40 protein-coding genes (1 of these 40 running past the window's edge) are annotated in these 43,575 nt (G+C 72.5%); 30 read left to right on the top strand and 10 right to left on the bottom strand.

Annotated elements, in window-relative coordinates; translation table 11 throughout:
- A partial coding sequence (locus BIV03_RS08325) for a TetR family transcriptional regulator (protein ID WP_071295315.1) occupies positions 1-500 on the bottom strand: 500 nt, incomplete at its 3' end.
- Positions 501-568: 68 nt separating this feature from the next.
- Here BIV03_RS08325 and BIV03_RS08320 point away from each other — a divergent pair.
- The 12 genes from BIV03_RS08320 (at position 569) to BIV03_RS08265 (ending at position 11,539) form a co-directional block, all read left to right on the top strand.
- Positions 569-1,336, top strand: a complete 768-nt coding sequence (locus BIV03_RS08320) for an SDR family NAD(P)-dependent oxidoreductase (protein ID WP_071295314.1) — start codon at positions 569-571, stop codon at positions 1,334-1,336.
- 52 nt (positions 1,337-1,388) lie between these two features.
- Positions 1,389-1,994 (top strand): nucleotidyltransferase domain-containing protein, encoded by a 606-nt coding sequence (locus BIV03_RS08315; RefSeq protein WP_071295313.1) that lies wholly within the window; start codon positions 1,389-1,391, stop codon positions 1,992-1,994.
- On the top strand, positions 1,991-2,413 hold the full coding sequence (locus BIV03_RS08310) for a hypothetical protein (protein ID WP_071295312.1): 423 nt from the start codon (positions 1,991-1,993) through the stop codon (positions 2,411-2,413). The genes BIV03_RS08315 and BIV03_RS08310 overlap by 4 nt, the downstream gene beginning before the upstream one ends.
- Before the next feature lie 21 nt (positions 2,414-2,434).
- Positions 2,435-2,848 (top strand): hypothetical protein, encoded by a 414-nt coding sequence (locus BIV03_RS08305; protein ID WP_070416859.1) that lies wholly within the window; start codon positions 2,435-2,437, stop codon positions 2,846-2,848.
- Positions 2,849-3,023: 175 nt separating this feature from the next.
- Complete coding sequence (locus BIV03_RS08300; protein ID WP_071295353.1) at positions 3,024-3,851, top strand: ABC transporter ATP-binding protein; 828 nt, start codon at positions 3,024-3,026, stop codon at positions 3,849-3,851.
- A gap of 13 nt (positions 3,852-3,864) precedes the next feature.
- A complete protein-coding gene (locus BIV03_RS08295; protein WP_217637360.1) occupies positions 3,865-4,710 on the top strand; it encodes an ABC transporter permease in 846 nt (281 codons plus the stop codon).
- A gap of 194 nt (positions 4,711-4,904) precedes the next feature.
- Entirely contained in the window at positions 4,905-6,062 is a 1,158-nt protein-coding gene (locus tag BIV03_RS08290; RefSeq protein WP_083403290.1) for an ABC transporter substrate-binding protein, read from the top strand.
- A gap of 80 nt (positions 6,063-6,142) precedes the next feature.
- A complete protein-coding gene (locus tag BIV03_RS08285; protein WP_071295311.1) occupies positions 6,143-7,207 on the top strand; it encodes an LLM class flavin-dependent oxidoreductase in 1,065 nt (354 codons plus the stop codon).
- On the top strand, positions 7,204-7,911 hold the full coding sequence (locus BIV03_RS08280) for a cysteine hydrolase family protein (protein WP_254790805.1): 708 nt from the start codon (positions 7,204-7,206) through the stop codon (positions 7,909-7,911). The genes BIV03_RS08285 and BIV03_RS08280 overlap by 4 nt, the downstream gene beginning before the upstream one ends.
- 5 nt (positions 7,912-7,916) lie before the next feature.
- Positions 7,917-9,242, top strand: a complete 1,326-nt coding sequence (locus tag BIV03_RS08275) for an NtaA/DmoA family FMN-dependent monooxygenase (protein ID WP_254790809.1) — start codon at positions 7,917-7,919, stop codon at positions 9,240-9,242.
- A gap of 1 nt (position 9,243) precedes the next feature.
- Positions 9,244-10,965, top strand: coding sequence for an MFS transporter (locus BIV03_RS08270; protein ID WP_254790803.1), 1,722 nt, complete (start codon positions 9,244-9,246; stop codon positions 10,963-10,965).
- A gap of 67 nt (positions 10,966-11,032) precedes the next feature.
- On the top strand, positions 11,033-11,539 hold the full coding sequence (locus tag BIV03_RS08265; protein WP_070416856.1) for a flavin reductase family protein: 507 nt from the start codon (positions 11,033-11,035) through the stop codon (positions 11,537-11,539).
- Positions 11,540-11,611: 72 nt separating this feature from the next.
- Here BIV03_RS08265 and BIV03_RS08260 read toward each other — a convergent pair whose 3' ends face one another.
- A complete protein-coding gene (locus BIV03_RS08260; RefSeq protein WP_254790801.1) occupies positions 11,612-12,184 on the bottom strand; it encodes a TetR family transcriptional regulator in 573 nt (190 codons plus the stop codon).
- Positions 12,185-12,272: 88 nt separating this feature from the next.
- On the opposite strand from BIV03_RS08260, the gene BIV03_RS08255 reads away from it, so the two are divergent.
- A complete protein-coding gene (locus BIV03_RS08255; RefSeq protein WP_071295310.1) occupies positions 12,273-13,124 on the top strand; it encodes an SDR family NAD(P)-dependent oxidoreductase in 852 nt (283 codons plus the stop codon).
- 304 nt (positions 13,125-13,428) lie between these two features.
- Here BIV03_RS08255 and BIV03_RS08250 read toward each other — a convergent pair whose 3' ends face one another.
- Complete coding sequence (locus BIV03_RS08250) at positions 13,429-14,019, bottom strand: TetR/AcrR family transcriptional regulator (protein WP_070416852.1); 591 nt, start codon at positions 14,017-14,019, stop codon at positions 13,429-13,431.
- Between the two features lie 71 nt (positions 14,020-14,090).
- Complete coding sequence (locus BIV03_RS08245; protein WP_175475775.1) at positions 14,091-16,190, bottom strand: MDR family MFS transporter; 2,100 nt, start codon at positions 16,188-16,190, stop codon at positions 14,091-14,093.
- A 110-nt stretch (positions 16,191-16,300) separates the two neighbouring features.
- Between BIV03_RS08245 and BIV03_RS08240 the strand changes: the two genes are divergently transcribed.
- From BIV03_RS08240 to BIV03_RS08230, 3 genes are all read left to right on the top strand, one after another.
- A complete protein-coding gene (locus tag BIV03_RS08240; RefSeq protein ID WP_071303102.1) occupies positions 16,301-16,777 on the top strand; it encodes a MarR family winged helix-turn-helix transcriptional regulator in 477 nt (158 codons plus the stop codon).
- A 114-nt stretch (positions 16,778-16,891) separates the two neighbouring features.
- Positions 16,892-18,736 carry a DEAD/DEAH box helicase gene (locus tag BIV03_RS08235; protein WP_070416850.1) on the top strand — a complete coding sequence of 615 codons (1,845 nt, stop codon included), beginning with the start codon at positions 16,892-16,894 and terminating at the stop codon, positions 18,734-18,736.
- A 190-nt stretch (positions 18,737-18,926) separates the two neighbouring features.
- Positions 18,927-20,243, top strand: a complete 1,317-nt coding sequence (locus BIV03_RS08230) for a fibronectin type III domain-containing protein (protein ID WP_071295308.1) — start codon at positions 18,927-18,929, stop codon at positions 20,241-20,243.
- Positions 20,244-20,323: 80 nt separating this feature from the next.
- Here the strand turns inward: BIV03_RS08230 and BIV03_RS08225 are convergent, their stop codons facing one another.
- Positions 20,324-21,250 (bottom strand): NAD-dependent epimerase/dehydratase family protein, encoded by a 927-nt coding sequence (locus BIV03_RS08225; protein WP_071295307.1) that lies wholly within the window; start codon positions 21,248-21,250, stop codon positions 20,324-20,326.
- A 125-nt stretch (positions 21,251-21,375) separates the two neighbouring features.
- Here BIV03_RS08225 and BIV03_RS08220 point away from each other — a divergent pair, with 125 nt between their 5' ends.
- The 5 genes from BIV03_RS08220 (at position 21,376) to BIV03_RS08200 (ending at position 27,946) form a co-directional block, all read left to right on the top strand.
- Positions 21,376-22,095 (top strand): TetR/AcrR family transcriptional regulator, encoded by a 720-nt coding sequence (locus BIV03_RS08220; protein WP_071295306.1) that lies wholly within the window; start codon positions 21,376-21,378, stop codon positions 22,093-22,095.
- Positions 22,096-22,499: 404 nt separating this feature from the next.
- Positions 22,500-24,410: a glycosyltransferase gene (locus BIV03_RS08215; RefSeq protein ID WP_229087042.1), complete on the top strand. Its 1,911-nt coding sequence runs from the start codon at positions 22,500-22,502 to the stop codon at positions 24,408-24,410.
- Positions 24,407-24,820, top strand: coding sequence for an ATP-binding protein (locus BIV03_RS08210; RefSeq protein ID WP_070416845.1), 414 nt, complete (start codon positions 24,407-24,409; stop codon positions 24,818-24,820). The genes BIV03_RS08215 and BIV03_RS08210 overlap by 4 nt, the downstream gene beginning before the upstream one ends.
- Positions 24,817-27,327 carry an OpgC domain-containing protein gene (gene opgC / locus BIV03_RS08205; protein ID WP_071295346.1) on the top strand — a complete coding sequence of 837 codons (2,511 nt, stop codon included), beginning with the start codon at positions 24,817-24,819 and terminating at the stop codon, positions 27,325-27,327. The genes BIV03_RS08210 and opgC overlap by 4 nt, the downstream gene beginning before the upstream one ends.
- Positions 27,328-27,433: 106 nt before the next feature.
- Positions 27,434-27,946, top strand: coding sequence for a hypothetical protein (locus tag BIV03_RS08200; protein ID WP_139201907.1), 513 nt, complete (start codon positions 27,434-27,436; stop codon positions 27,944-27,946).
- A gap of 26 nt (positions 27,947-27,972) precedes the next feature.
- Here BIV03_RS08200 and BIV03_RS08195 read toward each other — a convergent pair whose 3' ends face one another.
- Together BIV03_RS08195 and pucL are read right to left on the bottom strand one after the other, a co-directional pair.
- The gene (locus tag BIV03_RS08195; RefSeq protein ID WP_254790799.1) at positions 27,973-28,542 is read right to left on the bottom strand and encodes an NTP transferase domain-containing protein; all 570 of its coding nucleotides are present in this window, start codon (positions 28,540-28,542) and stop codon (positions 27,973-27,975) included.
- Positions 28,539-29,483, bottom strand: coding sequence for a factor-independent urate hydroxylase (gene pucL, locus BIV03_RS08190; protein WP_071295345.1), 945 nt, complete (start codon positions 29,481-29,483; stop codon positions 28,539-28,541). Before pucL ends, BIV03_RS08195 begins: the two co-directional genes overlap by 4 nt.
- 284 nt (positions 29,484-29,767) lie before the next feature.
- Here pucL and BIV03_RS08185 point away from each other — a divergent pair, with 284 nt between their 5' ends.
- The 3 genes from BIV03_RS08185 to BIV03_RS08175 are packed head-to-tail and all read left to right on the top strand — an operon-like array spanning position 29,768 to position 34,352.
- Positions 29,768-30,586, top strand: coding sequence for a xanthine dehydrogenase family protein subunit M (locus BIV03_RS08185; protein WP_071295303.1), 819 nt, complete (start codon positions 29,768-29,770; stop codon positions 30,584-30,586).
- Positions 30,583-33,360, top strand: coding sequence for a molybdopterin cofactor-binding domain-containing protein (locus tag BIV03_RS08180; protein ID WP_071295302.1), 2,778 nt, complete (start codon positions 30,583-30,585; stop codon positions 33,358-33,360). The genes BIV03_RS08185 and BIV03_RS08180 overlap by 4 nt, the downstream gene beginning before the upstream one ends.
- Complete coding sequence (locus tag BIV03_RS08175; protein WP_071295301.1) at positions 33,360-34,352, top strand: XdhC family protein; 993 nt, start codon at positions 33,360-33,362, stop codon at positions 34,350-34,352. The genes BIV03_RS08180 and BIV03_RS08175 overlap by 1 nt, the downstream gene beginning before the upstream one ends.
- A 20-nt stretch (positions 34,353-34,372) precedes the next feature.
- On the opposite strand, the gene BIV03_RS08170 is transcribed toward BIV03_RS08175, so the two are convergent.
- On the bottom strand, positions 34,373-35,671 hold the full coding sequence (locus tag BIV03_RS08170) for an amidohydrolase family protein (RefSeq protein WP_071295300.1): 1,299 nt from the start codon (positions 35,669-35,671) through the stop codon (positions 34,373-34,375).
- A 154-nt stretch (positions 35,672-35,825) separates the two neighbouring features.
- On the opposite strand from BIV03_RS08170, the gene BIV03_RS08165 reads away from it, so the two are divergent.
- Entirely contained in the window at positions 35,826-37,223 is a 1,398-nt protein-coding gene (locus tag BIV03_RS08165; RefSeq protein ID WP_071295299.1) for an amidohydrolase family protein, read from the top strand.
- Between the two features lie 9 nt (positions 37,224-37,232).
- On the opposite strand, the gene BIV03_RS08160 is transcribed toward BIV03_RS08165, so the two are convergent.
- Positions 37,233-38,186 carry a PDR/VanB family oxidoreductase gene (locus BIV03_RS08160; protein ID WP_083403287.1) on the bottom strand — a complete coding sequence of 318 codons (954 nt, stop codon included), beginning with the start codon at positions 38,184-38,186 and terminating at the stop codon, positions 37,233-37,235.
- Positions 38,183-38,800, bottom strand: coding sequence for a helix-turn-helix domain-containing protein (locus BIV03_RS08155; RefSeq protein WP_071295298.1), 618 nt, complete (start codon positions 38,798-38,800; stop codon positions 38,183-38,185). Before BIV03_RS08155 ends, BIV03_RS08160 begins: the two co-directional genes overlap by 4 nt.
- A 187-nt stretch (positions 38,801-38,987) precedes the next feature.
- Here BIV03_RS08155 and BIV03_RS08150 point away from each other — a divergent pair, with 187 nt between their 5' ends.
- The 5 genes from BIV03_RS08150 to BIV03_RS08130 all read left to right on the top strand — a co-directional run.
- Entirely contained in the window at positions 38,988-40,271 is a 1,284-nt protein-coding gene (locus BIV03_RS08150; RefSeq protein ID WP_071295297.1) for an amidohydrolase family protein, read from the top strand.
- Positions 40,272-40,308: 37 nt separating this feature from the next.
- Positions 40,309-41,076 (top strand): ABC transporter ATP-binding protein, encoded by a 768-nt coding sequence (locus BIV03_RS08145; RefSeq protein WP_254790797.1) that lies wholly within the window; start codon positions 40,309-40,311, stop codon positions 41,074-41,076.
- Entirely contained in the window at positions 41,076-41,945 is an 870-nt protein-coding gene (locus BIV03_RS08140) for an ABC transporter permease (protein WP_071295296.1), read from the top strand. The genes BIV03_RS08145 and BIV03_RS08140 overlap by 1 nt, the downstream gene beginning before the upstream one ends.
- 70 nt (positions 41,946-42,015) lie before the next feature.
- Positions 42,016-43,203 carry a nitrate ABC transporter substrate-binding protein gene (locus BIV03_RS08135; protein ID WP_070416834.1) on the top strand — a complete coding sequence of 396 codons (1,188 nt, stop codon included), beginning with the start codon at positions 42,016-42,018 and terminating at the stop codon, positions 43,201-43,203.
- A 117-nt stretch (positions 43,204-43,320) separates the two neighbouring features.
- Positions 43,321-43,575, top strand: the 5' end (the start) of a protein-coding gene (locus BIV03_RS08130) for an FAD-binding oxidoreductase (RefSeq protein WP_071295295.1). It continues 1,110 nt past the right edge of the window; the window shows 255 of its 1,365 coding nt (coding positions 1-255); its start codon is at positions 43,321-43,323; its stop codon lies off the right edge, out of view.

Below are 43,575 nucleotides of genomic sequence, written 5' to 3'. Positions count from 1 at the left end.
GTGCTCGCCGCCGCCGCGAGGGCGTGTGCGCGGACCCGCGTCGCGAGGTCGTCGACCGATCCGCCGTCCCGCTCGGCCACGAACCGCTCGATCACCCCGGTGAGGGCCGTGGACGCGGCCTCCCCACCGCGCTCGAGGGAGGGGTTCGCGCGGATGACCCGCAGGCGGTGGCGGGTGATCTCGATCGTGTCGTCCGGGAACGTGGCACCGACCCGGTACGCGGCGCGGAGTGCGACCCACGCGGACTCGGACGCCGGCCGGAGGCGGAGCTCGTCGGTGAAGCGCACCGCGAACTCGTCGAGGCCGCCCCACACGAGCGACGCCTTGCTCGGGAAGAGCCGGAACAACGAGCGGCGGCTGACCCCGGCGGCCGTCGCGACGTCGTCCATCGAGACGGCGTCGAAGCCCTGCTCGTCGAAGAGCCGCAGGGCCACGAGCGACACCGCGGCGGGGTCGATCGTCCGCGGGCGTCCGGTCGGCCGGTCGCTCGTCGAGCTCATGGATTCCTTTCGGCACTGAGTGCTACAACTGTGGTGGCGCAGCGAGCGCCTCTCAGTGAGGAGACGACATGACCGACACCACCGCCGGACGGTTCACCGGCAGGACCATCATCGTCACCGGAGCGGGTTCCGGCATCGGACGCGCCACGGCGACGCGCATCGCGAACGAGGGCGGACGGGTGATCGCCACCGACGTCGTCGCCGAACGGCTCGATGTGCTGCGCGCCGAACTCGTCGACGCCGCCGGCCTCGACGTCGAGACCGTCATCGGCGACGTCGCCGCGCCGGAGACGATCGACGCGCTCCTCGCCGCCGCGGGCGACCGGGTCGACGGGCTCGCGAACGTCGCCGGCATCATGGACGCGTTCCTCCCGCCGAGCGAGGTCGACGACGCCACCTGGGACCGCGTCTTCAGCGTGAACGTCACCGGGCCGATGCGGCTCACCCGAGCGATCCTGCCGCTGATGATCGCCGCCGGACGCGGTGCGGTCGTGAACGTGGCGTCCGAGGCGGCGCTCCGGGCGTCGGCCGCGGGTGCTGCGTACACGGCGTCGAAGCACGCGATCGCCGGGTTCACCAAGAGCGTCGCGTTCTTCCACGGGCCGCAGGGCATCCGCGCCAACGCCGTCGCGCCCGGTGCGGTGGCGACGAACATCGAGGCGCCGATGCGCAGCGAGTACGCGGCCGGGCGGGTGGGGCCGATCATGCAGACGACGATCCCGCCGGTGGCGCAGCCCGAGCAGCTCGCGGCGGCGATCACGTGGTTGCTCAGCGACGACTCGGCCAACGTGAACGGCGCGGTGCTGCCGAGCGACGGCGGGTGGTCGGTGGTCTGAGCGGGGCGGTGGAGTGGTAGAAAACTACCGATTGCGGTAGTTTTCTACCACTATGCAGCTCCAGCGCCCGTTCGCCTCCGTGACCACTGCGGTCGACGGTGACGTGCTGATGGTGCTCTCCCGAGCGGCCGGACCGATGACGATCGCGGACATCAGTCGGCTCGTGCCCGATCGCTCGTACGCCGGCGTGCGGAACAGTGCCGACCGGCTGACGGAACAGGGCATCGTCAACGGGTTCCGGACCGGACGGACGAAGGCGTTCGCGCTGAACCCCGACCACCTCGCCGCTGGTGCGGTCCGAGCGCTGGCGGACATGCGGCGCGAGCTCCTCGAGCGGCTCACCGTCGGGTGCGACGGCCTCCCACTCCGGTACGCGGCCGTGTTCGGCTCCGGTGCCCGGGGTGAGATGCGGCCGGACAGTGACCTCGACCTCTGCTTCGTCGTCATCGCCGGGCGTCGTCCCGAGGCGGAGGACGCCGTCCACGCGCTGTGCGAACGCGCGCAGGGGTGGACCGGGAACGTCGTGCGTCCCGTGGTCTTCGACGAGAGCGAGATCGACGCTGCGGATCCGCTCCTCGCGTCCGTCGCCAGGGACGGTGTTCCCATCGCAGGTGATGGTCGTTGGCTGTCCCGGAAGCTCCGTACGCTGGCCGGGTGACACCGCGTACCGGCACCACCGCGCAGGGCGACGAGTCGTTCCGCCGGGGCCGACTCGCGAAGGCCACCGAGTTCCTCGACGCTGCCGACACGCTGCGCGAGCTCGGGGGAGAGTCGGGGGTGCTCACCTCGACGTCGCCGTTCGCGAACGCCTTCGTCGTGCAGTGCGTGCTGAGCGGGATCGCCGCGGCGGACGCGATCTGCGTCGCGAGGACCGGCAGGTACTCGCGGACCGGTGCCCACGACGAGGCCGTTCCGGTGCTCCGAGCGCCGGCCGGGCAGGCGGTCGCGAAGCACCTCGAGGTACTCCTCGCCGTGAAGAACAAGGCCGAGTACAACGCGAAGTCCGTGAGTGACACGGACATCGTGCGCGCGGGGGCGGCGGCCGAGGCACTGGAGTCGGCGGCGCGCTCGGACTGAGCGGCCGCCTACACTGCCGACATGACCGAGGTCCCCGACGCCCGCTCCGACTGGGGCCGGTTCGCCCCCGACTCCGTCGAGCGGCGGATGCTCGACGACACCGGGACCGCACTCGGGCTCGTCCTCCGTCCCCGCACCGTCGTGCTCGACCGTGCCCGGGTCGAGGTCGAGGGCATCGACGCCGACGACCGCGTGGTCGTGCAACTCGTGGCGAACCAGGGTGCCTACAAGCCGGCCTGGCGCAACAAGGTGATGGCCGACCTGTTCAAGCTGCTGTGGCTGCGGCAGTCCGTCCCCGGGGCCGAGCGGGCCGTCCTCGTGGTCGCCGAACCGGCTGCGCGGGCGCTCGCCGGGTGGGTCTCGGTGGCCGCCGAGGACCTCGGGATCGAGGTGCTCGTCTGGGACGGGCGGACGGCGGCGCCCTCGCAGCGCTGACCCCGTGCAGTCGTTCACACGTTCGCAACACATGTGGCCAGACTCCGTAACACGAGCGTCCTAACCTCATCACCAGCAGCGGATTTCCGCGTCGCAGACGAACCCGAGCTCGCGACGCACGCTCTCCGCCATACGAGACCGAGCCTGCGTGCTCGCCGACGGTATGGAGGAACGGATGACCACAGCAGCGGTCCGGGTGGACGCGGTGCGCAAGGTGTACGGCAGCGGTCCGAACGCCATGGTGGCCCTCGACGACGTCGAGCTGACGATCGAGCCCGGGAAGTTCGTGTCGCTCATCGGCCCGAGCGGCTGCGGGAAGTCGACGCTGCTGCGGCTCGTCGCCGGCCTCGAGCCCGCCGACCGCGGCGACGTGCAGGTCCACGGCGTCACCCCGGCGCAGGCGTGCGCGGCGAAGCTCATCGGCCTCGTGCCCCAGACGCCGGCGCTGCTGCCCTGGCTCACCGTGCTGCAGAACGTCTCCCTCGCCGGCCGGGTCAACCCCGGTGCCGGGCGTCGGCGCGCCGCCATCGAGGACCTCGCGGAGCGCGGTGCGGACAGCGGCCCGGACATGCGACAGCTGCTCCGGATGGCCGGGCTCGGCGAGGCGGAGGACAAGCTGCCCGCCCAGCTCTCCGGTGGCATGCAGCAGCGTGCGGCGATCGTCCGGGCGTTCGGCCTGCGCCCCGACGTGCTGCTCATGGACGAGCCGTTCTCGGCCCTCGACGAGTTCACCCGCGAGGCCCTGCAGGACCAGCTGCTCGACCTCTGGGACGAGCTGCGGACGACGGTGCTCTTCGTCACGCACTCGGTGTCCGAGGCGGTCCGGATGTCGGACACCGTGGTCGTGATGGCACCGCGTCCCGGGCGCATCGTCGACGTCATCGACATCGACCTGCCGCGACCGCGGAACCAGCGTCTGTTCGAGGAACGGCGCTTCCACGAGTACGAGGACCTCGTCCGCACGCGGTTGCACAGCGCGTGGCGTGCGACGGACGCGGCCTGAGGGAGACGACACGATGACCACCACCAGCACGACCTCCACCGCCTCCGCCACGACCACCACCGCTGAGTCCGAGGCCGCAACGACCCGTCGGCCGCTCCCCGGTTGGATCCGCCCGACGGTCTGGGCGCCCCTCGTCGTGATGCTCGCCGTCCTCGCCGTGCTCTGGCAGATCGGCGCGACGACGATGCCGTACCTGCTGCCGCCGCTGCCCGCGGTGGGGGAGACCCTCGCCACGCAGCTGCCCTACTACCTGCAGAACGCCGGGATCACCCTCGTCGAGTCGCTCGTCGGCCTCGGCATCGGGTTCGTGGCCGCGTTCGTCCTCGCCGTGCTGACGAGCGAGCTGCCGATCGTCCGCCGCGCGGTGATGCCGATCGCGATCGTCCTCAACGTGACGCCGCTCGTCGCGATCGCCCCGGCCCTGGTGGTGGCGTTCGGGTTCGGCCCGCTGCCGAAGCTCGTGATCACTGCGCTCATCTGCTTCTTCCCGATCCTCATCAACACCGCGGCCGGGCTCCGGTCCGTCCCGCAGCCCGTGCTGCAGGTGTACCGGACGATCGACGCGTCCCGCCTGGAGATGCTCGTGCACCTGCGCATCCCGAACGCGCTGCCGTTCGTCTTCGCGGCGCTCCGCATCGTGTTCCCGCTGTCGATCATCGGTGCGGTCGTGGCGGAACTCTCCGCCTCCGGGTCGACGGGCGGGCTCGGCACGGTGATCAGCACGGCGTCGTCGATGAACCAGCTCGCCGTGGTGTACGCCGCGATCGCGATCCTCGCGGTGATGGGCGTGGTCCTGCTCGGACTCATCTCGCTCGTCGAGCGGCGGGTCCTCCGCTGGCACCGCACCGCGAACGACTGACGGCGACCGCCGCCCGACGCCCCGCCACCCGCCGCCCCGCCGCCCCGCGGTCCCGCGGCACCACACGCCGGCGCGAGCCTGCCCACGCGACGCCAGCCGCGCCTCCAGGCCCACACCCGGCGCCCGACCCACTCGACCCGCACCCCCTCCCTGCCCCCGCCCTGCACCACCCATCCCTTCCCACAGGAGTGACCATGCAGCACCGCACCCACCCGCACCGCACCCACCCGCACCGCACCCGCCCGCACCGCACCACGGCCGCGCTCGCGGCCCTCGCCGCCACCGCCGCCGTGGCCCTCGCCCTCACCGGTTGCAGCACCGGCTCGAGCGCGGGCACCGGCTCGTCCGAGGGCAGCGCCATCTCGGCCGAACGGTGCAAGGAGAACAAGGCCGCCGGCCCCATCACCTACCTGTCCGGCTACCAGTACCAGTCCTCGGCGTCGATCCTCGAGTACATCGCGGCCGACGAACTGGGCTACTTCACGGACCTCTGCCTCGACGTCACCCTCAAGCCCGGGTCGGGCGACACCGCGCAGAACACCAAGCTCCTCGCGAGCGGCCAGGCGACCGTGTCGGCCGTCGCGGAGCAGGACCTCATCCAGGCCCGGGCGAACGGCATCGACATCACCGGCATCTCGTCGTACTCGAACGCCGGGCTCGACATCCTGATGACGAACAAGGACATCACGAAGCTCCCGCAGCTCGACGGGAAGGTCGTCGGCCACAAGGGCTACGTCCCCGCCTCCGTCCGGGCGATGATGGAGAAGGCCGGGGTGGACTGGGACTCGCTCACCCTCGTGAAGGAGGGCTACGACCCCTCGGTCCTGCCGCGCAAGCAGAACGGTCTCGAGGCGCTCACCGGCTTCGTGTCGAACGAGCCGAACCTGCTCAAGGCCGCCGGCGACGACGTCACCGTGTGGCAGCCCGTCGACTACGGGATCCCCTCGTCGATCGGCGCGATGGCCGTGAACCCCGCGTTCGCGAAGGCCCACCCGACCGCCGTCGAGGACGTCCTGCGCGCCGCCCTGCACGCCTACGACTTCTGCTCGTCGAGCGCCGCGAAGACGAAGCAGTGCGTCGGGTACGCCGCGAAGCTCTCCGGCGCGACCTACGACGAGGCGCAGAACGCGAAGATCTGGACGACCGAGACGAAGGTCATCGCGGACAACCCGACGCCGGGCCAGCCGCTCGGCGGCATCGACCCCGAGAACGTGTCGAAGCTCGTCGACATGCTGCACCAGTTCGACATCGTGAAGAGCTCGGTGACCGCGGACGACGCGAAGAGCTGGTTCACGAACGAGTACATCGACGCGATCACGAAGGACGGCGAGACCGTCTGGCCCGCGCCGTGACCACGGTGGGTCGCGCGGACGCGCGACCCACCCGGCACGACGTGACACGCACCGAGCAACGACCAGAGAGGCGGCGCACCATGCCCGCGAAGGAGTACGGGATCTTCCTCCCGATCGGCAACGGCGGATGGATGCTCTCCGACACCGCCCCCCACCCCGAGGCGACCTACGCCTGGAACAAGCGCGCAGCCCTGCACGCCGAAGCGATCGGCCTCGACTTCGTGATGTCGATGGCGAAGTGGCGCGGCTTCGGCGGGAGCACCGACCACTGGGGGCGCTCCCTCGAGTCGATGACGATGATGGCCGGGATCGCCGAGGCGACCGAGCGCGTGAAGATCTGGGCGACCATGCACGCGAACGTCCACAACCCGGCGGTCGCGGCGAAGATGTACACGACGCTGCAGGACCTCTCCGGGGGTCGGGCGGGCATGAACATCGTCAACGGGGCCTACGCGGCCGAGTTCGAGCAGTTCGGGATCTGGGACGCCGGCCTCAGCCACGCCGACCGCTACCGGATGACCGAGCTCTGGACCGAAGCGGTCACCCGCCTCTGGACCGAGGACAGCGTCACGATGCACACGCCGTACTTCGACCTCGACGCCTGCGAGTCCCGCCCGCACCCGGCCAGCAGGCCGACGATCATCAGCGCCGGCAAGTCCGAGGCCGCTCGCGCGTTCCAGGCGAAGTACGCCGACGGTGCGTTCCTCGCGGCGGACAGCCTCGACGAGATGCGCGACCTGTCCCGCGACGTCCACGACCGCGCGGCCGACGAGGGTCGGGTGTGCCGGACCTACTCGATGCTCACCGTCGTGCAGGACGAGACCGACGAGGCCGCGCAGCGGAAGGTGCGCGAGTGGGGTGCCGGCGTCGACCGCGAGGCACTGGCCTCGATGCGGGCGTCGTGGGGCGTCCCCGCTGAGCAGGCCCGTGCGTGGGCGGACGGTGCTGCGGGTGAGGACGCGTTCCAGACCGCGTACGTCGCCGGTTCCGCCGAGACCGTCACGGAGCACATCGAGTACATCGTCGACCGGGGCGAGCTCGACGGCCTCATGCTGATCTTCCCCGAGTACGACCAGGACATGGTGCGCTTCGGCGAGACCGTCCTGCCGGCACTCCGCCAGCACGACGCGGCGGTCGTCCGGTGACCGGCGGCAGCGGCGGGCTCGACCCGCGACTCGCCCGGTTGCTGGACGGCCCCTCGTCGTCCGGTGCTGGTGGCCGGACGCCGGCGCTCGTCGTCGTCGACGTGCAGCGCGACTTCGGTGAACCCGCGCGCATCGCCGGCTACGGGCTCGACGACCGTGCGTTCGCCGCGGTGGACGCCGCGATCGTCCGGATCGGCGCCCTCGTGGACGAGGCGCGAGCCACCGGCGTCCCCGTCGTCTGGGTCGAGCTCGGCAGCGACCCGTCCGCCCCGTGGCACAGCAGCACGTGGCTGCGCGGCGGTGCGCTCGACGGACCGATGCCGGAGGACGAGCCCTGCCGCATCGGCACCGCCGGCGCCGAGTGGTACCGCACGGCGCCGGCGCCCGGTGAGACCCGCGTCGTCAAGCGCGGCTACAGCGGGTTCCTCGGCACGGACCTGGAGGCGCGGCTCACCACCGCAGGGATCGGCTGGCTGACCGTCGTGGGACTCACGTCCGAGTGCTGCGTCTTCGCGACGGCGCAGGACGCGATGCAGCTCGGCTGGCCCGTCGTGGTCCCGTCGGACGCCACCGCCGCGTACGACATCGACGTGCACGACGCCGCGCTCACGATGATCGAGCTCAACGTCGGGGTCGTCACGGACGCTGCCGAGACCACCGCGCTGTGGCAGGCGTGGGCGGCATCGCCGGTGGGTGCCCCGTGAGCGGCATGCACATCGCCTACGACCTGTCCTTCACCCACACCGAAGGGCGCTGGGCCGCCCCCGGCAGCTGGGTCGGCCAGGACTTCCCCGACGTCCGCATGTACATGGAGGTGGCCCGGACGGCCGAGCGCGCCGGCGTCGACATGCTGTTCTTCGGCGACGGCTCCGGCGTCCCGAGCACGTGGCGCGGCAGCATCGACCCGGCGGTCGAGTGGGGGATCCAGTGGCCCCGGCAGGACATGTCGCCGGTCATCGCGGCGATGTCGACGGTGACCGAGCACATCGGGTTCGGACTCACCTACTCGTCGACCTTCACGCACCCGTTCTCCACCGCACGGCTGCTCAACTCGCTCGACCACGTCACGGGCGGCCGGATGGCGTTCAACGTCGTCGCGTCCTCGCGGGGTGCGGACGCCGCGAACTACGGCTCCGACCACCTGATCGACCACGACCTCCGGTACGAGCGGATGGAGGAGTTCATCGGCGTCTGCCGTGCGCTCTGGGACTCCGTGGCGCCGGACGCGATCGTCCGCGACCGGGCGACCGGGCGCTTCGCCGACCCGTCGCGCGTGCACCCCATCGACCACGACGGCCGGTTCTTCAAGGTGCGGGGGCCGCTCGCCAGCGTCCCGAGTCCGCAGCGCCACCCGGTCGTCGTGCAGGCCGGCAACTCGCCGCGGGGCATCGCCGCGAGCGCGTCGTTCGCCGACCTCGTGTTCGGGTTCGGGGCGAGCGTCGCCGGGCAGCTCCGGCACCGGAACGCCCTCGACGCGGCACTGACGGACGCCGGACGGGACCCCGCCGCGGTCGGGATCCTCTGGGCGACCCAGGTGATCGTCGGCGCGACGCTCGCCGAAGCCCAGGCCCGACGGGACACGCTCCTGTCGTTCTGGAACCGCGAGGCCGTCGGGACCTTCATCTCGCACAACGCCGGGTACGACTTCTCGACGCTGCCGGCCTCCTTCCGGCTCGGGGACCTGCGCGACGAGATCGTCGCCGCCCAGGCGAGCCCGGCCGGACTCGTCGGCAGCCTGGTCGCCGAGTTCGGGGAGGACCACACGATGGACCGAGACGACTTCTTCGAGCACGGGTGGCGCGCCGCGACCGGCCTCGACCACATGCTCGTCGGCGACGCCGCGGGGGTGGCCGACGCCCTCCAGGAGAACTTCGCCGCGACCGGTGGGCGGGGCGGCTACATGCTGTCCAGCCCGCTCGGGATGCCGTCCGGGTTCGCCGACCTCAGCGAACTGCTCGTGCCGGAGCTCCGCTGCCGCGGGGCCCTCGCGCCGCGGTACCCGGGGGCCACGCTCCGCGAGAACCTGGCGGTGTGAGGTGACCCCGGCCCGTCGGTGGCTCGCGCTCGGCGGGCTCTGCCTCGGCTTCTTCATGCTGCTGCTCGACAGCACGATCGTGTCCGTCGCCCTGCCCGACCTCGGGCGTGACCTCGGTGCCGACGCGTCGACGTCGGTGTGGGTGAACAGCGCCTACCTCTTCGCGTTCGCCGTCCCGCTGCTCGTGGCGGGCCGGCTCGGCGACCGGTTCGGACACCGGCGCGTGTACCTCGTCGGGCTCGCGGTCTTCACGATCGCCTCGGTCGGGTGCGCGGCCGCGCCCGGGATCGGCGCCCTCGTCGGCTGGCGTGCGGTCCAGGGCCTCGGCGCGGCGCTGCTCACCCCGCAGTGCCTGACCGTGATCCGGTCGCTGTTCGAACCGCCGAGGCTCGCCGTCGCGCTCGCCGTCTGGAGCGCCGGCGGCGGGGCGGCGACGGTCGCCGGGCCGATCGTCGGCGGGCTGCTCGTCGAGGCGTGGGGGTGGCCGTCGGTGTTCCTCGTGAACGTGACCGTCGGGATCGTCACGGCGATCGCGGTCCTCCGCTTCGTGCCCGTCTCCCGGCGCATCGCGGTCCCGTTGCCCCTGTTCGCCGTCGTCGGCGTGACCGTCGGGGTCCTCGGCGTGGTCGTCGGCGTGCAGGGCACGGACACCGGGCTGCTCGCCGACCCGGTCGCCCGTGGCGGTGCGGTCCTGCTCGGCGCCGCGGTGGTGGCAGCGGTCCTCGTCCGGCAGCGGCGTGCCGGCGACCGCGCCCTCGTGCCGCTCGCCCTCTTCCGCGACCGCGGTTTCGTGACCGGGTCGTGGGGCGCCACGGCCGCGTCGTTCTGCGTCGGGTCCGCCCCGATCCCGCTCATGCTCGACCTGCAGCAGACCCGCGGGCTGAGTGCGGGATCGGCGGCCCTCGTGCTCGTGCCGATGGGGGTCGCGTGCCTCGCCTCGGCGCCGTTCGTGGGCCGCATGACGAACACCGCCGGGCCCCGGGCGACCGCGACGGTCGGTGCCGTCCTGCTCGTCGTGTCGGTGGCACTGACCGCGGTGCTCGTCGGTGCCGCGGCGCCCCTCTGGACGATCGCCGCGGCCTTCACCGGGTTCGGGATCGCGAACGCGTTCGTCTGGTCGCCGTTCTCCCTCGCCGCGGTCCTCGGTGCGGGTCCCGCGACGGTGGGGGCGGCATCGAGCGTCTTCAACACCGTGAAGCAGCTCGGCGCCGTGCTCGGCAGCACCGCGACGGCCGTGCTGCTCGCCACCGCGGGTGACGCGGTCGCGCTCGGTGCGCTCGCGCTCGTGGCCTGCGGTGCCCTGATCGCCGCGCGTGCGCTGTCCGGCCGTCCGGGGGCCCCGGTCGTCCTGACCGGCGTGATCGTCCACGGTGCCGGGGTCGGGCACGACCTGGGGTTCCCCACCGCGAACCTGCGGCCCGAGGACGAGTCTGCTGCTCCCGTCCCCGTCGACGGGGTCTACGTCGGATGGCTCGCGGCTCCCGTCGGCGCTCCGCCACGGCAGGCCCTCGTGTCGATCGGCAGCAACAGCACCTTCCCCGATCGACCGCGCACGGTCGAGATCCACGTGCTCGACTTCGACGGCGACCTGTACGGCTCGGTCGTCGAGCTCACCGTCGGCCGGCGCATCCGACGCCAGCGCACGTTCCGCGGGCCGGACGCGCTCGTCGCCGCGATGCGGTCCGACGAGCGTCGGGCCCGTGCGGTGCTCGCCCGCTCCTGACCGTTCGTCCCTGACCGTTCGTCCCCGACCACTCGTCCCCGACCGCTCGTTCCCCGAGGAGGACCCCGTGCACGACCACTTCATCGAGGACCCGCTCGACATCCGTGAGGCCATCGCCGAGGTGCCCTCCGTCGTGGCCGCGATCGCCGCGTGCGTCGACGGTTCCCCCGTGGTCATGGTGGCGACGTCCTTCACCGTCGGCGTCTCCTACGACCCGCCGTTGGCGACGATCGCCGTGCAGCACTCGTCCACGACGTGGCCCGACCTCGCAGCAGCGCCGACGCTCGGCATCTCGGTGCTCGGCGACGGACACGGGCCGCACACGGCGCAGTTGGCGTCCCGGGACCGTGCGCGGCGCCTGCACGGCATCGAGTACGCCACCGCCGGGTCCGGTGCGGTCTTCCTCGACGGTGCCCACTCGTGGTTCGAGTGCTCGGTCGAGGGTGTCCACCGCGCGGGCGACCACGACATCGTGGTGCTCCGTGTCCTCCGGGTCGCGCGGGATGCTGCACGGTCGGCGCTCGTCTGGCACCGGCCGGCGCGCTCGAGGGTCGCCGTCGACGCGCAGCCGTAGTCACGTCGGCTCCACCGCGGAGGCCATGCGATGCCGTCGCCGCGACGGACGGCTGAGCGCCGAAGGACCCGCTCAGCCCCGCACGACCGCCGCCACCGTCGCCACGACGACCTCCCGCCGCCGCGCCGCCCCCACCTCGTCGGTCAGCCGGGCGTACTCCGGCGTCGCACCGCTCCACAGCGCAGCGGTGTGGATCACGATCCCGAGCAGCTCCGCCGCCGAGAACGTCGTCGGCAGCCGCCCGTCCCGCTGTGCGTCCTCGATCGCCCGGAGCTTGGCGGCGTTGCTCCGCACGACGGCGTCGATCGGGTGCGAGGTGTCGCCCCGCTCGAGCCGGTACCAGGTCGCCAGGCGCTGCACCCAGGGTCGGTGCGCGTAGGAGTCGTGCAGGCGTCCGGCGTACTCGGGCAGGTCGTCGGCGTCGATCGTGACCTCGTCGAGCGTCTCAGCGACCATCGCGTCGAAGACCGCGTCGAACAGGCCGTCCTTGCTGCCGAAGTAGTGGTAGATCTGCGCCTTGTTGCTCGCGGCGGCTGCGGCGATCCGGTCCACGCGCGCGCCGGCGATCCCGACCGCGGCGAACTCGTCGCGGGCGGCGACGAGGAGTCGGGCGCGGGTGGCGTCGGCGTCGCGGGGCATCGGCATCCGTCCAGGTTATCAACCGGACGGTTGACAAGCGAGCGGAGGAGGTGTTCCATGAATGTCGTCAACCAACCAGTCAGTTAGGAACACCATGTCCGTCTTCCTCGTCACCGGTGCCTCGCGGGGCCTCGGCCGCTCGATCGTCACCGCAGCCCTCGCCGCCGGTCACCAGGTGGTCGCCGGGGTCCGGGACCTCCACGCCCTCGACGACCTCACCAGCGCGGAGCTCGTCCCGGTCGCGCTCGACGTCACCGACCCCGACGCCGCCCGTGCAGCGGTCCGCACCGCGGTCGAGCGCTTCGGCCGGCTCGACGTGCTCGTGAACAACGCCGGGTACGCGAACCTCGCCAGCATCGAGGACGTCGACCCCGCCGACTTCCGCGCCCAGGTCGAGACGAACCTGTTCGGCGTGGTGACCCTCAGCCAGGAGGCCGTGCACGTCATGCGCGAGCAGGGCTCCGGGCACATCGTGCAGGTCTCGTCCGTCGGCGGGCGCATGTCGACGCCGGGGCTCGGCGCGTACCAGACCGCGAAGTGGGCCGTCGGCGGGTTCTCCTCGGTGCTCGCGAAGGAGGTCGGCGCCCTCGGCATCCGTGTCACCGTCCTCGAGCCCGGCGGGATGCGCACCGACTGGGCGGGGTCGTCCATGACGGTCGCGCCGGTCCGGCCGGAGTACGAGGCGACCGTCGGGACGTCCGCACGGATGCACGGGGGCACGAGCATCGGTGCGAGCGACCCGGACCTGGTCGCCGAGCTCGTCCTGCAGGTCGTGGCGATGGACGAGCCGCCGCTCCGCCTGCTCGTCGGCCCGGACGCGTTCGAGCACGGGACGGCCGCCGGCCGCGCGCTCCTGGCCGAGGACGAGCGGCACGAGGCGCTCAGCCGGTCGACGCAGGCGGCCGACGCGACGCCGGAGCAGCTGGACCCGCTGGCACGCGCCTGAGACGCGACCACCTGTCGGACGGGAGGCGCGGTGCGAGCCTGCGCCGTCCCTCCCGTCCGACAAGCGGTACCGTCTCCACGCGCTGGGCGACAGTCCACGGGCCGGTGCGCGCGTGAACTGTCGGTGAGCGCAAGAACACACCCTGCGTGGTCGCCCCGCGACACGCGCCGTTGCGCGCCGCGGGGCGAGGGCACCGGCCGTCGGGTGCGGCCGGTGCGAGGAGCGTAGGCAGCCTCCGCGCCCGGTGGGAGGACTCCTGCGGGATGCCGAAACGGCCTGCGGGTCCACGCAGGCAGACGTCCGGTCAGGCGGACGCGAGCGCGCCCATCTCGCCGACCACGGCGCGCAGTCGGACCGCGAGCTCGTCCGGCCCGCCGACGGTCTCGCGGTGCGCCACCTCGGACAGCGCGGACATGACGAGGGCCACCGCGGTGCGGGCGGTCTGCTCGTCGGTCCGCGTGCCGACCGTGGCGAGCAGGGACTGCCGGGACTCGGCCATCCACTGCATGACCATCGGGGCCATCTCCGGGCGGAGCACGAGCAGCTCCTTCATCCGACGCCGGTCCTGCGAGAGGGGCACGGTGGCGGCGACGAGGCCGCACAGGTCGTCGATGAAGCGCCCCTCGGCGGTGGCGAACCAGGTCGCGGCGGCCGGCGGGACCTCGACCGTGTCGAGCCCGAGCGCGGCGTGCGCCTTCGAGGAGAAGTAGTTGAAGAAGGTCCGGGGGGAGACGTCGGCGTCGGCGCAGATCTGCTCCACGGTCACCCCGTCGAGGCCGTGCGCCGAGACGAGCGTCAGTGCGGCGTCGTGCAGCGCCGAGCGGGTCTGCTGCTTCTTCCGTTCACGCAGCGAGCACGGCTCCGTCGCCGTCGTCGTCGCGGGGGTGGTGGTCACGGTGGCTCCTGGTGCTGGTGGGGTGGGACGCCCGTCCACGAAGGGGGACAGCGGACGGGCGCCCCGGTCGGTCACCGGCGCTGCGCGGGCTGCGTCGGGGTGGATCCGGTCATCGGGCCGGTGAAGGAGCCCGCCTCGGCGGCGGCCAGGCCGGCGGCCGTCTCGAGCTCGTCCTCCGCCGAGAGCCGGTCGTCGTCGGCGCGCTGCGCACCCGCGGCGTCCGCACGCTCCTGCAGCGCCGAACGCTGACGGAGCGGCGGCACCCGGAAGAACCAGGTGAGGACGAAGGCGAGCAGGATCACGCCGAGACCGACCCAGTAGATCGTCACGGACGAGGCGTTGAAGCCCGCCATGAACGGCCGGGTGAGCCGGCTGTCCGCACCGGTCAGGAACGAGGTGTCGTTCGTGCTCATGGTGCTCGACCCGGAGCCGCTGCCGTCGGAGACCTGCTTCGCCACGGCCGGGGTGAGCTCGCCCACCCAGTAGGACCGCTGCGCTGAGTCGGACCAGTCGACGACGAGCTTGCCGTCCTGCACCGAGGCGTGGGCCTGGTCGGCGGCCGCGGCGAGGGCCTGGGCCTGCACGGCGGCGGGGGCGCTCGCGGTCGACTGCTGCACCTGGGCGGTGACGTCGTCGAGCGAGGCCTGCACGTTCTGCTCGAGCGGGGTGACGATCGGGGTCCAGATCTCGTCCATCACGCCCCGGTTCGCGGGCGCGGTGGCCACGGTCGGGTTCGTCGCCGCGTCGAGGGCTGCGCCGAGGTCCTTCTGGTTCGCGGTCGCGTGCAGGATGTTCGACGGCATCACCGAGAACAGGATCGACAGCAGCACGGCCGTGCCGAGCGTGCCACCGATCTGGCGGAAGAACGTGGCGGACGAGGTGGCGACGCCCATGTCCCGGGCCTCGACCGAGCCCTGCGACGCGAGGGTCAGCGACTGCATGACCGACCCGAGCCCGAGCCCGATGAGGAACATGCCGATCATCAGGAACCAGAGCGGCTTGTCGATGCTCATGAACGTCAGGACGACGTAGCCGGAGGACACCAGCGCAGTGCCGATCACCGGGAAGATCCGGTAGCGGCCGACCCGGGCGACGATCTGGCCGCTCGTGATCGACGCGATCATGAGCCCACCGACGAGGGGGAGCGTCGCGAAGCCGGACTCGGTCGGGGTCAGGCCGACGACGATCTGCAGGTAGAGCGGGATGGTCAGCATGGCGCCGAACATCGCGAAGCCGACCAGGAACCCGATGACGGTCGCCATCGAGAACGTGCCGGAGCGGAAGAGCTTCAGCGGGATGATCGCGGCGTCGCCCATCTTCGACTCGATGAGCAGCAGCGCGACGAGGCCGACGACGCCGATGACGTAGCAGGCGATCGCGGCGGCCGAGCCCCAGCCCCAGGTGCGGCCCTGTTCGGCCACGAGCAGGAGCGGGACGAGCGTGACGATGACGGCGGTCGCGCCCCACCAGTCGACCTTCGGCTTCGCGGTGTCACCACCGTGCACCTTCGGCAGGTGCAGGAAGACGAGCACCATGACGAGGGCCGCGATGCCGATCGGCACGTTGATGAGGAGCACCCAGCGCCAGCCGGTGATCCACAGGATCTCGGAGGAACCGGCGAGCAGGCCGCCGATGAGCGGGCCGATCACGGACGAGATGCCGAACACGGCGAGGAAGTAGCCCTGGTACTTGGCACGTTCGCGCGGAGCGAGGATGTCGCCCATGATCGCGAGCGGCAGCGACATCAGCGCACCGGCACCGATGCCCTGCACGGCGCGGAAGCCGGCGAGCATGAGCATCGAGGTCGACATCGATGAGAGCACGGCGCCGAGGATGAACACCACGATGCCGAAGATGTAGAGCGGCCGGCGCCCGAAGATGTCGGAGAGCTTGCCGTAGATCGGCGTCGCGATGGTCGAGGTGATGAGGTACGCGGTCGTCACCCAGGCCTGCTGGTCGAGCCCGTGCAGGTCGTCACCGATCGTCCGGATCGCCGTGCCGAACACCGTCTGGCCGAGCGAGGACAGGAACATGCCCGCCATCAGCCCGTAGATCACGAGGAGGATCTGGCGGTGGGTCATCAGCGGCTGCTGGCCGGGTGCGGCGGAGTCCGTGGGGACCCCGGCTGCGCGTCGGCCGTGCTGCACCGGGACGGGTGCGGTGGCGGTCATCGAGCTCCTTGCTTCGTGCTGTGTTTCCTGCTGTGAAAGTTTGCAGACCGCGCAACGATACATCCATTGCTTCCGACAAGCAACTAAATGTGGCCGCTACGCTGTCCGGCATGACCGAGGACCGGGACGACGCCGAGCGACTGCTGCGCGCGCAGCTCGACCGGCTGTGGGTCCGGCAGACCCTGCGGTCGTCGCTCATCGAGTCGCGCGGGGGACTGGACCCCACGGCGCGCGTGATCCTGCGGGCGGTCGACCACTTCGGGGCCGTCCGGTCGATGGCGATCGCGGACGCCACGGGGTTGTCGCGCCCGGTGATCAGCCGCCGCGTGGCGTCGCTCGTCGAGTCCGGGTACCTCGGCACCGCCCCGGATCCGGCCGACGGACGCGCCAGCCTCGTCTCGATCGCCCCGGCCGGCCGGACGCTGCTCGACACGCTCGACGTCGCCGGCGCCGAGGTCTTCGACGACCTCACGGGGGCGTTCGCCACGGGGGAGCTGCACACCCTCGCGGGGCTCCTCGCCCGGCTCAACGACCGCGCCGACGCGGTCCTCGGGATCGGCGCCACGGACCGGCGCGACGCGTCCTGACCACGCGGCACGCGCCCGTGACGCGACCAGGAGGCGGACGGGAGGCGCGGTGCGGGCCCGCCCCGATCCTCCCGTTCGTCACTGCTCGCGCCGTATTCGAGATACCGTTTCCGCATGAGCACGGACACCGCCACCACCACTGAGACCCTCGACGACGGGCCAGTGGTGACCTTCGCCGACCTCGGCCTGAGCGATGCTGTGCTCAAGGCCGTGAAGGACATCGGTTACGAGACCCCCTCCGCCATCCAGGAGGCCACGATCCCGACCTTGCTCGAGGGGCGCGACGTCGTCGGCCTCGCGCAGACCGGAACCGGCAAGACCGCGGCGTTCGCGCTGCCGATCCTGTCCCGCATGGAGGCGGGCAGCAAGGTGCCGCAGGCGCTCGTGCTGTCGCCGACCCGCGAGCTCGCCCTGCAGGTGTGCGAGGCGTTCGAGCAGTTCGCCTCCCACATGAAGCACGTGCACGTCCTGCCCGTCTACGGCGGCCAGGCGTACGGCGTGCAGCTGTCCGCCCTGCGCCGCGGCGTGGACGTCGTCGTCGGCACGCCCGGTCGCATCATGGACCACATCGCCAAGGGCACGCTCGACCTGTCCGAGCTGAAGTACCTCGTGCTCGACGAGGCCGACGAGATGCTCAAGATGGGCTTCGCCGAGGACGTCGAGACGATCCTCGCCGAGACCCCGGACGACAAGCAGGTCGCGCTGTTCTCCGCGACGATGCCGGCCCAGATCCGCCGCATCTCGCAGCAGTACCTCACCGACCCGGCCGAGATCACGGTCAAGACGAAGACGAAGACCGCGGCGAACATCACGCAGCGGTACCTCATGGTGTCGTACCCGCAGAAGGTCGACGCGCTCACCCGCATCCTCGAGGTCGAGGACTTCGAGGGCATGATCATCTTCGTCCGCACGAAGAGCGAGACCGAGACCCTCGCCGAGAAGCTCCGCGCCCGCGGGTACGCCGCAGCGGCCATCAGCGGTGACGTCGCCCAGGCCCAGCGCGAGCGCACGGTGAACCAGCTGAAGTCCGGAAAGCTCGACATCCTCGTCGCCACCGACGTAGCCGCCCGCGGCCTCGACGTCGACCGCATCACGCACGTCGTGAACTACGACATCCCCGTCGACATCGAGTCCTACGTGCACCGCATCGGCCGCACGGGTCGCGCCGGCCGCTCGGGTGACTCGATCAGCTTCGTCACCCCGCGCGAGCGACGCCTGCTGTCCGCGATCGAGCGGCACACCAAGCAGCCGCTCACGCAGATGCAGCTGCCGACGATCGAGGACGTCAACGAGACGCGCCTCACCCGCTTCGACGACGCGATCACCGCGGCGCTCGAGCAGCAGGACCGCATCACCGCGTTCCGCGACATCATCGCCCACTACGTCGAGCACCACGACGTCCCGGCCGACGACGTCGCCGCCGCGCTGGCCGTCGTCGCGCAGGGCGAGGACCCGCTGCTGCTCGACCCGAAGGCCGACGAGCTGCGGAACCGCGTCGACCGCGACGGCCGGAGCAGCGACCGTCGTGACCGTGACGACGACCGCGGTGCCCGTGGCGACCGGGCCGACCGTGGCCCGCGCCGCTCGCAGCCGATGACCGCCTACCGCATCGAGGTCGGGCGTCGGCACCGTGTCGAGCCGCGCCAGATCGTCGGGGCCCTCGCGAACGAGGGTGGCCTGCGCCGTGACGACTTCGGGGCGATCCAGATCCGCCCGGACTTCTCGATCGTCGAGCTGCCCGCCGACATGGACGCCGGGGTGCTCGACCGGCTGACGGACACCCGGATCAGCGGGAAGCTCATCGAGATCAAGCCGGACCGCCGTGGTGGTGGCGGTGGCGGGGCGCGCCGGTACGACCGCGACGACCGTGGGCCGCGTGCCGGTGGTCGGGACCGTGACGACCGCGGGCCGCGCCGGTACGACCGCGACGACCGTGCGGAGCGCAAGCCGCGTCACTGACGCGCGTTGTTCTGACGGGAGGCGCGGTGCCAGCTGGCACCGCGCCTCCCGTCGTTCCGGGTTGCGGGATGACGCATGAGGGCCTGCACGGCCCGCACGATCCCGGCGCCGACGGGTCCGCGAGGTCCGACCGGTGCTCTGATGTCCGTAGCCGTGGCGCATGGACCACGGGACGAACAGGGGAACGCACGTGTTCAGAGCCGTACTGACCGCCGCAGCCGCGGTGGCGCTCGTCATCGGGGGAGCCGCGCCGGCGACGGCCGCACCCTCGTCGGTGCCCGGCGCACCGACCTCCGTCCGCGTCACCGGAGCCGCGGACAGCGCGACCGTGACCTGGGGACTCCCGAAGTCCGGCGCGAAGGTCACCAGCTGGCGCGTCACCGTCTCGCCCGCGCAGCAGCAGCCGGACGCCGGCGTCGACCGGCTCCCGGCCAGCGCGCGGTCCGACCGGTTCGGCAACCTCACCGCGAGCACCGCGTACACGTTCTCGGTCCGTGCGGTCGGGACCCGCGGCGCGGGCAAGGCCGTCTCGGTGCGGTACACCGCGCCCGGGTCGGTCCAGACCGTGCAGTCCCTGTTCGCCCTCGACGGCGCGGGCTCGGTCGTGCGGTTCCCGACCTCCGGCACGTCCGCCCCGACCACGATCGCGCCGAACGCCGCCGGCTTCACGGCGGACGACGTGGGCGACGTGTTCGTGCCCTCGGCGGACCGCACCTCGATCGTGATGTACCCGGCCGGCGGCGCCGCTGCCCGGACCGTGGCGACCGGCCTGCACCTCACGGCGGACCTCCGCTCGGACGTCGCCGGCAACCTGTACTGGGTCGACTCGGTCTCCGGTGCGATCACGAAGCTCCCGGTGTCCGGGGCGGCGCCGACGGCGATCATCCCCTCGGCCGGCTCCGGCTGGGCAGTCGGACGCGACGGCACGGTCTCGGCCGTGACCTTCGGGACCCAGGGCGCCGCGACGAAGGTCGTCTCCGTGTCGCCGACGGGCGTCCGGACCACCCGGTCGATCCCCGAGACCGGCTACCGGATCTTCGCGGCGGTCATCGCGGACGGCGGCGGGAACCTCTACGTCAACTACCTCTCGACCGGCGCCTCCGGCGCGAGCGGCTGGGTCCTGCTGGCGAAGGGCTCGAGCGAGCTCGTGTCGGCCGAGTCCCGGATCGGCTTCACCTACGCGGCGACGAACGGGCGGGCGCTGGTGTCCGCCAAGTCCGCCGGGTGGTGCGCCGCTCCGAGCGAGGGCAGCCCCGGCGGCTGCACCGCCGACAAGACCATCACCTCGCTGTCCTCGCGGACGGCCGACGGGACGACCACCGAGCACACCACGAGCGGCGTGACCGCCCAGGGCCGTGGCGTCTGGATCGGTGCGGCGGACGAGGCGGGCGACCTGTTCTTCGACGTGAGCGCCGGCCCGACGACCGGCCTCTGGCGGCTGGACGCCGCAGGCGGCGTGGCGCAGCGGCTGTCCGCCGGACAGTTCTCGCGGTTGCTGGTGATCTGAGGTCGGACCCGACCAGGTGACTGACTGGAGGCGCGGTGCGGGCTCGCACCGCGCCTCCCGTCATGCGGTGCGCAGCCGGTTCAGGCGACGCCCTCGACGGTCCGTCGGCACACCTCGTCCCACGGGGTCGGCTCGATGCCGAAGTGGGCTCGGGCCGCCGAGTCGTCGACCACGTACGGGGCCGTCCACTGGTAGCTCATCTCGGCGATCTCGCGCATCATCGGTGAGACCAGCCCCATCGCGCGGAGCATGCCGGCAGGGAGACGCCGGACGGTCACAGGGGGCTTCCCCGCCGCGGCCAGCACCTCGGTGAGGGCCTGCACCTGCGACCGCGGCGCGTTGCTCGGCACCATCCAGGTGCGTCCGTGGGCGCTCTCGTCCGCCGCGGCCGCGACGAGCATCCGGGCGACGTCGAGCACGTCCGTGAAGGTGTGCGGCAGGTCGGTCCGGCCGATCATCGACACCGCCTTCCCCTGCAGCGCTGCCGGCAGGACGCGGGTGATGTGCCCGTTCTCGCCGATGCCGGCGCCGACGTAGTCCGAGGCGCGGACCTCGACGGCACGCAGCCGTCCCGCCTCGTGCGCCGTGCGTGCATCGGCCCAGAGCCGTGCCCGCAGGATGCCCTTGTGGTCCGTCGCGGCGTCCGGCAGGCTCTCGCGCATCGGTCCGTCGACGGGGCCGTAGGGGTAGAGGTTCCCGGTGATGGCGTACACCGCGCCGGTCCGCTCGGCGGCGGTGAGCAGCGCGGTCGCGAGCGGCGGCCAGGTCTGCTCCCACTGCGTGTAGTTGCCGGGGTTGGCACAGTTGTAGAGGGCAGCGGCCCCCTCGGTCGCCCGGGTGAGCGTGTCCGCGTCCGACGCGTCCAGGGCGAGGTGCTCGACGCCGGAGACACCCGTGTCCCGGCCGGATCGGGTGGCGACGGTGACCCGCTCGCCCCGTTCCGCGAGGAGTGCGGCGACGTGACGGCCCACCGGACCGGCACCGATGACGACGTGGTGCTGCGACATGGCTTCCTGCTTTCGTCTGTTTGCGAGAGCACCGCTCTCGGTTCTCAGCATGCACGAGCGGTCGCCGAATTGCAAGAGCAGTGCTCTCGATTGTGTGCAGTGCTCTCTCGTGTCATGGTGGAGGCATGACGGACAAGGCGCCCACTGCACGATCCCTCGCACGCGAGACCGTGCGGGCCGGCATCCTCGCCGCTGCCCGTGTCCGGCTCACCGAGGAGGGGCCGTCGCAACTGAGCCTCCGCGCCGTCGCCCGTGACGTCGGGATGGTGTCGTCTGCCGTCTACCGGTACTTCCCGAGCCGCGACGACCTGCTCACGGCGCTCCTCATCGCCGACTACGACGAGCTCGGCGGCGCGGTCGAGGCAGCCGAGGCGGCAGCGGGACCGGCACCCGGGGCTCGGTGGGTCGCGGTGTGCCGGGCGATCCGGACGTGGTCGATCGCGCACCCGGGGGACTTCGCGCTCCTGTTCGGCTCGCCGGTGCCCGGGTACGTCGCGCCGCGGTCGACCGTGGACCCGGCGTCGCGGACGACGCTCACGATCGTGCGGGTGGTCGCGGACGCGGTGGCGGACCCGGGGTACCGCGCACCGCTCCCGGCCGGGTCGGGTCCGGGGCTCGTGGCTGCGGCGGTCGCGGATGGGGTGGCGTCCCTGCGGGCGTTCGGCACGGAGTTGCCGGAGGAGGTCCTCGTCCGCACGCTGATGGCCTGGACGACGGTGTTCGGCACGGTGTCGTTCGAGTTGTTCGGGCACTTCGTCGGTTCGGTGTCGGACGGTGCGGCGTACTTCGACGAGGTCGTCGCGCGGTTGGCCGAGGGACTCGGGTTCGTCGCCGAGTTCGACTGACGGGGTCGCGCTGCGGGTCGCGCCGTCCGTCGGTCGCGGGTCGCGTCGTCCGTCGGCCGCGTCCTGTTGTCCCCAGAGCGGGGTGCCGGTCTGACAAGGGGCCCGTTCCTGCGGTAGACAGGTCGTGGGCCCCGGTCGTACCCGACGACCGAGTCCACGCTCGGGACGGCACACCTGGAGTCTCCCCGGACGGACCACCACCCTCGGGCGCGCGCCGCGGCCGGGGGCCGACGGATCAGGGAGGCTCGCTTGCGACGCAGCACGTTCGGCGACGCCGTCGTCGGGGGCACCCGGTGACCGCGCTCGACGTCAGCCGGCAGGACCGCCGCCGCCTCACGACCGGGACACCCCGGAAGCGCCTCGTCGCCGTCCGGACCGTCGCCCTGCTCGCCTCGATCGCCGGCGTGAACTACATCGTCTGGCGCTGGGCCGCCTCGGTGAACTGGCACTCGTGGTGGATCGCCGTCCCGCTGATCCTCGCCGAGACGTACAGCGTGATCGACTCGCTGCTCTTCGCGTTCGGGGCCTGGCGGCTCCGTGAACGCGGGGAACCGCCGACCCCGCCGCAGGACCCCGTGACCGTCGACGTCTTCATCACGACGTACAACGAGCCCGTCGACCTCGTCGTCCGCACCGCGACGGCGGCGAAGGCGATCACGCACCCGCACACCACGTGGATCCTCGACGACGGCAACCGTCCGGAGATGCGCGCCGCCGCCGAGTCGCTCGGGATCGGCGTGATCACCCGGGGCGCCGACTGGATCGACCGACCGCGGCACGCCAAGGCGGGGAACCTCAACAACGCCCTGCTCGCGACCCAGGGGGAGTTCCTCCTCATCCTCGACGCCGACCAGGTCCCGGAACCGTCGATCCTCGACCGCACGCTCGGGTACTTCAAGGACTCGCGGATGGCGCTGGTCCAGACGCCGCAGTGGTTCGAGAACGTCCCCGAAGCCGACCTGCTCGGCAGCCAGGCGCCCCTGTTCTACGGGCCGATCCAGCAGTCGAAGGACGGGTGGAACGCCGCGTTCTTCTGCGGGTCGAACGCGATCCTCCGGCGCGAGGCGCTCATGCAGCTCGGGGTCACCCGGTACGTGCGCGAGGTCGAGGCGTCGGTCGCGCGGACGATCAAGACCTCCCGGAAGCTCCTCGCCCGTGCACGCGAGACGGAGACCGACCCGCGGGTGCTCGGGGCGCTCGACGAGGCCGAGGCCGTGGTCGACCGCGCCCGCGACCAGGTCCAGCGGGGCGAGCCGCTCGGCGACGTCACCTACGACTTCCAACGCGGCATCGACACGATCTCCTACCGGTTCGCCGCGTCCGACCTCGAATCGGTCCGCAACGACCTGCAGGAGCTCGCGGCGATGTCGACCGACGCGAACACCTTCGCGGGCCTCGACGACGCGGCACTCGACGTCCTCGGCCGCCGCGACGCCTCACCGGTCGCCGCGATCGAGTCCATCGCCGTGCTCACCCGGGCGCTCGACGTCAACCGCGACGACGAGGCCCAGCCGATCATGCCGCTGGCGACGATCTCGGTGACCGAGGACATGGCGACCGCCATGCGCCTGCACGGCCTCGGCTGGAAGTCGGCCTACCACGACGAGATCCTGGCGAAGGGCCTCGCACCCGAGGACCTGCCGACCATGCTCGTGCAGCGGCTCCGCTGGGCGCAGGGCACCATGCAGGTCTTCTTCCGCGAGAACCCGCTCGTGCAGAAGGGCCTGTCGTGGGGGCAGCGGCTCATGTACTTCTCGACGATGTGGAGCTACCTGTCCGGCTTCGCCGCGATCGTCTACATCGCGGCCCCGGTGCTCTGCCTGTCCTTCGGTGTGGTGCCGGTCCAGGCGTACAGCGTCGACTTCTTCGTCCGGCTCATCCCGTTCCTCGTCCTCAACCAGCTGCTCTTCTGGGTGGTGGCGGCCGGCAGACCGACGTGGCGCGGGCAGCAGTACTCGTTGGCGTTGTTCCCGGTCTGGATCGAGTCCGTCACGAGTGCGTTCGAGAACGTGTTCCGGGGCAAGCCGCTGGGCTTCCGGGTCACCCCGAAGGTCCGTGACGAGTCCGAGCAGAAGCCGCGGTGGGACCTCGTGAAGCCCCAGCTCATCGCGATGGGGGCCCTCGTGGCGGCGCTGATCCTGATCGGCATCCGGTACCTGACCGGCCAGGCGTCCGGCATCGCGCCGCTCGTGAACACCGCATGGGTCGTGTTCGACCTGTTCATCTTCAGCATCGTCATCCGGGCCGTGCTCTACCGAGGACCGGGCACGGCGCAGTCCGAGCACGAGTCGAGCACGGCCGGGGGACCCCTGTGAGCCCGGCGCGGGTCGAGTTCGACGTCCCGGCGGTGCCGGCGTCCCTCGACGAGGTGCAGGACCGCTTCGGCGCGTGGTGGGACACCCTCGGCATCGACGACGTCCGGCTCCGCTTCGGCCTCGAGACCGCCCTCGCCGAGATCGCCGCGAACATCGTCGAGCACACCCGACGCGCCGACCAGGAAGCCGGCCGGCGCTACACCGTGGAACTCGACGCGACCGACCACGAGCTCGTCGCCGTGCTCACCGACAACGGGCTGCCGGTCGACATCGACCTCGCTGCCGTGACGATGGCCGACGCCGACGAGGAGAGCGGTCGGGGCCTGGCCCTCGCGATCGCCGCGCTCGACCGGCTCGAGCACCGACACGAGGGTGGTCACAACGTCTGGACCCTGGTGTGCGCACGGTGAGCCGGACCGCTGCCCGGCTCGTCGCGTTCCTGGTGGTGCTCGCGACGTTCGCCCTGGGTGGCGCGCTGCCGGCGTCAGCGGTGCAGGCTGCCGCGACGAGCAGTGCGTCGATCGCGCCGTCCGACGGGAAGACCTGGTTCGGACCGGACATCGACTGGGGCGACGACGCACCGGCCGGGTACGCGGGACGACTCGGTGCGACGCCGTCGATGTACGGCGTGGAGATCCAGTACCCGCTCGACCGCAGCGCCCGCAAGGAGTTCCTCCGGGCCACCCGCGCTGCCGCGACGCAGGGCGCTGTCCTCGTGGTGAGCCTCGAGCCCGACCAGTCGCTCCGGTCCCTCACCGCGGCCGACGCCCGTGCGGCGAACGCCCTGCTCGAAGAGGTCCACCGTCAGTACGACACCCAGGTGCTCGTCCGGTTCGCCCCGCAGATGAACGGCACGTGGGTGCGGTGGGGGCAGCAGCCGACGCAGTTCGTCACGGCCTTCCGGACGCTCGCGACCGCGGTCCACGGCGGCAGCTCGGACGCGCTGATGGTGTGGTCCCCGTCCTACGGTGCGGGCTACCCCTTCGGCGAGTCCGCCGGCCGGCTGCAGGACCTCTCCGCGACCGACGTCTCGAAGCTCGACACGAACGGCGACGGACAGCTCACCGCGGCCGACGACCCCTACGAGCCGTACTGGCCCGGGGACTCCTCCGTCGACTGGGTCGGGCTGTCGATGCTGTACTTCGGCAAGGGCAAGGCGACCGAGGCAGCCGGCCGGGACGTCCCGCTCACCCGGAACGACGTCCCCGAGGCCGGCGAGGTCACCGCTCGCTTCGACGAGACCTGGGGCTACGAGCAGCGACAGCAGGGGAGCTTCTACGACCGCTTCGCCGTGGCCGACGACCGGCCGATGCTGCTCGACACCGGGGCGCTGTACGACCACTCGCTCCGGGGCGCCGACGAGCTCCCGGTGAAGCAGGGCTGGTGGCGACAGGTGATCGCCGCCGTGCAGGACCGCCCGTTGATCCGCGGCGTGACGTTCCTCGAGACGAACCGCCGCGAACCCGAGGCCGGCAACCGCGTGGCCGACTGGCGCGACACCGCCGTACCCGGCATCGCCGGCTCGTTCCGCACCGACCTCGAGCGCGCGGGCGACTTCGTGTTCGGCCCCGTGACGGACGAGGTCACGCCACGGGACGGCGCCGCGGCGACCGACCAGCAGTACGACACCGGCGGCGACCAGATGGCCTGGATCGTCTGGTGTGCCGTCGGCCTCGCGGTCGTGTTCCTGCTGAGCGGCCTGTTCGGTCGCCTGCTGCCGAGCTGGCGGTACCCCGACGACGGCAAGCCCGGGCGCGACCTGCGGCTCGACCTGTTCCGCGGGTTCATCATCCTCGCCGTGGTGATCACCCACATCGAGATCGGCGGACCGTACTCGTACATCACGCTGCACGCCGTCGGCGCGATCACCGGCGCGGAGATGTTCGTGTTCCTGTCCGGCATGGTCCTCGGCATGACCTACCCGTTCGCCATCAAGAAGTTCGGCGAGTGGGCGGCCGCCATCGGGGCGTGGAAACGCGCGCGGAAGCAGTACCTCGTCACGCTCGGGGTGATCCTCGTCGTCTTCGCGCTGAGCTTCGTGCCGTTCCTGAACACCGACGCGATCACCACCTTCACCGACCGGGGGACCGGCACCGGGGGAGTCGGCGCCGAGGGGCGCGTGTACGACCTCTACCCGAACGCGATGCAGCTGCTGGCGTACCCGCCGCCCTGGTACGCGATCCGGCAGTTCCTGCTGCTCGAGATGGGCCCGTGGCCGTTCAACATCATGGGCCTCTTCGTGGTGCTGAGCCTGTTCATCCCGGCGTTCATGTGGGTGATCCGCCGCGGGTTCTGGTGGGCGCTGCTCATCGTCAGCTGGGCGCTCTACGTCTACCAGGCGCTCAACCCGGAGTTCCGGCCGCTGAACTCCCAGTTCGAGGCGGTCTTCCCGCTCCTCACCTGGCAGGTCGTGTTCACCCACGGACTCGTGCTCGGGTACTACCGCCGGCAGATCATCGGCGCACTGACCGGTCGCCTCGGCAAGGTCCTCGTCGGGGTCGGCATCGGCGGGTACGCGCTGTTCCTGGTCTACGTCTGGGCGGGCGACCACTTCGGGTTCACGCCCGTGCCGTTCCCGGCCTCGATGTACGACCAGCTGTACAACACCGCCTACCAGCGCGTCGACCTGCAGTGGGGGCGCCTGGTCGACATCGCCTTCTTCGCGATCGTGTCGTACGCGATCCTCACCGTGTTCTGGAAGCCGATCGCGAAGGCCATCGGGTGGCTGTGGATCCCGATCGGGCAGGCGAGTCTCTACGTGTTCGTCTGGCAGGTGTTCTTCGCGCTGGCGATCGCGTCGATCCCGGGTGTCGACTGGGGCAACGGCTGGATCGGCTTCGCGACCCACACCCTGCTGATCCTGCTGGCCTGGTACATGGTGCGGAAGCGGTTCCTGTTCTCGGTGATCCCGCGCTGACGCGCTGTGGGACGGACGGGAGGCGCGGGGCGGGCCCGCACCGCGCCTCCCGTCCGTCAGCTGGTCGCGGTGCGCCCGTGTCTGGAAAGCTGGTCGTGTGGGGTTGATGAGACGGTGGCCGTGGTGGTTGGCTGCGCTGGCACTCGCCGTCGCGTTCGGCGGCCTGTGGTTCCTGGTGACGATCGTCGTGATGCCGGAGCTCAACGCTGTCGAGCGAGCCGTGATCTCCGCCATCACGGGTGCCGCGTACGGCATCGTCATGGCGATCTTCCTCATCCGGCTGCGGCGCGGGTACGGCACCGTCCTGCAGGACGCGGGCTTCCGTCGAGCAGTCCGGCGCGGGGTCGTCCCGCCCGGTGTCGACGTCGAGGGATGGCGACGCGCGGTGCAGCAGCACCGGAACCAGTACCATCCGCTGCGATGGGCGGCCCCGCTGCTGTACGTTCCGATGACCGGCCTCTCCGTCTGGCTCGCAGCGTCCGGACAACCGCTCTCCTGGATCTTCGTCGGCCTCTTCCTCGTCATGCTGGTCGCCTCCCTGATCCTTGCCCCTCGAGCGGTCCGCCGGACGGACGCGATGCTGACCGAACTCGACCGCCGTGAGCGGTCGGTCCAGTGAGACGCGATGGGTGACCGCGACCCCCGCTAGCAGCGGGGGTGGTCCTGGTCGTGACCGTCCCACAGGTCGCCGCACTCGACGGGTTCCGCGCCCGACGACGCGAGCCACGGCCCTGCGCCGTGCACGGGGTCGCTGGACAGCGCGGCGACCAGCGCAGCGCGGTGCTCCGAGCCGACGACCACCGGGTGTCCCGGTACGCCGTGGTGGACCGCGCGGCGGAGCGCCGCCGCGTGGTCACCGTCGCCGATCACCCGCCGGACGGCCGACGCGGGGAGGCCTGGCAGGTCGACGAGGGAGACGCACGCCGTCGCCGGACCGGTGACGGCCGCGAGCCCGACGGCGAGCGACGCGCCCGGACCCGCCGCCCAGTCGTCCGCGACGACGACGGTGACCCCGTCCACGGCGGGCACGAGGGCCCGCGCCCGGGCGGCGGCGGCGCCGAGGACGACGACGACCCGGTCGCAGCCCCCGACGAGGAGCGCGTCGACGCCGAGGTGCAGCCACGGAGTGCCGTCCGGCTCGGCGACCAGCGCCTTCGGCCGCCCCATCCGCGTCCCCGCACCGGCGGCGAGCAGCACGCCCACCACGTCGGTCACACGAACGCCGGCACCGACGTCCACGCGGCAGGGGCCTCGGCGACGCCGTCGCGCACGACGGTGCCGGAGATGAGGCCGTAGGGCCGGTCGGCGGCGAAGAACACCTCGCCGGGGTTGTCCAGGCCGAACGGTGCGAGGTCGACCAGGAAGTGGTGCTTGTTCGGCATCGAGAACCGCACCTCGGCGATCTCCGGGAACGTCTCGATCGCCGAGCGGCCCATCGCGAACAGGGTCTGCTGCAGCGCCAGCGAGTGCAGCTCGGCGAAGGTCGCGAGCATGCGGTCGAGGACACCGGCGTACACGGCGTCGTAGTCGATGCCCGCCGCCACCGCCTCGGGCGTGTAGCGCCAGCGGGCCGTCACCGAGGTCGCGAGGATCCGGTCGTCGGTCTCCGCGAGCGTCGTGTACCCGTCGCGCGGGAACCCGTGGAACTCGCTGCCGGTCGACTTCAGGACCGTCAGGTCGGTGACCCCGGCGAGCACGTGCACGTCGTCGCCGTCGACCTGCACCACGGCCGTGCGGGTCCCACGGCCGGCCCGGACGAACGAGTGGTCGTGCTCCCGGCCGTCGACGACGATCCGCTCCCACGTGTGCTGCTCGGCGGACAGGGTGGAGCCGTCGTACCAGTCGAAGGCGGTGCTGAAGTGCCGGCCGAGGCGCAGGAGGAACTCCTCCGGCGTGCCCACCCCGTGCTCCTTCGCGAAGGCGTAGACGGTGTTCTTCTGCGTGTCCGTCGCGACGACCTTCGCGTTGTCGCCCTCGGTGTACGAGTCGGCGAGCGCCGCGCCGCGCAACTGCGTCGTGACGGTCAGGTCCTCGATCTCGTGCCGGTCGGTGTCGCGCGTCACCCGGACGAGCCGGACCTCGGCCTTGCCGTACTGGTTCGCACCGAGGTGGACGGTCGTGGTGGTGGGGACTGGCTGGACGTCGGTGATCTCCATGGAGGCGACGATGACACCCGAGTGTTTCGGCGGTGGGTCGAACAGGTCACGAGCTCCGTCAGCGGCCACGGCCCGGTCGTGACGCAGCCGTCGAACGCCCGTAACCACACGGAAACACCCGTTCCATAGCGTTGCCGCCACGACGCACCCGATCGAGGAGGGCCCCGTGGCGCACACATCCGCACCCCGGCGGTCCTCGGCGTGGAACCGCGGGATGATCGCGCACGGACGACGGTCCGACGGCGCCACCGACACCCGTCCCACCATCCCGATCGGACCCTGCAATGGACCTCGTCTCCGTCCGCACCGTGCGGACACCGTCGCACCGCGACGACCTCTCCTTCGGTCCCGGTGAGTATCCCCTCGCCGGCGGCACCTGGCTGTACTCGGAGGAACAGCCGGGTCTGACCGGGCTCGTCGACCTCACGGCACTGGGGTGGCGCGACACCGAGCGCAGCGCCGGAGGGCTCCGGATCGCCGCGACCTGCACGATCGCCTCGCTGCTGCGCGTGGCGCCCGAGGACGACTGGCGTGCCTGGCCGCTCGTCGACCGGTGCGCCAACGCGTTGCTGGCGTCGTTCAAGGTGTGGAACCAGGCGACGGTCGGCGGCAACGTCGCGGTCGCCCTCCCGGCGGGGGCGATCACCGCGCTGCTCGTGACGCTCGACGCGGTCGCGGAGGTCTGGGCACCGGACGGCGGGGAGCGCCGGGTCCCGGTGGCGGACCTGGTCACCGGGCCGCGGACGACCGACCTCGCGCCGGGTGAGGTCATCCGGGCGTTCGACGTGCCACGAGCGGCCCTCGTGGCGCGCACCGGGTTCCGTCGGGTGTCCCTCAGCCCGCACGGCCGGACCGGTGCACTCGTCACGGCGCGGTGGTCGGCGTCGGGCTTCGTCCTCGTCGTGACCGGGGCGACCCCGCGGCCGCTCGTGCTCCGTCACGCCGGGGTCCCGACCGCCGCGGAGGTCGACGCACGACTCGAGGCACACGACGCCTGGTACGACGACCCGCACGGATCCCCGGACTGGCGGCGCGCGGTGAGCCGGCGGTTCGCGGCGGAGCTCGTCGCCGAGGCGCTCGGGACGACGGGCGGTGCGGCATGAGGTTCGAAGTCGACGGCGCGACGGTGGACGCCGAACCGCAGCCCGGTCAGGTCCTCCGCACCCTGCTCCGCGAGCACGGGGTGACGTCCGTCAAGAAGGGCTGCGACGCGGGCGACTGCGGTGCGTGCTCGGTGCTCGTCGACGGGGTGCCGGTCCACTCCTGCATCACGCCGGCGCACCGGATGGCGGGGCGTGCCGTCACCACGGCGGCTGGGCTCGGCACGCCGGAGGACCCGCACCCCGTGCAGCGCGCGTTCGCCGAGGCGCCGGGCTTCCAGTGCGGCTTCTGCACCGCCGGGTACGTCGTCACGGCGTCCACGCTCGACGAGGACGCGCTGGCGGACCGGCACCGCGCGTTGAAGGGCAACCTCTGCCGGTGCACCGGGTACCGGGCGATCGAGGACGCCCTGGACGGGGTCGCGAACACGGCGTGCGCGGCGGCCGGTCAGGCGATCGGCACGTCCGTCGCCGCTCCCGCCGCGATGGCGATCGTGACCGGACGCGAGGAGTACACGCTCGACGTGCGGCGGACCGAGGGCCTGTTGCACCTCGCGGTCCTCGGCAGCCCGCACCCGCACGCCCGCATCGTGTCGATCGACACGGCGGCGGCCGAAGCCCTCCCGGGCGTGCACGCCGTCCTCACGCACCACGACGACCCCGGCGTGCTGTTCTCCACCGGTCGGCACGAGTCCCGTCTGGACGACCCGGACGACACCCGGGTGCTCGACCGGGTGCTCCGGTTCCGTGGGCAGCGCGTGGCCGCAGTGGTCGCGGACAGCGTCCGGATCGCCGAGCAGGCCTGCGCCCTCGTGCGGGTGCGCTACGAGGTGCTGCCGAGCGTGCACGACCCGGACGCGGCCCGTGCCGCCGGCGCTCCGCTCCTGCACGCCGACAAGACGACCCAGGAGCACCGGATCGCCGAGCCGGGCCGCAACGTGGTCGCCGCCCTGCACGGTGAGACGGGCGACGTCGACGGAGCCCTGGCGACGGCCGCGGCCACCGTCGAGGGCACCTGGACGACCGGCCGCGTCTCGCACGCCGCGCTCGAGACCCACGCGACCCGCGGGTCCGTCGACCGCGACGGGCGGCTCGTGCTCCGGACCGCGACGCAGGTCCCGTTCCTGGTGCGTGACGAGATCGCGCACGTGTTCGGCCTCGACCCGAGCCGAGTCCGTGTCATCGCGAAGCGCGTCGGCGGTGGGTTCGGCGGGAAGCAGGAGTTGCTGACCGAGGACCTGGTCACCCTCGCGGTGCTGCGGACCGGTCGCGCGGTGCAGTACGAGTTCAGTCGGCGTGACGAGTTCACGATCGCCCCGACCCGGCACCCGATGCGCGTGCGGGTCCGGCTCGGTGCCGACGCCGAGGGGCACCTGACGGCACTGCACGTCGACCAGACCATGGACACCGGCGCGTACGGCAACCACGGGATCGGTGTCATGTTCCACTCCGTCAGCGAGTCCGTCGCCGTCTACCGGTGCCCGTCGAAGCGAGTGGACGCGGAGTCCGTGTACACGAACAACCTGCCGTCCGGGGCGTTCCGCGGGTACGGACTCGGCCAGGTCGTGTTCGCGATCGAGTCCGCCATGGACGAGCTCGCCCGGGAGCTCGGCATCGACCCGCTCGACCTGCGGCGGCGGAACGTCGTGGTCCCCGGAGACCCCCTCGTGGTCACGGACCCGGACGAGCAGGACGACCTGCGCTGGGAGGGCAGTTACGGACTCGACCAGTGCATCGACCTGGTGGAGGACGCCCTCCGTGCACCGGTGCCCGAGGTCCCACGCATGGACGGGCCGCCGCTGGACGACTCCGGTGACTGGGCGTTCGGCACCGGGGTCGCCCTCGCGGCGATCGCGACGATGCCGCCGCGCGGGCACCACGCGCACGTGTCGGTCGAGGCCACGGCGGAGGGCCGGTACCGCATCGGCGTCGGCACGGCCGAGTTCGGCAACGGGACGACGACGGTGCACACGCAGCTCGTCGCCACCGCCCTCGGCACCACCACGGACCGGGTCGACGTGCACCAGTCGGACACCGACGCTGCCCGGCACGACACGGGGGCGTTCGGGTCCGCCGGGGTCGTGGTCGCCGGCAAGGCGCTGTACGCCGCGGCACAGGCACTGCGGGAGGACATGACCGCGCGCGCCCTCGGGCTCGTCGCCGCCCGGACACCCCGGACCGCGTCGGGTCCGCTCGGGCCGGCGGTCTCGATCGGGCCGGACGGCGTCCGCGTCGGCGAGGAGCTCGTCGGGCACGCCGAGCTGCTCGCCGACGGCCCGCTCGTCGCGCACGGCAGCCACGACGGCACGCCACGGTCGCTCGCGTTCACCGTGCACGGCGCCCGGGTGGCGGTGCACCGGCCGACGGGTGAGGTCCGCGTGCTGCACAGCGTGCAGGCGGTGGACGCCGGCACCGTCCTGAACCCGGAGCAGCTCCGCGGCCAGGTGGAGGGCGGCGCCGCGCAGGCGATCGGCTCGGCGCTCTACGAGGAGGTCGTGCTGGACGAGACCGGTCGGGTGACGACCGATGCGTTCCGGGCGTACCGGGTGCCGAAGATCTCCGACGTGCCCCGCACCGAGGTGCGCTTCGCCGACACGCACGACCCGCTCGGCCCCCTCGGCGCGAAGTCGATGAGCGAGGCGCCGTACAACCCGGTCGCGCCAGCCGTCGCGAACGCGGTGCGCGACGCCGTCGGCGTCCGCCCCCACCGGCTGCCGATGACGCGCGACCGGGTCTGGGCGATGCTCCAGGACGCGACCGACGCCGGGGGTGCGTGATGTTCGAACTGGCACCGCGCCTCCTGGCCGCCCTCGACGCGGGGGACCCCGTGGTCGTCGCGACGGCCGTCGCGATGACGGGCAGCGCGCCGACCGGCGTCGGCTCGTCGATGGCCGTCCTGCCCGGCGGCCAGGTCGTCGGCACCATCTCCGGCGGGTGCGTCGAGGGGGCGCTGTTCGACACTGCGGAGCAGGTCCTCGAGACCGGCGAGGCGGTGCTCGAACGCTTCGGGTTCGACGACGGCCCGGACGACGTCGACGCGATGTGGGCACCGGCGCTCCGCTGCGGCGGTCGCGTCGAGGTCCTGGTCCGTCGCGTCCGTCCCGAGGACGTCGACGTCGTGGACGCACTCCGGCGCGCGGCGTCCGGGGTGCCGACGTCGCTCGGCCTCTCGCTCGACCCGGCAACGCTCGGCGCGGTCGTGCACGTCCCCGACGGCTGCGGCGGCCGGCTCTTCGTCGAGCGCGCCGACGTCCGGCCGCGGTGCATCGTGGTGGGCGCGGTCGAGTTCGCGGTGGCCCTGACGAACACGGCCGCGGTGCTCGGCTACGCCGTGACGGTCGTCGACCCGCGGCCGGTGTTCCTGACCGACGAGCGCTTCCCGGCCGCCGACGAACGCATCGTGGGCTGGCCGACGCGTGTGGTCGAGGCGTTGCCGGTTGACGCGACCACCGCCGTCGTGGTGCTCGCGCACGACGACCGGTTCGACGCCGCCGTGGTCGACTCGGCGCTCCGACGGGGTGCCGGGTACGTCGGGGCGATGGGCTCCCGCACGACGAACGCACGTCGGATGGCGGAGCTGCGGGCGCTCGGGACGCCGGACACCGACCGGCTGCGGTCCCCGATCGGGCTCGACATCGGTGCGACGACGCCGGCGGAGATGGCGGTCGCGATCATGGCCGAGGTGATCGCGGTCCGGACGGGCGCCGGCGGCGGTGCGCTCGTCGACGGTGCCGGTCCCATCCACCGCCGGGCGGTGTCCGCGAGCTGAGCCGGCGGCGCACGATCGGGTCAGGCGACGGCGGGTGTCCGGGCCAGTCGTTCGGCGAGCCGCGCCGTGATCTCCCGCTCGTCCGCCGCGACGAGCTCCCCGTCGCGGACCACCACGCGCCCGCCCACGACGACGTGTCGGGGCCGCCGCCCGGGGGCGGCCCAGAGGAGTCCCGCGACGGGGTCGGCGACTCCCGCGTCCGCCACCCCGGAGACGTCCCACACGCACAGGTCGCCCGCGCTCCCGGCGCCGAGGTGCCCGAGCTCCGGGCGCCCGAGCCCCGTCGCGGAACCCTCCGTCGCCGCGCCGAGCACCTGCCGCGCCGGCAGCTGCGGCCCGACGAGCGCCGACACCTGCATGGCCAACCGGGCGTCCGCGAGCAGGTGTCCGGCGTCGTTGCTGCCGCCACCGCTCGTGCCGAGGCCGACCGGGACCCCGGCCGCGGCGAGCCGTGCGACGGGAGCGATGCCCCAGCCCATCGGCACGTCGCACCCGGGTGCGTGCGTGGCGGTGACGCCCGCTGCCGCGAGCCGGGCGATCTCGTCGTCGGTGACGTCGCAGAGGTGCGCGATCGTGACGTCCGGCGCGAGCCACCCCCACTCCTCGAGCAGGTCGAGCGGCCGACGGCCGTAGCGCTCGAGCGCGATCGCGGTGTCGACCTGTTCGTTGGCCTGGGTCCGCCGGCGGAGTCCGTGTCGCGCCGCCACCTCGCCGAGCGCGCGGAAGGTCGCCTCGCCGTCGGAGTGCACGCCGGCCGGACCGACGGCGACCTGGAGCCCGCCGTCCGGGTCCACGCCGCCGACGGCGTCGTCGTGCAGCAGTCGTGACGCGATCGCGTCCGCCGAGGCCGCCGCGCGGTCCGGGTCGTCCCGTGCCGAGCCGCGGACGAAGACGACCCGACCGCCGAGACCGCGGACCGCGCCCACGGTGGCCGCGGCGAGCGCGACGGTGTCGTCCGTGGTCGCCTCGGCGGGCCAGTTCAGGTGGTGGTCGGCGATCGTCGTGACGCCGGACAGGAGGCCCTCCGCGGCTCCGGCGGACGCCGCCAGTGCGTACAGCTCGGGGTCGTGCCCCACCCGTCCGTACGCCGCGGCCATGGTCGGGAGCCAGTCCGCCATCGGCACGCCGCGAGTTCCGGGCAGGGTGCGGAACGCGGTCTGGAGGAGATGGTGGTGCGCGTTGACGAGACCGGCCGTGACGACGCACCCGGATGCGTCGAGGGTGGTGACGAGGTCGCTGCCGTCGTCGACGACGACGTCGCCCTCCCGTTCGGTCCGGGGGTCGACGAGGACGCGAAGGGCTCTGGTGACGGTCAGCATGGTGGTGTTTCTAGCAGTCCCCTGTTTCCGGGCCGTGACGGGGTGCGCACGGACGGCGTCGCTGCTCGGTCCCGGCGTTCCAGGACCGTGGGTCGGCACCGCGGGGTAACCGGGCGGAAACACCCGGGGAACACGCGGACCGTAGGTTCGCCCCATGACACAGACCCTGATCCGCGCCGGATGGGTGCTCACCGCAGCACCCGACGGCGCTGCCACGCCCGCCGCGATCCGCGACGGAGCCGTGCTCCTCGACGGCGACCGGATCGCCGCGGTCGGCACGTACGCCGACCTCGCCGCGGCCCACCCGGACGCACCGGTGCGCGGCGGTGCGTACGACATCGTCACGCCCGGCTTCGTGAACACCCACGGCCACTTCAGCGAGGGGCTCATCACGGGGATCGGTTCGCAGTACACGTTGTGGGAGTGGCTCACGGCGTTGATCGGGCGCGTCAACCCGGTGATGACCCGGGACAAGGCCTACGCGGGCACGGTGCTGCAGGGCATCCAGCTGCTCCGGAGCGGGGTGACGACGGCGAACGACATGTTCTGCGCCGACCCGGTGCCGGACGAACCGGCGACACCCGGCGTGGTGCAGGCGCTCGAGGACCTCGGGCTGCGCGGGGTCGTGTCGTTCGGCTCCGGCGACGTCGACCGCGACTTCGGAGCGACGCCCATCCTGGAGGAGTTCGAGGCCCTGCGCGAGGCCGCCGCCGCCAGCCGGTACAGCACGTTCCGGGTCGGCGTCTCGTCGATCGGGCGGTACACGGACGACACCTGGCAGGAGCACGTCGACTACGCGGTCGCCGGCGGCCACGGCGTGCACGTGCACTTCCACGAGGTGCGCGAGGAGGTCACCGCGGCCCGGCAGCGCACCGGACGGACGGCCATCGGGCACGCCGAGGCGACGGGCATGTTCCAGGTCCCGGTGATCGCCGCGCACAGCGTCTGGGTGGACCGCGAGGACCGGGAGCGGTACGCGGCCAACGGCGTCGGCGTGGCCCACAACCCGGTCGCGAACGGGATCCTCGCCAGCGGCATCGCCCCGATCGCGGAACTCCGTGCGCTCGGCGTCCCGGTGGGCATCGGGGTCGACGGCCCGGCGTCGAACGACTCCCAGGACTTCCTGCAGGCGATGAAGACGGCCGCGCTGCTCGCTCGGGTGCGGGACCTGCAGGCCACCGCGATGAGCGCCCGCGAGGCCTTCGAGATGGGGACGATCGGCGGCGCCCGTGCCCTGCGCATGGAGGACGAGATCGGCTCGCTGGAGCCGGGCAAGCGCGCGGACCTGGTCGTCCTCGACGGCGACTCCCCGACCCTCGCGAACGTCCACGACCCCTACCAGGCGGTGGTCTTCGTCGCCGGCAGCCGCGAGGTCCGCGACGTCTGGGTGGACGGCGAGCTGAGCGTCGCGGACGGCGACGTCACCCGGGTGGACGTGCGTGAGGCGGTCGAACGGGCGCGTCCGCTCGCCCGGCAGCTCGTGGCCGAAGCGGGGCTGGAGCGCCTGTCCGCGCTCACCGGCGGCCCGCTCGACGGCACCGAGCGTCCGTAGTCCGTCCGGTCAGAGTTCGAGCACCAGTCGCGGGCAGCCGCGCCGGGCGCGGGACACGCAGACCATCATGGTGCGGTCGTCGGCCTGCTCCTCGGGGCTGAGCACGGTGTCCCGGTGCTCGACCGCGCCCTCGAGCACGGGGGTCTCGCAGGTGCCGCACGTGCCCTCCCGGCAGGACGAGAGCACGAAGGCGCCGGCGTCCTCCGCGACCTCGAGCAGGGTCCGGTCGGCTGGAACCGTCACGGTGACGCCGGTGACCGTGAGCTCGACCTCGAAGGCCTCGCCGGGGGCGTCGACGTCCGCGGCGGGCTCGAAGCGCTCGACGCGGACGCTGCCCGCCGGCCAGTGCTCGGCGGCGGCCTCGACCGCGTCCATGAGCCCGCGCGGCCCGCAGCAGTACACGACCGCGTCGCGCGGTGCGGCGAGGAGCGCGTCGACGTCGAGCCGGACGCCCTCGTCGGCCGCCGCCACGACGACCCGGTCGGGGTGCGCGGCGACGAGCTCGTGCACGAACGCCATGCGGTCGCGGGACCGCCCCGCGTAGTGGAGCTCCCACGGGGTGCCGGCGCGTTCGGCGGCGGCGATCATCGACCGGATCGGCGTGATCCCGATGCCCCCGGCGACGAAGACCGCGCGGCGCGCCGGGTCGTGGCCGAAGTGGTTCCGCGGCCCGGCCACCACGACCTCGTCGCCGACCGCCAGCGCCTCGTGCACGGCGACCGATCCGCCGCGGCCGTCGGGCTCGCGGAGCACGGCGATGCGCCAGTGCCCGTCGGCGGTCGTCGTGACGAGCGAGTACTGGCGCTCGGTCCCGGGGGAGACCTCGAGGTCGACGTGCGCTCCGGGTTCCCAGTCCGGCAGTGCCGGACCGTCGACCCGGGCCAGGTCGAGTGCGACGACGTCCGTGGCGACTTCGTGGCGGGCGGCGACGCGCAGCCGCCGACGCTCCGGCACGGCGCTCACGCGATCGCTCCGGCGCGCGGGGTCTCCTTGACCACGATCATGTGGAAGCGGCTGCCGTCCGCGCTGCACCACCGGTGGCCGGTGCCGCCGCGGTAGTACGCCGAGTCGCCGGGCCCGAGGTCGAGCGGTTCCCGTCCGCGCAGGTCGAGGTGCACGCGGCCGGCGAGCACGGTGAGGAACTCGTCCTCGTGGTGCTCGAAGTACTCGCCGAGGTCCGTGTTGTCGCCGACCCACTCCAGCGGCTCGAACGCGTGTGGGCCGGCGTGCACGAGCAGCCGGGCCTCGCCGCTCGAGAACGGTCCGCGGGCGCCCTCGCCGGCACGGATGACCTCGGGCAGGCGGACCTCGTGCTCCGGTCGCTCGGGGGCACCGGCTGCGAGCAGTTCGACCTGGGTCGTGCCGAGCGCCGCGGCGATCTTCTCGAGGGACACCATGCTGGCGCGGGAGTGCCCGCGCTCGACCTGGCTGAGGAACGGGTGCGACAGCCCGGTCAGTTCGGCGACCTGCACGAGCGTCAGTCGTGCGGCGCGTCGACGGGCACGGATGTGCTCACCGATCCGCTGGGTCTGGTCGTCGACGACGCGGTCGGTCTCGGTGGTGGTGCCGGTGCTCACGCGCGCTCCTCTCGTCCTCGGTGGGGCCGTCCCGACCGCTCGGCCGGAACGCTCGTTCCCGCTCCCGGTCGCGTCGGGGCGGGCGTCACACACGGCAACCGCCTCGAAACGAGAGGGAAACACTGCCGCCCTAGCATCGGAGATGTTGATGCGATCAACATTCTCACACACGATCGAGAGGCTCCGGATGGACTCGTCAGTGCCCCGCCCGATCGCCCTCCTGCGCTCCGCGCTGCTGCCGGACGGCCGGTCGGTCGACGTCGCGATCGACGGCGAGACCGTCTCCACCGTGGCCCCGGCCGGCACCCTCGCGGCGCCGGCGGAGGAGACGATCGACCTCGGCGGCCGGCTGCTCCTGACCGCACCGGCAGAACCGCACGCCCACCTCGACAAGGCCCTCAGCGCCGACGTCATCCGGCCGCCGCTCGGCGACCTCGGTGCCGCGATCGCCTCGTGGACCGCGCACGCGACGACCATGACCGTCGAGGACATCGCCGACCGGGCCCGGACCGCCGCCCTCACCCTGCTCGCCGCCGGCACCACGGCCGTCCGGAGCCACGTCGACGTCCTCAGCGGCCGACACAGCGCGGCCGACCGGCCCGCCACCACGGAGCAGGCCCTGCGCGGCGCCCGCGCCCTCGTGCAGGTCCGCGACGAACTCGCCGGCCTGATGGACATCGAGCTCGTCGCCCTCGCCGGCCCGCTCGCCCCGGACGAGCACGTCGAGGCGGTACTCGACCTCGGCGTGGACCTGGTCGGCGGCGCCCCGCACCTCGCCGAGGACCCCCTCGCGGACGTCGACCGACTCCTCGCCATCGCCCACCGACGGGGCCTCGGCGTCGACCTGCACGCCGACGAGAGCCTCGACGGCCCGGTGACCCTCGACCACTACGCCCGGGCGTCCCGCTCGCTGCGACGGGACCGGCAGTACTCCGCCGGGCACTGCGTCCGGCTCGGCACCCTGGGGCCGGAGCGGCTCGCCGAGGTGGTCGCCGACGTCGCCGCAGCCGACCTCGGCGTGATCACGCTCCCGATCACGAACCTGTACCTGCAGGGCTGGCAGTACCCGGTCGCCACGCCGCGGGGACTGACCGCCATCCAGGCGCTCCTCGACGCCGGCGTCCGCGTCGCCGCCGGCGCGGACAACGTCCGCGACCCCTTCAACCCGGTCGGCCGGAGCGACGCCTTCGAGACCGCATCGCTGCTCGTCTCCGCCGGCCACGTGACGCCGGACCAGGCGTACGCGATGGTGAGCGACACCGCCCGGAGCGTGATGGGCCTCCCGGCCGCCGGTCCCGTCCCCGGGCGGCGCGCCGACCTGCTCGCCGTGGCCGCGACGAGCGTCACCGACGCCGTCGCGAACGCCCCCGCCGACCGCGTCGTCCTGTCTCGCGGGCGACTCGTCGCCCGCACCGAGGTGCGACGGACCGTCGCCACGCCGGCCGCAGCCGCGGCCGCCGTCCCCGCCTGACCCCTCCGCCCGCCCGCACCGAGAACCCGAGGTGATCGTGACCACCACCGCCCCGCCACCCGTCGCCACGACGGACACGCTGCTCGACTTCCGCAACGTCGAGATGACCTTCCCGAACGGCACCATCGCCCTGCAGGGCGTCGACCTCACCGTGGACCGCGGCCAGTTCGTCTCGGTCGTCGGCCCGTCCGGCTGCGGCAAGTCCACGCTGCTCCGCATCGCCTCCGGCCTCGAGACCGCGTCGGACGGGTCGGCCGGTGTCGCGGCCGACCGCATCGGCTACGTCTTCCAGGACGCCACGCTCCTGCCCTGGCGCACCGTGCAGGGCAACGTCGAGCTGCTCGCCGAGCTCGGACACGTGTCGAAGGCCGAGCGAGCCGCCAAGGCCGCCCACGCCATCGAGCTCGTCGGCCTGAACGGCTTCGAGACGAACCTGCCGAAGCAGCTGTCCGGCGGCATGCGGATGCGGGTCTCGCTCGCCCGGTCGCTCACCCTCGACCCGGAGCTCTTCCTGTTCGACGAGCCGTTCGGTGCCCTCGACGAGATCACCCGCGAACGCCTCAACGACGAGCTCCTCCGGCTCTTCGTCGAGCAGCAGTTCGCCGGGCTCTTCATCACGCACTCCGTGTCCGAGGCCGTGTACCTCTCCACCGAGGTGATCGTGATGTCCGGGCGCCCCGGCAGCGTCGTCGGCCGGTTCGACGTGCCGTTCCCGATGCCCCGCGACCCCGACATCCGCTTCACACCCGAGTTCGCCGAACTGGTCGGCGAGGTCTCGCACGCGCTCCGGGAAGGACACCGCTGATGGTCACCCTGCAGGAGGCCGCCGAGACCCGCGCGGTCCGGGCCGCCGCCCGTCGCGCCGCTCCTCGGGCCCGCCGCGGCATCGCGTGGTGGCAGCCCGTCGTCGTCCTCGCCGTGCTCGTCGGCATCTGGTACGCGGCGGCCGCGTACTACGACCACGTCCGCGGCCTGGCCTTCCTCGTGCCGTACCCGCACCTCGTGGCGAAGGCGATCGTCGCGCCGACGATGCCGGACGGGTCGCCGTCCACGTTCGGCTCCGACCTCTGGTCCGCCCTCGGACGCACCACCGTCGTCTCGCTCACCGGCCTCGGCTTCGCGATCGTGATCGGCGTCGTGTGGGCGATGGCGATGGCGCAGGCGAAGTGGCTCGAGAACTCGCTGTACCCGTACGCCGTGGTGCTGCAGTGCGTGCCGATCCTCGCCCTCGTGCCGCTCATCGGCGCACTGTTCGGCTACGAGTTCGTCAGCCGCGTGATCGTCACCGTGATGATCGCGCTGTTCCCGATGGTGTCGAACACGCTGTTCGGGCTGCAGTCCGCCGACCGCGCGCAGCGTGAGCTGTTCCAGCTGCAGCGTGCCGGCCGGTTCGCCCAGCTCGTCAAGCTGCAGTTCCCCGCCGCGCTGCCGTCGATCTTCGTCGGCCTGCGCACCTCCGCCGGGCTGAGCGTCATCGGGGCGATCGTCGGCGACCAGTTCTTCCAGCGCGGCAACCCCGGGCTCGGCGTCCTCATCCAGGTGACCGCATCGCGCCTGATGGGCCCCGAGCTGTACGCGACCATCCTGATCGCCTCGCTCTACGGCGTCGCCGTCTTCCTCGTGTTCGGCCTGATCGGCCGCCTGGCCGTCGGCCGCTGGCACGACTTCAGCTGATCCCCCCCCCCAGAACCCACACCCCTTCCCACCACAGCACCACGAGACCCGCACCACGAACGGAGCCTCCATGCGCACCACCTCCCGCCTCGGCGTCGCCACCGCCGCCCTCGCCGCCACCGCCATCGCCCTCACCGGCTGCGCGGCGGGGTCTTCCGGCAGCACCGGGACGACCGCCGCGACCTCGTCGACCGCCTCCGGGCCGAAGGTCGACCTCGCCGGCGCGTGCCCCGCGACCGTCGTCGTCCAGACCGACTGGAACCCCGAGGGCGAGCACGGCCACCTCTACCAGATGCTCGGCCCGAACCCGGTGATCGACTCCTCCGGCAAGACCGTCACCGGCGACCTCTACGCCAACGGCAAGAGCACCGGCGTCAAGCTCGAGATCCGTGCCGGCGGCCCGGCGATCGGCTACACCAAGGTCGCGTCGCAGATGTACCAGGACAAGGACATCACCCTCGGGTACATGTCCACGGACGAGCAGGTGCAGTTCTCCGGCAACCTGCCCACCACGGCGGTGTTCGCCGAGAACGACCAGTCCCCGATGTCGATCATGTGGGACCCGAAGACGTACCCGGAGGTCGACAGCATCAAGAGCCTCGGCAAGGCACTCGAGAAGGACGGCGGCGTCGTCCGCTACTTCAACGGCGCCGCGTACATGACCTACCTCGAGCAGTCCGGGATCCTGCCGAAGAAGGTCCTCGACGGCAGCTACGACGGCACCCCGTCGAAGTTCGTGTCCGCAGGCGGCAAGGACGCGCAGCAGGGCTTCGCGACCGCCGAGCCGTACATCTACCAGAACCAGGTCGCGGCCTGGGGCAAGAAGGTCGACTACGCGCTCGTCTCGAGCACGGGGTGGAACCCCTACCCCGAGGCGATGTCGGTCCGTACCGGTGACCTGAAGAAGCTCGAGCCGTGCCTGCAGAAGCTCGTGCCGGTCATGCAGCAGGCCGACGTGGACTACCTGAAGTCCCCGGGCGCCACGAACGACCTCATCACGAAGCTCGTGCAGCAGTACAACAACGGCTGGACCTACGACTCGAAGGTCGGCGCGTTCGCCGCGGCCCAGATGGTGAAGCTCGGCCTCGCGAAGGACACCGACGGCTACATCGGGTCGATGGACGAACAGCGCATGCAGGACTTCATCGCCAAGGCGACGCCCGTCTTCGCCGGCACCGGTGACGTCAAGAGCGGCCTGAAGCCCTCCGACCTGTACACGAACGAGTTCCTCGACAAGTCCATCGGTCTGGGTTCCTGACACCGGTCGGCTCCCGTCGAACGGGAGCCGACCAACAAGCGGACGGGAGGCGCGGTGCCACGCCGCCCCGCGCCTCCCGTCCGTCGTCCCCGCACCACCCACCCACCAGGAGTGAGCATGACCACCGTCACCCCCACCTCCGTCGAGGCGCTGCGCGCCGAGCTCGTCGCACTGCTCGGTGAGCGCGGCGTGAGCGCCGACGAGCGCACGCGGGCCCGCGCCTCCGTCGACGAGGCCACCATGAGTCCGATCCTCAGCGAGCAGCTGCCCCTCGGCCTCGCCGACCTCGTCGCGTCGCCGGCCAGCGCCGACGACATCGCCGCCACCCTGCAGGCCGCGGTCCGGCACGGCGTCCCCGTCACCACCCGCGGG

Source organism: Curtobacterium sp. MCBA15_016, from assembly GCF_001865105.1.
Taxonomy (GTDB): Bacteria; Actinomycetota; Actinomycetes; order Actinomycetales; family Microbacteriaceae; genus Curtobacterium.
The sequence above is the reverse complement of the archived record's forward strand: the minus strand, read 5'-3'. Positions and strand labels throughout refer to the sequence as shown.

What these genes read in the sequence shown, in the direction of transcription:
- BIV03_RS08320 (WP_071295314.1), top strand. Translation starts at nt 569, where the DNA reads ATGACCGACACCACCGCCGGACGGTTCACCGGCAGGACCATCATCGTC.
- BIV03_RS08315 (WP_071295313.1), top strand. Translation starts at nt 1,389, where the DNA reads ATGCAGCTCCAGCGCCCGTTCGCCTCCGTGACCACTGCGGTCGACGGT.
- BIV03_RS08305 (WP_070416859.1), top strand. Translation starts at nt 2,435, where the DNA reads ATGACCGAGGTCCCCGACGCCCGCTCCGACTGGGGCCGGTTCGCCCCC.
- BIV03_RS08300 (WP_071295353.1), top strand. Translation starts at nt 3,024, where the DNA reads ATGACCACAGCAGCGGTCCGGGTGGACGCGGTGCGCAAGGTGTACGGC.
- BIV03_RS08295 (WP_217637360.1), top strand. Translation starts at nt 3,865, where the DNA reads ATGACCACCACCAGCACGACCTCCACCGCCTCCGCCACGACCACCACC.
- BIV03_RS08290 (WP_083403290.1), top strand. Translation starts at nt 4,905, where the DNA reads ATGCAGCACCGCACCCACCCGCACCGCACCCACCCGCACCGCACCCGC.
- BIV03_RS08285 (WP_071295311.1), top strand. Translation starts at nt 6,143, where the DNA reads ATGCCCGCGAAGGAGTACGGGATCTTCCTCCCGATCGGCAACGGCGGA.
- BIV03_RS08275 (WP_254790809.1), top strand. Translation starts at nt 7,917, where the DNA reads ATGCACATCGCCTACGACCTGTCCTTCACCCACACCGAAGGGCGCTGG.
- BIV03_RS08260 (WP_254790801.1), bottom strand. Translation starts at nt 12,184, where the DNA reads ATGCCGATGCCCCGCGACGCCGACGCCACCCGCGCCCGACTCCTCGTC.
- BIV03_RS08255 (WP_071295310.1), top strand. Translation starts at nt 12,273, where the DNA reads ATGTCCGTCTTCCTCGTCACCGGTGCCTCGCGGGGCCTCGGCCGCTCG.
- BIV03_RS08245 (WP_175475775.1), bottom strand. Translation starts at nt 16,190, where the DNA reads ATGACCGCCACCGCACCCGTCCCGGTGCAGCACGGCCGACGCGCAGCC.
- BIV03_RS08240 (WP_071303102.1), top strand. Translation starts at nt 16,301, where the DNA reads ATGACCGAGGACCGGGACGACGCCGAGCGACTGCTGCGCGCGCAGCTC.
- BIV03_RS08235 (WP_070416850.1), top strand. Translation starts at nt 16,892, where the DNA reads ATGAGCACGGACACCGCCACCACCACTGAGACCCTCGACGACGGGCCA.
- BIV03_RS08225 (WP_071295307.1), bottom strand. Translation starts at nt 21,250, where the DNA reads ATGTCGCAGCACCACGTCGTCATCGGTGCCGGTCCGGTGGGCCGTCAC.
- BIV03_RS08220 (WP_071295306.1), top strand. Translation starts at nt 21,376, where the DNA reads ATGACGGACAAGGCGCCCACTGCACGATCCCTCGCACGCGAGACCGTG.
- BIV03_RS08200 (WP_139201907.1), top strand. Translation starts at nt 27,434, where the DNA reads ATGAGACGGTGGCCGTGGTGGTTGGCTGCGCTGGCACTCGCCGTCGCG.
- pucL (WP_071295345.1), bottom strand. Translation starts at nt 29,483, where the DNA reads ATGGAGATCACCGACGTCCAGCCAGTCCCCACCACCACGACCGTCCAC.
- BIV03_RS08185 (WP_071295303.1), top strand. Translation starts at nt 29,768, where the DNA reads ATGGACCTCGTCTCCGTCCGCACCGTGCGGACACCGTCGCACCGCGAC.
- BIV03_RS08180 (WP_071295302.1), top strand. Translation starts at nt 30,583, where the DNA reads ATGAGGTTCGAAGTCGACGGCGCGACGGTGGACGCCGAACCGCAGCCC.
- BIV03_RS08175 (WP_071295301.1), top strand. Translation starts at nt 33,360, where the DNA reads ATGTTCGAACTGGCACCGCGCCTCCTGGCCGCCCTCGACGCGGGGGAC.
- BIV03_RS08170 (WP_071295300.1), bottom strand. Translation starts at nt 35,671, where the DNA reads ATGCTGACCGTCACCAGAGCCCTTCGCGTCCTCGTCGACCCCCGGACC.
- BIV03_RS08165 (WP_071295299.1), top strand. Translation starts at nt 35,826, where the DNA reads ATGACACAGACCCTGATCCGCGCCGGATGGGTGCTCACCGCAGCACCC.
- BIV03_RS08150 (WP_071295297.1), top strand. Translation starts at nt 38,988, where the DNA reads ATGGACTCGTCAGTGCCCCGCCCGATCGCCCTCCTGCGCTCCGCGCTG.
- BIV03_RS08140 (WP_071295296.1), top strand. Translation starts at nt 41,076, where the DNA reads ATGGTCACCCTGCAGGAGGCCGCCGAGACCCGCGCGGTCCGGGCCGCC.
- BIV03_RS08135 (WP_070416834.1), top strand. Translation starts at nt 42,016, where the DNA reads ATGCGCACCACCTCCCGCCTCGGCGTCGCCACCGCCGCCCTCGCCGCC.